The following is a 54,986-nucleotide window of genomic DNA, read 5'->3' as shown; positions in this document are numbered from 1 at the left end:
CCTTGTGCTCCAGCGGATAGCCGGTCTTCGGGTCGTAGGACCAGGTGGTGACGGCTCCGTTGGCCTCTTCGAGACGTGTGACGTTGTTGTCCGCGTCCCACGCGAACTTCGTCGTCTCCGCCTTGGCGTTGGTGATGCTGTTGACGCGTCCGTAGCCGTCGATCGACTGGGTCGTGGTGTGGTTCTCGGCGTCCGTCACCTTGGTCTCGATGAACGAGCCCGCCGTGCCGTCCGGATCGGTGTAGACGAATCCGGTGGTGCCGCCGAGGCGGTCGGTGATGGTCTGCGTGTTCCAGTGGAACTTCGGGTCGTCGCCCTCGTTCGGGTAGTAGTAGTCGAGCGAGGTGGCGTTGCCGCGGGGATCGGTGACCTTGACGAGCTTGACGTTCTTGTTGCCCTGGGTCGCGTCGTACTCGAAGACGAACACCTTCGGCTGGGCCGAGCCCGCGCCGTCGGTGAGCTTGGTGAGCAGCCCCTTGTCGGAGTAGTCGAAGGTCAGCTTGCGCCCGGAGACGTCGGACATCGACCTGACGTGGTCGATGATCTTCGGGCTGCTGGTGTCGGCCTTCGTCCAGTAGTCGACGGTGAGCGTCTGCCGGCCGGCCGGGTCGGTGATGTACCGGAGGAACTTCACCGGCTTGTTGTTGGACTTGCGCTCTTCGTAGGTGTAGGTCTGCGTGTTGCCGTTCTTGTCCGTGACGGACGTCAGGTAGCCGTCGCAGTCGAAGAAGAACTGGGTGCGGTCCGGGCGCGTGAGGGACCAGGCCTGCGGGTCGCCGTCCTTGTTCGGGGTGCAGTCGGCACCGGCTCCCTGCCGGAGCAGGTAGTGCACACCGGCCGGGGCCTTCCACGTCCCGTCGTCCTGCTTGCGGAAGATGTGCGCGGTGCCGTCGCCGTCGGGCAGCGTCACCTCACGCGGGTCCGGGTTGGGGTGGAAGTCGAGGGCCGCGCCGAGCCGCAGCGGCATCGCCGCCTGTGCGGACCAGCCGTGGCCGAGGACCGTGTCGGAGGTGTCCTGGCTGTTGTACGCGAAGCGCGCGAAGGTGGCGAGGCCGCGGCCGGGGTTGGTGAAGGCGTTGTACTGCCAGACCGTGTTGCCCGCGTACAGGTTGTTCATCAGCGACGAGCCGGCGCCGGTGTTCTTGCCCGTGTAGGCGTAGAACTTCTCCAGGCCCAGCTGGTCGGAGGTCGGGTCCTCCACGCGTACGTTCTGCGTGAGGGCGGGGATGGACTCGGTGGCCGACAGCCAGGTGCCCGCCGCCTGGTTCAGCAGGTCCCATTTGAGCACGTACTCCAGGCGCTTGTTGCCGGAGTCCGAGTTGATCGGGGCCTTCAGGGCGGCCTTGACGGTGATCGTCTCGCCGGGAAGGACGTCCTCGGGCAGAGCCGTCCGGAGCTGGTTGCCGCCCGTGGTTGCGTCGGTGCCGTCGGGCAGGGACCAGGTGTAGGAGAGCACCTGGTCGGCGGCCTTCCAGGTGCCGGTGGTGGTGTTGGTGAGCGTGACGTCGACGGTGTACTCGTCGCCGGGGATCATCCGCGCCGGGGTGTCCGGGGCGAAGTACGTCGAGTCGGTCGACTTGTCGATGTAGGTGACCACGAGCTGCGGGCGCAGCTGCGGTTCCTCCGCCTCCGAGGAGAGGAAGATCGTCCGCTCCTGCGGGCCGGCCGTGGACTCGTCCTTGAGCTTGACGGCGACGCCCTTGTTGGCGGCCGGGGTGGTGACCCAGGACTGGGCGAGCGAGGTCACGTACCAGGACTGGCGGGCCGGGTCGTTGGTGACGGTGGAGATGGTGTCGGCGACGGCCGTGTCGATGTCACCGCCCGGTGCGGTCCACGGTGTGGTGGCCGTCGCGTTGTTCCAGGAGGCCGTGCTCTCGTCGAAGTCCCGGTTCAGGCCGTGGAGTTCGTACACGGCACCGGCGCTGCCGGTCGTGGTCGTGGTGCCCCACAGGTCGAGCTGGGCCTCCAGTACGCGCGAGGTGGTGGGCACCTGGCTGAGCGCCGGGAACTTCAGCAGTGCACGCGTCTTGCCGTAGGTGCCGGAGTTGTTGCCGACGGACAGCCACGGGTGGGCGATGCCGCCGTCCGCGACGGTGTCGTGCCCGGTGGTGGCCTGAGCGGAGGACAGGGTGGTGTCCGCCGCGCTGCCCTGGAGGACCACGGTGGTGCGGCCCGCCTTGGGGAGGCGGACGATCTGGGTGGGCGCCGGGATGATCTCGCCGTCCCGGGTCTTCACCGCGACCATGTAGTAGAAGACGTTGCCGAAGGAGTCGGCCGAGTCGGCGGGGGTCGGGGTCGCCGTGGTGTCGGCGAACGTGGTCGTGCCGGCGGGGACCGGTGCGACGAGCGTCTGGGACGACGGCTTGAACGTCTGGAAGACGCTGCGGTGGACCTGGTACTCGACGATGTCGTCGCCGGCGGCGACCGGGTCCTGGTCCTGGTAGGCGGACCACTTCAGCTCGGCGCCGGTGGCCCGGATGACCTCGGGCGCGTCGAGGGTGACGCCCGGGCGGCCCCAGGTCAGCACGAGCTTGGGATAGTTGGCGACCTCGCCCTTGTAGGCGTACTCCGCCGCCTCGTAACGCGGTCCGCCCCTGGGCCCGTTCGCGCTCTCGTCACCGGCCTTGACGACGAAGCCGTGGTTGGCGTTCGTGCCGTTGATCCAGGACTGGACGGTCTTGGTCACGCTGAAGGAGTGCCAGGTGTTCGAGGTGCCCGGCTTCTTGGTGACCACGCCGCCCTTGGTGAAGCGCAGCGCGTCGGCGAGGACGGCGGTGGACGTGGAGGCGGGGCCGTCGCCGAGGACGACCTTGCCGGCGGTGCCCGCCTTGAACGGGTGGGTGCCGAGCGTCGTCCACCTGCCGCCGCTGCCGGCGCGCTGGTCGACCGCGTAGGTCTTGGCGCCGCCGTTGTAGGTGACGGTGTACGGGGCGTTCGTGGCGCGGTCGGACGCCGGCACGTAGTGCGCCTCGACCTGGTAGTCGCCGTCCTCGGGGAGGTTCGGCTGCCAGGTGTAGGTGTCGCCGGCGACCGCGTCCTTGTTGTAGAGGTAGTCCTTGTTGACCGCGTACTGGGTGTACGCGGTGTTCCCGGAGGCTGGCCATGCGCCCTTGGCCGCCGTGGTGCCCGCGTCGCCGTCGTCGACCAGGACGGAGGTGCCGGACAGCTCTCCGGTGATGCCGGAGGCGTTGTTCCAGGTGGCGGTGGTCTCGTCCCAGGCGGCGGTGGCGCGGTGCGCCTCCAGCTGGACCTCGGTGTCACCCGTGGTGTGGGTCTGGTCGTAGTAGAGCTTGAGGTCCGCGGAGTCCAGCTGCGTACCGGCCGGGACCGCGCCGAGCGGGAACTTCAGCAGGGCCCGCGAGGAGCCGGTGCTGGTGTTGCCGACGGACAGCCGCCAGTTCCCGTCGTAGTTCGACGCCGGCCCGTCCGAGGAGATCATGACGTCCTGGGACTGGGTGGAGGTCGGCGCGATGGAGATCGTGGGGTCGACCACCACCGGATAGCGCCGTTCCGGGGCCTTCAGCCACGCCGCGTCGGGTCGCAGGGTGAGGGTGTAGGAACCGTCGCCGCCGGTGAGCCTCTGCTCGACGCGGTCGCTGCTCGCTGTTCCGTAGGCGGCCTGCGGGTCCTTCTTCGCGTCCGTCATGAAGGGCGCGGGGATGACCAGTTCGGGCCGTGCGGGGCCGGAGCTCTCGCTGTGGAGGGCGATGGAGCCGTTCCCCCGCCGCTCGGCGGTCAGGCCGTGGGTGGTGAGGGTGAACTCGTAGGCGGGCGCCTCCAAGGGGGCGCCGCCGAGGACGATGCCCTCCTTCACGGTGCCGTTGCCGACGGTGTAGGCGAGGTCGGTGCCGCGGCCCAGGGCGTCCTTGTAGGTGACGGTGGACCCGTCGACCTCGGGGGTGAGCCGGCCGGCGGCCGCGCCCTTGACGCCGATGGCGACCCAGTGCCCCTTGTCGAGCTCGAACCGGACGAGTTCGCCGGGACGTTCACCGAAGTAGGTCCGGGCGACGTTGGTGGTGTTGGCGTGCGTGAAGCCCTTGCGGTCCGCGGCCCTGACGGCCGTGTCGACGGCCTTCCAGTCCTCGCCGGCCCGGTAGTGCGTGGGGACGGCGGAGACCTCGGACTGGACCCGGCCGTCGGAGAGCTGCCAGTAGCGGGCGTTGGCGGTGCGCCGGTCCTCGAGTTCCTTGATCCGCTTCGCGGGCGCCGCGTTCCTGCCCTTGGGCAGGTGATCATTGCGCGGCACACCCGTGTCCGGAAGTGCCGGCGGCTCGGCGGCCTCGGTGTCGTCCTCGTCCAGGCCGAGGAAGTTCCTGAACCCCTCGACGAGCCCCGGCCCGTCGCCCGGGGGTGGTGCGGCGAAAGCCGGCTGCGGCACGCCGGTGGCGGCCAGCGCGACGACACTGCTGACGATCAGCCAGCGCCGTGCACGTCTTCCATGCATCGTCTCTCCCTCAACCTGTGGTCTCGGTCGTCAAGGGAGAGTTGTGGGGGAAATGAAATGAGCGTGTCAAGCGATCGGATATTCAAGACATCAGCGCCAGTTGGGATGTGACGGTGCATCATGGACTCGGCTCCTGAGGCGCCGCCGGGCGTCTCACGTCGCGGTGGGCTCGCGGCATGTGTAGCGGCGGGCCGGGCTGGGGATGGTCGCGATCATGACAGAATCCGCCTCCGTCGGGACCGTCGCCCCGCACACCCGGCGCCCGCTCAGGCAACTGCTCGCGGCCTCGGTCGGCAACGCGGTGGAGTGGTACGACTGGTACGCGTACACCTTCCTCGCCGCCTACATCGCCGACCAGGTGTTCCCCAAGAGCTCGGGCAACTCGCTCGTGCCGCTGCTGTCCACCTTCGCGGTCTTCGCCGTGGGCTTCTTCATGCGCCCCGTCGGCGGCCTGATCATGGGCGCCGTCGCGGACCGGCACGGCAGGCGCGCCGCATTCACGGTCACGATCCTGCTGATGGGCGGCAGCAGCCTGCTGGTGGGCCTCACACCGACGTACGCGGCCGCGGGAATCCTGGCGCCGGTGGTCCTGGTCGTGGCCCGGCTGCTCCAGGGCCTGTCCGTGGGCGGCGAGTTCGCCGCGTCGACGACGTTCCTCGTCGAGTCGGCCGGGCCGGGGCGGCGGGGCCTGTTCTCGTCATTCCAGTACGTCTCCACCTCCATCGGCCAGCTCACCGCATCCGGTGTCGCGGCGCTGCTGGTGAGCCGGCTCGGCGAAGGGCAGATGGAGGGCTGGGGCTGGCGGGTGCCCTTCGTGCTGGGCGCGCTGCTCAGCCTCGTCGGCTTCTGGATCAGGCGCAGCGCCCACGAGACCCGCAGCGCCGCACAGCAGCACGCCGCGCGGCCGGGGCTGTTCGACGCCCTGCGCCACCATCCGCGCGAGTCCCTGCTGATCTGCGGCATCACGGCCGGCGGCACCCTGGCGTACTACACCTGGACCTCGTACCTGCCGACGTACGCGGAGCTCAACACGGGGATGGACAAGGCCGACGCGCTGCTCGCGGGCACCCTTTCACTCGCGTTCTTCACACTGTTGCAGCCGGTCGGCGGGCTGCTCTCCGACCGCTTCGGACGCAAGCCGGCGCTGCTGTTCTTCGGGCTGGGGTTCGCGCTGCTGAGCGTGCCGCTGCTGAAGGCGGTGAACGGTTCGTTCGTCTCCCTGCTGCTGGTGCAGTGCGCGGGCATGGTGCTGCTGACCGGCTTCACCGCCGTCTCGGCGGCGGTGAACGCGGAGGTGTTCCCGGCGCGGGTGCGGGCCGCGGGCATCGGGTTCCCCTACTCGCTGACGGTCGCCGTCTTCGGCGGCACGGCCCCCTATGTGGGCACGCTCTTCAAGGAGCTGGACCGTCCGGATCTGTTCCCCTGGTACGTCGCCGTGCTGTGCCTCGTGTCGTCGGCCGTGTACCTGAGGCTGCCGGAGAGCGCCCACAAGGAGCTGGAACGCTGACCGACGCTGGGGTCAGCGGGAGGTGAGGAGGATCCACACCTGGCCGCGGGCGAAGTTCAGCCGCTCCCCCGCGGCGGTCGTGAACACCGTGTCGCCCGCCGCCGAATCGCGCTGCCAGCGGGCGTCGAAGGCACGGCCGTCGCGCAGGACGAGCGCCCGGCCCGAGCCGACCGTCTCGGTGTACGGGGACACGCTGCCCCCGCGGTCACGGAACTTCGAGGGACGGACCTCCGTGTACTGGACGACCACCGTCGCCGGTGCGAGCCGCTTCCCGTCCGTCGTCCGGGCCGCGGTCCCGTCCATGGCCACCAGCCACCTCTTCTGTGCCGCGGACCAGGTGAACGCGTACCGGGCCGACGGGTAGCGCACCGTCTGCTCCGCGGTCGGCCTCCCGTCCGCCGGGGCGGCGCCGAAGCGCAGCCCTATGTCGGAGGCGTCGCTCACGCCACGGGCCGCGGCGAGCACCTTGCCGGGAAGCAGATAGAGATTGTGCGGGGCCGGGCGGTCGCTGCCACGGACGTACGCGTCCGGCGCCCTGCCATGAGGAAGGGCGACGATGGGGGCCGCGTCGATCAGCGGTCCGAGCGCGGACTGCGCGCCGGAGTAGGCGAGCGCCGGCCGGCCGAACTGGCGGAGCAGTTCGAGGTCCGACTCGCGGGCGCTGCGTACGGGGCCGACCTGCGGCGGCAGCCGGGACGAGAACACGGCGAGGATACGGCTGAGGCCCGACTCGACCTGCTCGACGTAGACGAGGTCGGCCGCGTCGAGCCCGGTGTGCGGGCGTGCGGGTCGGACGTTGTCGATCTTGACGGCGAGCACCGGGCCCGGTTCGGCGGGCAGGCCGGTGAAGTAGGAGGTGCGCTGCTGCGCGGAGGTCGGCGGGCGGGTCGGCTCGGGGCGGTCGCCTCCGTCCGAGCAGCCGAAGAGCCCGAGCGCGAGGGAGGCGGCGGCGAGGGCGGCGACGGCCCCGCCGCTCCGTCTGTGGTGCTGTCCTCGTCGTGTCTTCATCGGCCCGGCTCCCGTTCCCTCAAGTGGACCACGAAAGACGGGGTGGCGACAGCCCGGGACGGGGGGCGGCGTCCGGCGGGAGACGGCCGTGGACAGGCGCGCACATCCGGCGCCGTCCCGGCGGTACCGGCCGGGCCGCAGCAGCGTTGTCACCGGAACCGGGCAGCGCCGACGAGTAGGCGGAGCTTGGTGCCGCTCGCCGAGGGTGCCGCATGCCCTCAGGCGGGGGCGAAGGGCAGTTTCGAGCCGTCCAGCGAGAGGCAGCCCCTGCCGGCCGATGCCGAGGAGAGGGCCCTGGGCCCGGAGCTGCGGCTCTACTCGTTCGCGGTCGGCGTGAACCGCTGAGGCCCGGCCGTCCGGGACGGCTAGCCGCGTGCCGCGAAGCCCTGCAGCTCGAAGTCGAGCGTGCGGCTCACCTCGCGCAGCGTCTCCTCGGCGGTCTGCCGGACATCCGCGGGAACGTCGCCCCGCTCCTCGACCAGGCTGTCGTAGATCGGTGCGTCAGCCCTGTCTGCGGAGCTCACGATAGGTCCCTTCGTTCGGTTGCCCTGGGCTCGCGCCCTCACGGATCCGCGCAACGGCACGGGCTTCACGCGGTACTGCCGGAAGCAGGGGCCGAGTGTACGGGGTGGGCCCGCGCCACTTCGCCGTCGGCCCCCGCGCCGGCACACCGCGTGACCTCCGGGCACGCCGCCTCACCGGGCTTCGGGCACCCGACCGCGGGTCGATACGCGAGCTGTGCGCCATTCGGGTGTATTTGCACACCGGGGGGAGCCCGGACGGCGCAAGACGGGTGACCCTCACGAGGGCGCGTCGTTGGAGCGGGCGTGAAGAAGCTCACTTACTCTGCCGCCGCCTGTGCGCTCGCCCTCGTCATGCTGTCCACCGCCCCCGCCCACGCCGGTCCCGTGGGCCCGGCCGAGGAGTGCGGCGGGAGCGGCCAGGTCTCCGCCTTCCGTGTCTCCGGTCACGCGGAGACGGACACGGGTCCGGTGACCCTCGACGTGGGACAGACGACCCGGTTCGAACTCGACTTCCGCCCGGCGCGCTCCCACGCGGCCACCGAACTCCATGTGCGGACCGAGGGCACGTTCGGCCGGTTCGCGTACACACGGGGTGCGGTCGGCGCCGTGGCGGCCGGCGAGCTCTACACCGTCGCGTACGAGATGGCCCCGCCCCCGCTGCTCGCAGGTCAGAACGTCGACGTGAGCATCCAGGTGACCGGCGACAACAACACCTTGGAAGCGTGCGTGCAGCTGGACGTCCGCATCGTGGGCTGACCGCCGACCGGCGTCCGGCGTGCCCGGCCCGCTTCCATGCACCTTCGGTGACGTACGCCGTCCCGACGGACCGTGACCGAAACGCGCCGTGCACAGGGCGTCACTTGACGCTTCATCTGTACCGCCGCGCGTGCACTCCCTAGCATGTCCGTCCCACAGCCTGATTTCCACAGACGCGGGTGAGGACTGGATGCGACGCGAGTCGTGGCGCCCGGACGCCATCGACACCAAGGTGCCCAGCGTGGCACGTATGTACGACTACTTCCTGGGGGGCGACGACAACTACCAGTCGGATCGCGACGCCTGTGAAGAGCTGTTGAAGCAGGTCCCCAGCACCAAGGTCCTGGCCGTCAACAACCGCAACTTCCTGCGGCGGGTGGTGCGTCTGCTGGCGAGCGAGTACGGCATCCGCCAGTTCATCGACCACGGTTCCGGTCTGCCCACCCAGGACAACGTCCACCAGGTGGCCCAGGCCGTCGACCCAGAGTCGCGCGTCGTCTACGTCGACAACGACCCGATCGTCCTCGCCCACGGCCGGGCTCTGCTCGACGAGAACGACCGCACGGCCGTCATCCAGGCCGACATGCGCGACACCGACGGCATCTTCGGCCACGCGGAGACGACCCGGCTGATCGATTTCAGTCGGCCTGTGGCCGCGTTGTTCGTCTCGGTGCTGCACTGCATCCCGGACGAGGACGATCCCGGCGCACTGGTGCGGCGCGTGGCCGAACGGCTCGTTCCCGGCAGCTACCTGGTGGTCTGTCAGCTGGTGAGCGACCGTCCGGAGATCCGTACCTTCGTCACCGACTACATGGCCGAGGCGACCGGCGGCAACTGGGGCCGCGTCCGTGAGGAGCACGAGGTCCGGCGGTTCTTCGACGGCATGGAGATTCTGGAGCCCGGCCTGGTGGAGGTCTCCACCTGGCGGCCCGACACCGACCTGGCGCCGGTTCAGCAGACGGACGAATGGATCGAGTGGGGCGGCGTGGGCCGGCTCGCCTGAGCCGGCTCCGGCCGCCGGGCCGGGATCACATCGCTGCCAGACGCTCCTGGAGCGTCCGCAGCGTTTCCTTGGGGGTGAGCGCGCACGCGCAGAGCCGGTCGAGCATGTCGCGGTACTGCTCGACGGTCGCCGGCTTCTGCGTGAAGGTGCTGCCCGTGAGGTGCTCGATGTACACCGCGTCCTTGAGGTCACGGAGCGCGAAGCGCAGACAACTCACGCCCGTGCCCACACCCACCGCGGCCGTCACGTCGAGCGGTGCGATCTGCAGGGTGACGTGGGAGCGCCCCATCATCGTGACGAGGTGCCGCAGCTGCTCGCGCATCACCTGCGGGCCTCCGACGGAGCGCATCAGTACGGACTCGTCGATGACCGCCCACAGACGCGGCGCGTCCGGCTGGTCGAGCTGCCGCTGCCGCTCCTGCCGCAGATCGACGCGGCGCTGGACGTCATGGGCGAGCGGCTGCCCCGGCCCCGACCGGACGACGGCGCGCGCGTACGCGGGCGTCTGGAGCAGACCGGGGACGTAGAAGGGCTCGTAGGTACGGATCGTGGCGGCGGCGCCCTCCAGGGCGACGAGCGGCGTGAAGAAGTCCGAGAGAACGTCGCTGAAGGATCGCCACCAGTCCGAGCGGCGGGACTGCTGCACGAGGCGCATGAACTCGGCTACCTGGTTCTCTTCCTGCACCCCGTAGAGGCTCAGCAGGGCCAGCGCGTCGGAGGGCTTGCAGCCGTGGCGGCCCAGCTCGGTACGACTGGTCTTCGACCGTGAGAAGCCGAGCTTGCCGTCCACATCGGCGGGGTCGAGACCCGCGCTCGTCCGCAGTTCGCGCAACTTGCCGCCCAGAATGAGCTTCAGGGCGGTCGGGTTGCTCTCGACCGCTCCCAGCGGCCGAACGAACAACGACGGGCTCGGATCGGCGGCAGTCATCACACACTCCTGCGGAGACCATGGGAAGGCGCCAGTATCCCAGCACATGTCGGTGCGCACCAATGGACCGGACATTCCGGAAGGTGCGATTTTCAGCCGATCATCCCGTCGAAGTCACCGTCACGGGCGCCTGCCACGAAAGCGGCGATCTCGTCGCGGGTGTAGACGAGCGCGGGCCCCTGCGGGTCACGGGAGTTGCGGACGGCGATCCGGCCTCCCGGCAGGGCGGCCAACTCCACGCAGTTTCCCGTGGCGTTGCTGTGGCTGCTCTTGATCCACGTCACCGCGGCCAGCGCTCCGGCCCCCATGCCGTTGACGAACTCCACTCCCACCAACCCCTCGCCGCTCGCGATCCGGTCACCCCGAACACGCGTGCAATCCCAGCTGCAATTGCATCATCGGGGCCGTGCTCGACAATACTCGTCCTGCGTCATCTGTCGAACAGCGCGTCCTGCAGGAAGACATGACCCGTGGCGACTCACCTGTCGGGCCCTCGGGCACCGGCGTCATGGGGGTCGGGGCGATGCGGCATGACGGGTCCGGTGCCTGGACCCGAGTCCCGAGCAGCCGCGCCCGTCGGCGGCGGGTGTCGGGTCGCCGGCGGGAGGGGGCTCGTTCTGGTCGGCGCTGTCACGACCGCCTGCGGTCTGCTCGACGGCAGTCCGCGACCGCCGAGCCGGTGCCTTGTGCGCTCAGTCTCGGGTGGCGAACTCCTGGACCCACCAGGGGCCGTTGCCCTTGAGGCTGATGCCGACGCCGGTGTACTCGAGCCGGCAGTCCATGACGTTCTCCCGGTGGACCGCGCTGCCCATCCACCCCGCGACGGTCGCGGCGGGCCCGGCGGGGCCGCGGTGGATGTTCTCGGCCCAGCGGCTCCACGCGTACCCCCGGACCTTCAGCCGGTCACCGCCGTCGCGGCCCTCAGGGCTCTCGTGCGCGTAGTAGCCGCGGGCGGCCATGTCGTCGGCGTGTGCCTGGGCCGCGGCCTGCAACCGGTCGTCGATGCGCAGCGGCGCACATCCGGCACGCCTCCGGTGCACGTTCACCAGGGAGACGATCCGCCGCGCGTGTTCCGTGGCCTTCCCGGGCGCGTCGTCGCTGTGAGCGGCCGCCCCCAGCGGCGCGCCGCCGGAGGCGGGCAGCGACTCCTGGGCGACGGCGCGGCCGCCGAGCAGCCCGCTCACGGCGACGGCGAGGGCCACCGCCGCTGTCGCGGTGGTACGCACCGCGGCGGGCCCGCGCGGCCGGTCCTCATCGCCTGCGGGCAGGGCGGAGTCTTCGTGGTGCATGGGCGTCTCGCTTTCGGGCAGAGGAGGAGGGCCGGTGCAGGGTCCGCTTCCCTTCCCTGCCCGCCGTCAGCACGCCCAGTCCTTGTCCAGGTCGAGGTCACCCTTGCGGGCCTGGGTGAAGGAGAACCAGTTGCCGGAGTCGTCCCGGAAGATCGCCTCGGTGCCGTACGGGCGCTCCTGCGGCTCCTGCAGGAACTGCACACCGCGTGCCTTGAGCTTCTCGTAGTCGCCGTGGATGTCGTCGGTCGCCAGCACGCCCGCGCCGAGGATGCCCTTGGAGACCAGCTTCTTCATGGCCTCGGCGGACTCGGGGTCCATGGCGGGCGGGCCGGGGACCATGAGCGTGAGCACCACGTCGGGCTGGTCCGCGGCCCCGACGGTGAGCCAGCGCATGCCGCCCTCGCCCATGGTCATGTCCGTCCGCACCTCGAGGCCCAGCTTCTCGGTGTAGAACTCCTTGGCCCGGTCCTGGTCCAGCACCCAGACGGTGGCGATGGCGAGACCCTTGATCATGACGTGCTCCTGGGGAAGGGGTGTCCGTTGCCCTGCCACGGTAGGCAGTGGCCCGCTCAGCCCGCTTCTTCAGAATTGCGGTCTCCCGCGCCCCTTCGCCCGGGCGGCTCCTTCGCCGGGGAGAAGCCGCCGGCCCACAGCATCGCGTAGCACCCCGGTATGAGCGCGGCGCCGCGGCCGACGTGCCGCGCGCGGTACTCGCTGGGGGACACACCGGTCTGCCGCTTGAAACGGGCCGAGAACGTCCCGAGGCTGGTGAATCCCACGAGGGTGCAGATCTCGGTGACGGAGAGGTTCGCTGTGCGGAGCATCTCCTCGGCCCGCTCTATGCGGCGGCCCGACAGGTATTGGCCGGGCGTCTGCCCGTAGACCGCCTTGAACGCGCGCACGAAGTGATAGCGCGAATACCCCGCGTGGGCGGCGACCGCGTCGAGGTCGAGCGGCTCCATCCAGTCGCGGTCCATCGCGTCCTTGGCAAGCCTCAGCTGCTTCAGGTGGGCCAGGTTCGTCACGTCCTCATGCTGGCATGCGGCACTGACATAGGCGCTGACCTGCACGGATCGAAGGGAGACAGCCCGTCGGCCGGACGGAGGGAACATCCGGTCGGATATCGTCGTTGTGTCCGAAATGAGGCCATTGGCGTGATCGGCGTGCCCACGCCGGAGCGCCGGTCGTTCCGCCCGGCTGACGAACCGGATTCCCATGACTGTTCTCCGAGCTGTTCCCCTTGCTCTCGCCGGCGTGCTCGTGACCGTGCTCGCCGGATGCACCGTGGACGCCAGAGCCTCCGCGGAACCCCGGACGGCAGGCGGGGCGCAGGCCACGGTCGAGCGCCCCGCCACGACACCGACGGAGCCCGCGACGGGGACGGCGTCCGCGACGCCGTCCCCCGAGCCGCCCCGTCCGCGGACGGAGACGGCGCTGCTGTCCATTCCGTCGATCGGACTGAAGGAGCTGAAGGTCGTCCCGTACGAGGGAACGACCGACGACTGGCCCGGCACCCGGATCCAGAACCGCGGCGTCGGCGCCAGCCCGTACGGGGAGAACGGCGGCGTCGGCCCCGGCGAGGTCGGCAACTACCTGGTCACCGCCCACCGCCTCTCCGCGGGAGGCCCGCTGCGTGATCTGCCGTCGCTCGACGAGGGCGAATCGGTATTCGTCCGGGCGGGCGGCCGCGTGTACGAGTACGAGATCACGGAGACCCGGACGACCTCCTTCCGCTCCGAGCGCTCCCTCGCCGAGCAGCGGGCGGCCGTCCCCGGCCGTCCCGGCGAGCGGCCGGTCGAGGCGATGATCACGCTCTCGACCTGTGCGACGCCTGAGGACAATGCCGCCGGGAACTTCTGGCGTGACGACCGCGGCAACCCCGAGCACCGCATCGACAAGGTGGGTGTGCTGCGCAAGGCCGAGCCCGCCCGCTGATGTCGTGGTCGCGAACCGCGCGCGACGGCGTACCTACATGCCGCCGGCCACACGCAGCACGGCGCCCGTGGTGAAGGACGCGTCCTCGGAGAGCAGCCAGGCGACCGATCCGGCGATCTCCTCGGGCCGTCCCGCCCGGCCGAGCGGAATCGTGCCCGCCAGCTTGGCGGGGCGCTGCGGATCCTCATGGAACTCGGTCCAGATGACGCCGGGCGCCACGCAGTTGACGCGTACGCCGTCGGCGGCGACCTCCTTGGCCAGGCCCACCGTCATGGCGTCGACCGCGGCCTTGGTCGCGGCGTAGTGCACGTACTGGCCGGGGCTGCCGAGGGTGGCGGCCGCCGAGGAGATGTTCACGATGGCCCCACCGCCAAACCCGGTCATGTCCCGCACCGCGCGGCGCGCACAGAGCAGATAGCCGAGCACGTTGACGTCCAGGGCGCGGCGCATGCCCTCCGCATCGGCGTCGGAAAGACGGCCGTTGGGGCCGCTGATACCGGCGTTGTTGACGAGGCCGGTGACCGCGCCCAGTTCGGCGGCACGGTCGAACAGCCGGTCCACGGACGTCTCGTCGGCGGTGTCCACGGGGACGGCGAGCGCGCGCCTTCCGGCGTCGTTGACCGCCTTGACGACGGTCAGCGCGGCGTCTTCGCCGGACCGGTAGCCGACAACCACGTCGTGGCCTTCGGCGGCGAGGCGTTCGCAGATCGCGGCGCCGATGCCGCGGCTGCCGCCGGTGACGACGGTGAGGTGCTGGGTCAACGGAGCCTCCGGGATGCGATCGGGCTGCTCCACGACTGTAGTTGGGGATCCGCGGCCCTCTGCCGGGCCCCACGGCCGGGCGGTGACGCGACCCCGGGCGGGCCGACGTGCCGTCCGTCCGCGTGAACCATGCGCTCCGCACGGGCGGAACCGGGCCTCACAGCGGGAACGGTCATGGATGCTCCTTGATCAGGAGCCCCGCCACGGGGCATCTCGATCTCACCCAGGAGTTCTGCATGAGCCTTCGCCGCTCCCTGTCCGCCGTCGTCGGCGCCGTGACCCTCGTGCTCGGCATGTCCGGTGTCCCGGCCGCCGCTTCGCCCTCGGTCGCCGCCATGAATCCGTGCGGGTTCTACGAGACGTCGAGCGACGCCTTCTACAACCACTGCACGGGCGACGGCTCGCGCGTGATCATCGAGGTCGAGGTGTGGGGGCCGAACTACGAGTGGTGCGTGGGGCCCGGCGGCACCTGGCTGGGCGCTTCGAGCACGATCGACGGAGCGTTCTACACGGGCCGCACCTGCTGATCCGGCTGCCCTGTTTTGTACGCGCCGCGGCGCAGGTGAAGGGGCGCACCCCGGACAGGGTGCGCCCCTTCCTGTGACGTGACGGCCCGGATCAGCTCCGGTAGCGGTCCTCGTCCTCGTCCAGCATCTCCTGGCGCGGTTCACGGCCCTGCCGGCCGCGCTCCCGCTCCTGCCGGCCGCGCTCCTCGGACTGCTGCCGGCCGCGCTCCTGGGACTGCCGGCCGCGCGACTTGGCGTCGTCCATGCGCCTCTTCGCCTCGTCCTTGAGCTGTTCGGCCTTGTCCTGGAACTGGTCCTTGATACCCATCAGTCTCTCCTTCGAGGTGGGGAATCTGGGCGCGTTCAGCCTCGCACGACCCGACATCGCTCGCATGTCCACCCAAAAATGAGCAGGTCCGACATGCTGTTCCGGACCCAGCGGTCAGAATCACGCACCCCCGGACCCCCTCCGCCGGAGTCCGGTTGTCACTGCCCTGCGGGCTGGAGGGCCGACTGGCCTTGTGGGCTCCGGAACAGATGGGCAGGAAAGGCTCATGACTGCTCTCGGCGTGGTGTTCCGGCCGCAGTTGCCTCCTGAACGGCTCCGTGGCATGGCCCGTGCGGCCGACGCGGCAGGCCTGGAGGAGCTGTGGCTCTGGGAGGACTGCTTCCTCGAGAGCGGCATCGCCACCGCGGCGGCAGCCCTCGCCTGGACGGAGCGGTTGTGCGTGGGCGTGGGCCTGCTTCCGGTCCCGTTGCGCAACGCGGCGCTGACCTCGATGGAGGCCGCCACGCTTCTGCGCCTCTTCCCCGGGCGCATCAAGCTGGCGCTCGGGCACGGCGTGCAGGACTGGATGGGCCAGGTCGGTGCGCGGGTCGAGTCACCCCTCACGCTGCTGCGCGAGCATCTGCTGGCGACGCGCGCCCTGTTGGGCGGCGAACGGCTGACGGTGGAGGGCCGTTACGTGAAGCTCGACGGCGTCGCCCTGGACTGGCCGCCGCCTGCCGCGCCGCCGGTGCTCGCAGGAGCCCGCGGGCCCAAGTCGCTGCGGTTGTCGGGCGAAGCCGCCGACGGGACGGTCCTGGACGCGAGCGTGCCGGCCGACGGCGTGCGCCGGGCCCGGGAACTCATCGACGAGGGGAGGGCCGAGGGCCAACGCACCGGGCCCCACCCCGTGGTCGTCTACCTCCACACCGCGACCGGCCCCGGGGCCGCCGACCGGCTGCGGGGCGAACTGGCCGGTCCCCGGGGCGAGTCGGTGTCCGAGCTGGGTGTCGCCGGGGACGCTGGGGCGGTGGCCAAGGCCGTTCAGCGGCTCGTGGACGCCGGGGCCGACACAGTGGTGCTGCAGCCGACCGCCGACGAGCCGGACCCGGAGGGCTTCGTACGGTTCGCCGCGGAGGAGGTCCGTCCGCTCGTGCCGTGACGCCGGCCGGGGCCGCCTTCGGGGTCCTGGGGTCAGTGGCTGTGCCGGGCGCCGGGGGGCTGCCTGCTGATCCGCACCAGCCGGTCGAAGTCGACGGCGACCCCGCGCAGCAGCAGGTCCACCAGCGGGCGTGCGGACGTCTCGCCGATCGGCCCGTCACCAAGCAGCGCCCGTTGGTAGACCGTCGACGCGAGCAGGTCGACGAGCAGCTCGGGATCGACGTCGTCGTGCAGATCGCCGCGGTCGACCGCGCGCCGCACGGCGACCGCCGCGGCTCGCCTGCTGGGCTGCACGACGGTCTCGATCAGGCGGCGGTGAAGCGCCGGGTCGCGCGCGCAGTCGGCCAGGAGCGGGGCGAGGACGCCGGGCGGGAGCCGGTCGTGCAGCGCCTCGGCGAGCAGCCTCACGCTCTCGGTGAGATCGCAGCGGGTGCAGCCGTTGTCCGGGACCGGGGGCGTGACGAGGACCGAACCGAGGGCGTCGATGACGAGGTCCTGCCGCACCGGCCACCGGCGCCGGATCGACGGCTTCGTCGTGCCCGCCCTGGCGGCGACCCGCTCCAAGGCGAATCCCGCGTACCCCTGCTCACGCAATACGTCGAGGGTCGCGGAGAGTACGGCGGTGTCGATCGCCGGGTCCCGGGGCCGCCCCCGGCGGGGCTCAGTCCGCGGCATCCTGCGGGTACCAGCGCAGTTCGACCGTGTTGCCGTCCGGGTCCTGCACGTATATCGACTGCGCGCTGCCACGGGCGCCGTAGCGGTCGACCGGGCCTTCGAGAACGGTGAACCGGCCGGAGTCGACGACCTCCTGCCAGTCGAGCGGATCGACGACGAGGCAGATGTGGTCGACGTTGGACTCGCCCCGGGGCCGGCTGACCAGGTCGATGATGGCGGTCGGGCTGATCCGCGCCGAGGGGAAGGGCGCCTTGCCGTCGCGCCACTCCTCGACCCTGACCGGCTCCAGCCCGAGCGGTCCGCAGTAGAACTCCAGCGCGCGCTCGACGTCCTGGACGTTGAGCACGAGGTGGTCGAAATCCTTGACTCGCATCCTGACTCCCCTGTTTTCATTCCGTCCCGCAACGGATCGTAACAGGCTCGGCATCGCACGGAAAGGGCCGCGGTCCCGCCGCTCTGCTGATCAATTCACCCCTTTCATGACTGTTTAGTGGTTTAGCATCCGGCTACCCGCCGCCGGAGGGACGTCGTGGAAAGGGAGGAAGAGAGTGATCACTCGAGAGCAGATCCCCCAAGTGCTGGATCACCCCGTGTACGACGCCGAGGGCCACAAGGTCGGCAACGCGAAAGACGTCTTCGTCGACGACGCCACGGGACAGCCGGACTGGGTCAGCGTGCAGACCGGCCTGTTCGGGACCAGCGAGTCGTTCGTGCCCATCCGGGACGCCACGATGGTCGAGGACCATCTCGAGGTGCCCTACCCCAAGAACAAGATCAAGGAAGCCCCCGACGTCGACGTGGACGCCCGTGGGCACCTTTCCCGCCAGGAGGAGGAGCGCCTGTACCGGCACTACAGCATCGGCTGAGACGCCGCCTGGCAGCGAACCGTCCCGACAAGGGCAGGCCGGGGACCGGTACGACACGCACCTCCGACAGGACGGCCCGGGCGCGGAGGGGCGGCCGGACGCCGTACGAGGAGCGGGCCCACCATCCTTACTGCAGTTGCTCCAGCCTGCGCTGGAGCAACTGCAGTGCGCCGCGCTGACGGCCCGGTACGCGACGGCGCAACCGCACGAGTTCCGGCGCGAGCCGACGCGCCCGCGCGGCGTCGCGGACCTGTTCCCACTGATGGTGCGCGCGGTCGACGGCCCCCTCGACGTCGGGGTCGTCTGCGGTCTGCTGCCGTCGCAGCCGGGCGTCGGCCACCGCCATCCACAACTCGCAGCTGCGGGCGGGATCACGGGCGAGGCGGGCGAGGTCGGCCCGTACCTCGAGCCAGTGCAGTGCCTGCACCGAACCGGGTCCGTACACCCGCAGGGCCTCGCCCTCACATGCGGCCGCGGCAGCGGCGGCCTCGGTGTGCCGCCCGGCGCGTGCCGCGGCGAGGATCACCGGATGCGGATCCCCGTCGGCGTCGTGGGGCACGCCGGTTGCGGCCGAGGGAGGGGTGGCCGAGGGCGTGGGCGGCTGTGCGGGTGCGAGTGCAGGTGACGGGGTCGTGCGCGTCTCGGCCGCGGGCGTCGCGGGTGGCTGGGCGGCGGGCAGCGGCACCGGGGCGGGCACGGCCGCGGGGGCGGGTGGCTCGCCGGTGGGCGTCGAGTTCGCGCCGGGCGCAGGAGCGGGCCCTGTCGCGCGCAACACGGCCCCGGGCGCTTGAGCGGCCGGCTGGGGGTCACGGAGCCCGGCCGCGGGCGCGGGCGCGGGTGACGGCTCGCGCAACACGGCCTCGGGCGCGGGCGCTTGAGCCGCCGACGGAGGCGCGGCAGCCGGGGCCTCGACGGCCACGGGGCGCTGCGACGTTTCCGTCGCGCCATGAGTCGCCGTCGGCATCAGCAGCGGGAACAGCAGGGCGCCGGCCGGGTGGTCCGACTGTGACGCGGCCTGCTCGTGCAGCTGCGCGAAGGGCGGCCGCGCGCCGCTGCGCCAGATCGTGGCCACCGCCTTCAGGTACGCCGGCGGCACGACGGTGCGGCGGCCCGGAGCCGGTGCGATCCTGCCGTACAGCAACGTGCCCGGTCCGAGCCCGGCGCGACCCTCTCGCACCTGCTGCCATGCCTCGCCGTCCGCGACCAGGTCGACGACCACCGTGGTCGTTCCCGGCCGGCGGGTCCTGAGTTCCCCGGCCAGCCAGTGCCACGGCAGCGCCGTGTACCGCACGGTCGCCGGGGTCGTGCGGGCGAGCGCGAAATGCAGCAGCTGCTGCTTGCGGTCGACGTGCAGCTGCCCCGCGAGGTAGAGGAACAGCGGCCCCGGAGCCGCGGCCGCCGCCCGGATGCGGGTCAGCACGGTCTGCGGATCGAGCGGGTCGGCGAGCTCGATCACGGTCGCCGCCGCGCCCGTCGTACCGGTCAGCACAGAGGCGGGTACGGCGGCGAGCGCGGGCAGCACCGACGCCGCGTCCACAAGTCGGCCTTTGCCGGCCGGGGCCGCTGCCAGCAGCAACGCGGTACCCGGCGCCGAGTTCTCCCCAGTGATCACCACCTCAGCACCGTAGCCGCTGTCCGGACGTTCTGGCCAAGCGGCGCACATCGGGCCGGCCGACCCGGCCGGAACATGGCTGTCCAGTCGAGCACCCGGTACTTGAGGTGCGTCGCGCGCGGCGTGTCGACGACCCTGATCACCTCCAGCTTCCTCTGCTCCGGACCGATGTGGTCGAACAGACGCAGGCCGCCGCCCAACAGCACCGGAATCACGTGCAGTTGGAGCTCGTCGACGAGACCTGCCCGCAGGAACTGCTGAACGGTGCGTGCGCCGCCCGCGATGTCGACGTTGCGGCCGCCGGCCGCCGCCTTCGCCTGCTCCGGCGCGCTGTGGATCCCGTCGGTCACGAACGTGCAGCTGGTGCCTCCCTGCTTGACCAGGGCCGGGGCGGGGCGATGGGTGAGCACGAACACCGGTGCCCGGAAGGGCGGATTGTCGCCCCACGGCTTCTCCCCGGTGTCGTACATGAGGCGGCCCATGACGACGGCGCCGGTGGCGTCGAACCATTCCCGCATGGCATCGTCCCGCAGGAGTCCTCCCGACTCCCGCGCCCCACGCGCGACGACGCCGGTTTGAGATTCCCCCTGACGGCAACCCGTTTCGTGCAGTCGTACCGCCGTACGCCGACGTGAGACCAGGAGCCGCACCATGGACCACTCCCGTGTGCCCGTTCTCGAAGCCCTGGCGGATTTCCACCGGCGCGGGGACACCGTCTACGGACCGCCCGGACACCGCCAGGGCCGAGGCGTCGACCCCCGGGTGCTGGAGGTGATGGGCGAGGGCGTGTTCCGTTCGGACGTCCTGTCCCTCAACGGGCTCGACGACCGCCGCGAGTCCCAGGGCGTTCTGGACCAGGCGCAGGAGTTGATGGCGGACGCGGTGGGCGCCGAGCGGGCGTTCTTCTCCACGTGCGGCAGTTCCCTGTCGGTCAAGTCGTCGATGCTGGCCGTCGCCGGGCCCGGCGAGAAGCTCCTGGTGTCCCGCAACGCCCACAAGTCCGTGATCGCGGCGGTCATCGTCAGCGGCGTCGAACCCGTGTGGGTGCACCCCGCCTTCGACGCCGAGCGGCACCTCGCGCACCCGCCGGAGCCGGACGACGTGCGGCAGGCCCTGGCGGAGCACCCCGAGGCCAAGGGCATGCTGCTGATCACGCCGACCGACTGGGGGTCCTGCGCGGACATCGCGGGCGTGGCCAAGGTCTGCCACGCCCAGGACGTGCCGCTCATCGTCGACGAGGCGTGGGGCGCGCACCTGCCGTTCCACGACGGCCTGCCGGCCTGGGGCATGGACGCCGACGCCGACCTCGTCGTCACGAGCGTGCACAAGATGGGCAGCGCCGTGGAGCAGAGTTCGGTGTTCCACCTCCAGGGCGATCGCGTGTCGGCCGACGCGCTCAAGCAGCGCGAGGACCTTCTCGGCACGACGAGCGCCTCGTCCCTGGTCTACGCGACCCTGGACGGCTGGCGGCGGCAGATGGTGGAACAGGGCCACGAACTCATCGACGGCGCTCTGCGCCGCGCCCGGCGTCTGCGGGAGGCGGTGGCCGCCGTGCCCGGTCTGCGGCTGATGGGCCCCGAGGTCGTGGAGTCGGGCCTCGCGGCCGACCTCGATCTGCTCAAGATCGTGGTGGACGTGCGGGAGCTGGGCATCAGCGGCATGCGCGCCGCCGAGTGGCTGCGCACCAACTGCCGTGTGGACATGGGGTCCTCCGACACCTGCCGGGTCAGCGGCGTGATCACGCATGCCGACGACGACCGGACCGAGGAGCTGTTCCTCGACTCGCTGAAGCGGCTGGCCGAGGCCGCCGGGGCCGGTGCCGTCGACGGCGGGCCCCCGGTGGCTCTGCCGCCGCCGGGTGCTCTGGAGCTGGAGCAGGTCGTGCTGCCGCGCACGGCGTTCTTCGGCCCCGCCGAACAGGTTCCCGCCTCGCAGGCGGTGGGGCGGATCGCGGCGGAGATGATCAGTCCCTACCCGCCCGGTGTCCCGGCCGTGGCTCCGGGTGAGCTCATCACGGCCGAGGTGCTGGACTATCTGCGCAGCGGTGCAGCCGCCGGGCTGCTGGTCCCCGACGCCGCGGACCCGTCGATGGAGAGCCTGCGGGTCGTGGCGGCGTGACGCGGCCCTCTGCCGTGTCCGCAAGCCCCTCGGCTGCGGCGCGTTGCTGTCCGGGATCCGGAAGGGCTTCCCGTGGCCGCGGTCGACGCACGTCGGCACGCTGCTCGGTCCGGCGGCCGGGCCGCCGGCCCGCGCGGGACGAACCGGCGCGGGCCGGACGGCTCAGGACCCGGGCGCGAGACTGTACACGCCGTACGCGAAGCCTTCCGCAGTGATCGTGCCGTCCGTGATGCGGATGCCCTGCGCCTCCAACGGGCGGGCGCCCGCGGTACGGGACTCGTCGACCGTGATCTTCGCCGGGGCCGCGCCGGGGTTGACGATCACGAGGTACCGGCCGCCGCGTACGTGGACGAACGGGTAGCCGGTGTGCAGGATCTCCACCGAACCGGAGGGACCGAGCTCCGGTGAGCCGCGGCGCAGCGCGATCAGGCGGCGGACCAGGTTCAGCAGCGAGGCGTCGTCGGCGCGCTGGGAGGCGACTGAGGGGCGGGCGGGGTCCGGGTCGAGGGGCAGGTAGAGCGCGTCGGCCGGTGCGGTGGAGAAGCCGGCGTTCTCGGTGTCGTCCCACTGCATGGGGGTGCGGGAGCCGGCGCGGTTGTAGCGCGGGCCGAGGACGCTGCCCTCCTTGTCGGGCAGGTCGGGGACGAAGCGCATGCCGATCTCGTCGCCGTAGTAGACGGCGGGGAGGGTGGGCCAGGTGAGCTGGAAGGCGAAGGCCGCCGGGAGCTGCTCGGGAGTGCGCGGGCCGCAGTTGAGGCGGGAGAAGTCGTGGTTGGCCGTGGGCAGGGCGGTGAAGCCGTTGTCGCCGATGGCCTCCACGGCCGACTGCCATGCCTCGACGAAGTGGGCGGGTGTCCCCTTGCCCTCGGGGTCGAAGAAACAGTCGACGGGGTCCCAGTCGTCGTTGTCGGTGCCGGTGCGGTTGTTCCACAGGGAGCGCAGGGGGCGGCCGTTGGTCGGTCCGCCGAACTGGAGGAAGAAGTCCGCGTGGAAGCCCGCCGGTACGGAGACGGCGGGATCGCCCCACTCGGACAGCAGCACGGCCTCGGGATGGGTGCGGTCGAGCCACTGCCGCAGCTCCGTCCAGATCGCGGCGGTCTCCCGCTTGTCCGGGTCGTCCTTGACGAGCGAGGCGGCCATGTCGACGCGGAAACCGGCGAGGCCGAGCCGCAGCCAGTGGTCCATGACGTCGCGCAGCGCCTGCCGGTTGGCGCGCGGCCCTTCGGCGTCGGGGCTCTGCCGCCATGGTTCGGCCGGGTCACGGCGCGCGTAGCCGAAGTTGAGGGCCGGCTGGGAATCGAAGAAGTTGGGCAGGTACACGCCCGGGCGGCGGCCCGGGGAGGCGACGAATCCTTCGGGGCGGTCGCCGTCGGTCCAGATGTAGCGGTGGTCGGCGGGGTCGTCGGCCGACGCGAGGAACCAGGGGTGGCGGTCCGAGGTGTGCCCGGCGACGAGGTCGAGCAGGACCCGGATGCCCCGGCGGGCCGCCTCGGCCACGAGCCGGGCGAGGTCGTCGTCGGTTCCGTAGCGGGGGGCGAGGGCGAGGTAGTCGTCGATGTCGTAGCCCGCGTCGCGGAAGGGCGAGGAGAAGCACGGGTTGAGCCAGACCGTGTTCACGCCCAGCCAGGCGAGGTGGTCGAGACGGTCGGTGATGCCGTTGAAGTCGCCGATGCCGTCGCCGTTCGAGTCGGCGAAGCTCTGCGGGTAGATCTGGTAGAAGACGGCGTCGGCCAGCCAGGCGGGGGCGGGTCGGAACGTGGTCATGGAGAGGGTGCAGCCTTTCGTTGCAGCGGTGTGCCGTGGCCGGGTCAGCCCTTGACGGCGCCGGAGGTCAGGCCGGACACGACGGCCTTGCGGAAGACGAGGACCAACAGGGCGATGGGCAGGACGGATACGGTCGCGGCGGCGAAGATCGTGCCGTAGAGGACGTCGTACTGGTCGCCGAACAGGGCCATGCCGACGGGGATCGTGCGGTAGGCGTCGGCACTGTTCAGCGTGACGGCTATCAGGAACTCCGTCCAGCACGCCGTGAAGGTGAACACGCCGGCCGTGAACACGCCCGGCGTGGCCTGCGGCAGGATCACCGAGACGACGGTACGGACCGGGCGAACGTGGCGAGGGCCAGGACCATCACGGTGGCGATCACGGACACGATCACCGAATTGGCCATGTAGGTGCCGAAGTGGTAGCGGCCGAACGCCTCTTCGTAGTTCTCCCACGTCAGGTCCCGCGGCCACGGCGTCGGCGGGTCGGCGGCGATCTCCGTGCGGGACTTCACCGACCCGGCGAACATCCAGTCCAGCGGGGCCGCCACGAAGGCGGCGATCACCAGGGCCGCGGCATGCGTCCAGGTCGGCCGCGGGCGGCGTCGGATCGTGTTCATGCGGTCTCCTCCGCTTCGCCGACCTGGGTGCGGAAGGCCCGCAGGAAGACGAGGCAGCCGGCGAATACGAGCGCCGCTGTGGAGGCGGCGACGGCGGCTCCGGGGCCGAAACTGAGGTTCTGGAACATGACCTGCCATCCCAGCAGCGCCAGCGACTGCGTGGCGTCGCCCGGTCCGCCGCCGCTCAGGACGAACGGCAGGTCGAAGATGCCGAAGGCCTGGAGGATGCGGAAGAGGACGGCGATCGCGAGGATGGGCCGCAGCAGCGGGAGCCGGACGCGCCAGAAGATCGTCCACGCGTTCGCGCCGTCCATCCGGGCCGCCTCGGTGATGTCGCCCGGCAGCATGACCAGCCCCGCGAGCACGATGATCGCGACGAACGGGGTGGTCTTCCAGATGTCGGCGACGCTCATCGCCGGCACGGCGGACACCGGTGTGCCCAGAATGTCGACCTGGCCGCCGGTGACGGCTTCCACGGCGTACGACAGGACGCCGTACACCCCGTTGTAGACGTACGCCCACAGCTGCGCCGACACGACGGTGATCATCGCCCACGGCAGCAGGAGCAGCGCCATCGTCCAGCCCCGGCCGTCGGTCAGCCGCTCCAGGACGAGCGCGACGACGGTGCCGAGGACGACTTCGGCGAAGACGGTGCCGAGGGTGCAGAGCACGGTGAACAGCAGGGCGTGGCGCCAGCGTTCGGAGGCGAACAGTTCGGCGTAGTTGTCGCCGGTCGGAAAAATGCTGCCGCTCCCTGAGGAGCGGCAGCATGTCCGCCGCCGGTCGGCGGCGCTGTACCGATCAGGCGGTGTGCAGCCTCAGTCCGTAGCGGGCCAGGATCTCGTTGACCGGCTGGTACCAGGTCTGTCCGCCGCCACTGCAGTTGCCCCAGCCGCCGGATGTGACGCCCTGCGCCTGGTCGCCGCTGATGAACGATCCCCCGGAATCGCCCGGTTCGGCGCACACGCTGGTCTTCGTCATCTGATGGACCGCACCCTGGCTGTAGTTGACGGTCTCGTTCTTGGCGAGAACGCTGCCGCAGTGCCAGTGCGTCGTGGAGCCCGAGCGGCAGATCGAGGCGCCGACGGGCGCCTCGGCCGAGCCGCGCACCAACCGGTCGGGCACCGTGCCCCAGCCCAGGACCACGGGCACGGTCCACCAGCCGCTGCCGACGTTCACCCACGCGTAGTCGTTGTCCGGGAACGACGACCCCTGGAACGTGCCGATGTGCGAGCCGTCCCACCCGCGTACGGCCGCGCCCGGCCGCCCGCAGTGGCCGGCCGTCACGAAGCCGCCGTGCACCGAGAACCCGATCGAGCAGCGGACGTTGCCCGTGTAGTAGGGATCGCCGCCGACCGTGCCCGCCGCGAAGGTCCGCGGCGCCTCGGCCACCTCCCTCACCAGGACCGGACCGGCTCGGCGGGCACGGTCGAGGAATGCTTCGACATCGTTGTCCGAGCGCTCGGCGCGGACGACGTTCACCACGATCCGGTTGGCCGCGGGATCGACGTGCCAACTGCCGACTCCGCGGGGAGCGTCCAGCGTGTCGATCGCCTGCTTGGCCGCGTCGAGCCGGCTCGCGCTGTGCTCGACGAGCCGGACGGCCGCGCCCGTGGCCCGTACGGCGGCTGCCCTGCGGGCGTCGGCCACGGCGACGGTCAGGCGTCCGCTGTCCGCGTCGAACCAGGAACCGCCGTACGCGCCCTGAGCGGCACGGCGCGCCTTCGGTTCGATCGCGACGGCGGCCCGCTCGGCCGCGAGTCGCTCCCGCGCCTGGCTCTCGGTGAGCCCCAGGTCCTTCTGCATCCCATGGAGCAGACCCGCCGACGCCGGTGCGTCGGCGGAGGGGACGGGCTCCTGCGCCGTGGCGGACGCGGGGCCCGCACCGGCCGACGCCCATGCTCCGAGGGCGAGGAGTGCGGCGAGGCCGGTGCGTACGACCGTCGTCGCGCACGTACCTCGGCTGCGGCTGGATCCGGCACACATGGCTTTCATGCGTCTCACGGCGTTCGACCTTTCACTGGTTCCGGCAGGGTGGGGAGGAACAGGTCGTGGTGAGAGCGCTCTCAGAGGCGCTCGGGGCGGAGCCTAACCCGAGGCAGTCAGGCAGGTCCATGCCAAGCGCTGACTGAAGCGGTAATTGTCCTGATCCCTGCGGGAACCAGCCGTGAGGGAAATGTGTCTGTGCTGAGGACAGTCCGTGAGCCGGAGCCGACGTCAACGGCCCCGGCGGGACGTCAGCCAGACAGGGGGACGAGATGAGCTGGTCGGTGCCGGGATACACCGAGTCCCGGGAGCTCGGATCGGGGGCCGGCGGACGTGTCGTCCTCGCCGTCCATGACGCCACCGGCGTGCCGGTCGCCGTGAAGTACCTGGGAGAACGGCTGCGCGGCGACGCGGCTTTCGTCCGCGAGTTCCGGGCAGAGGCGCGAGTGCTCGGCGCGCTGGACTCGCCGTATGTCGTGCGGCTCTACGAATACGTCGAGGCGCCGCACGGTGCCGCGATCGTGATGGAGCTGATCGACGGAATCGCCCTGCGGTCGCTGCTCGCCCGCGAGGGAGCGACCGGTCCGGAGGCGGCCCTGGTGGTGCTCAAGGGCTCCCTTCTCGGACTCGCCGCCGCCCACGGCGCCGGTGTCGTGCACCGTGACTACAAGCCGGAGAACGTGCTGGTCTCGGCCGACGGCACGTCCAGGCTGGTGGACTTCGGCATCTCGGCGGGCCGTGGCAGTACCCCCGGCGTGGCGGGTACTCCGGCGTACATGGCGCCGGAGCAGTGGCACGGTGAGCCGGCCTCGCCCGCGGCCGACGTCTACGCGGCGACCGCGACCTTCTACGAGTGCCTGACCGGCCGTAAGCCCTACACCGGCGAGAACTTCGCCGAGCTGGCCCTTCAGCACATCGGCGCGCCGGTCCCCGAGGACGACACGCCCGAGGCAGTCAGGCCGCTGATCCGGCGGGGGCTCGCGAAGGCGCCCGAGGACCGTCCGCAGAACGCGACGGCGTTCGTGGCCGAGCTGGACGAGATCGCCGGGGCTGCGTACGGGCCCGGCTGGGAGGAGCGCGGACGGCGCCGGCTGGCGGCGCTCGCCGCGCTGCTGCCTCTGCTGTTCCCGTCGGCCGGGGGCAGCGGGGCCGGGACCACCGCGGTGGCGACGACCTCCCTCGGCGCCGGGCCGGGCGGGTGGCTGACTCCCGGCCTGCGCCGGGTGCTTGCAGGGATCGTCGCCGTCGTGGTCGCCGCCCTCGTCGTCGTCGCCGCACGGTCGGGCACCGACGCGGGAGGTCGGGCCGCCGCCGAGGCCGTGGCCACCACGAGCGCGCTTCCCAGCGCGATCGATACGCCGGCCCCGGGGCCCGAGGGGTCCGTCGGTCCGGCACCGTCGCCGCCGGCCGCGACGTCCTCGCCGTCCCCCTCGGGGAGCCCCGCGCCCGAGCCCACCGGCTCCCCCACGACGAGTGCCCCGCCGATGACGGCCGGGCCCACCACGTGGCCGACCACCGAACCGTCCACGGAGCCGTCCCCCGAGCCGACGACGCCGACGCCCGCCCCGGTGGCGGTGCGGTCCGTCTCCGTCACGAGCTTCCGCCAGACCGGCACGGCGACCGGAGCCGCCTCCGTCGACGTCGCCACGGACGGCACGGGTCCGGTCACGATCGTCGTGTCCTGGTACACCGGCGACACCAAGGGGCAGCCCGGCGCGCCGGACGGCTCGCAGACGTTCGAGCGCAGCGGCGCCACGCGGTACACCCTCCCGCTCACCCACACCTTCCAGGGCCAGGGCTGCTACTGGGGTGTCCAGGCGTCCACGGACCCGGGTGCCGCGAACGGCACGTCCACCCGGCAGCTCCTGACCGGAAGGGGGTGCCCGGTCGCATGAACGGTCAGCTCGGCCCCTGCTCCGGCGAGGGGCAGGACGGCGCCGGAGCCGACGAGTACAGCGCAACCGTCCTCGGCAGCCACTGGTTCACGCGCCCGGAGAGTCAGGACGCCCCCGGCACACCCACCGCCGTGCTCGGCCGCCGGACGGCGGACGCCGCGCCGGACCGGATCGAGGGCGACGTCCTGCGGTTCGGGCCCGGGGTGACCGCGGCCGTACGGCGCGCCGGCGACGCCGCGACGGCCGTCGACGTGTGGCACGGCACCCTCGCCGGTCGGCCACCGGCCGGTGGCCGTGCGCGCCGCCACGGCCGCCGGCTCCGCGGCTGGGTGCCGTTCGCCGTCGTGCTGCTGGCCGTGCTCGCGTTCCTGGCCTGGCAGTACGGTCCCGGTGTCGGCGTACGCGGTGTCGCCGTCCGGACGCCGGCCGAGGGGCCCGGCTGCGACGGCACCGCCGATGTCGTGGGCGTGGTGAGGACCGACGGCAGGCCCGGCACCCTCACCTACCGCTGGGTGCGCAGCGACGGCACGGCGTCGCAGCCCCTCCACGAGAAGGTGGCGCGAGGTCAGAAGCAGGCGACGCTGCACCTGCTGTGGACCTTCCACGGCCGCGGCGAGTACCGGGCGCGCGCCGAGCTGCGCATCGTCTCGCCGTCACGGCACACGGCGTCGGCGCGGTTCGTGTACGCCTGCCGCTGAGCCGGCGGCGGACCCGGCTCGACGCCTGGCCGGGCCTGGGGTGGCGGCCCGCCGATCTTGCCCGGCGGAAGATGGAACGGTGTACCCGGGATTCACCTCTTGGATGCCGGACCATCAGTTTTCCGAAGGGCAGGGATGATATGGCCGTCGACGCATCCGGCGTCACCGTCGCGCGGGAACCGGGCGGGCTCGGCGCTCCGGAGCGGCGGAACGGCCCTCGGGGTGCGTGGGCGTCCTGGTGGGCCGCCTGGCCGTTCGCCCTGGCCGCGCTGCCGCTCGGTCTGCTCGGGCTGGCATCGTGGTTCGGACGCCATGTGCGGCCCAGCGCCGACGAGTGGTGCTTCCTCCCCGTGGTCCGCGATCACGGCGTCTCGGGCCTGATCGGCAAGTTCTGGTACACCGACAACGGGCGTCTCGGCAACGGCCTGATGGTGGGGCTGTACGCCAAGTTCCCCGTCGCAGGGCACCAGTGGTTCGGCCTGGTCAGCGGCGTCCTGATGCTGGGGCTGCTGTGGGCCCTGATCGCGCAGGTGCTGCGCAGGACGGGCCAGTCCGTGCCGCGCGGGGTGCCGCTGCTCGTGGCCGCCATGGTCATGGCGGTGTTCCTGTTCGCCACGCCGAACACGTACAAGACGTTCTACTGGCCCGCCGCGTCCGTCTCGCACACCGTGGCGCCGGTCCTGGCGTGCGCCGCCGCGCTGCCGCTGCTGCGGGCCCGGAGCCGCGCCGGGCGTGTCTCCGCCGTGGTGACGGTGGCGGTCGCCGGCGTGTTCATGGGAACGCTGTCGGAGGAGGCGTCCGTCGTCGCCCTGGTCGTGCTGTCCGGCGCCGTTCTGCTCGCCCCGCGCCTCTTCACGCCCGGCGCACGGCGGTTCGCCCGCCTCTGGTCGCTCGCGGGCATCGCCGGTGTCGGCGTCGGCACGCTGCTGCTGGTGACGTCGCCGGGGTCCCGCAACCGGCGTGAGCGGTACGGCGCCGAGAGCACGTCCATGCTGGCCCCCGAATCGCTGCTGGGCTCCCTGCGCGGCTTCGCGCACATCCTGGCCACGGTGTTCTCGACCTGGCAGTACGTGGGCGCGGTGGCCGCGGGCGTACTGCTGGGACTCGTGGCACGCAGCCACCGGTCCGACCGGCCGTCGTTCCTCCTCCCCCGGCGGCCGCTGCCGCTCCTCGCGCTGGGCGCGCTCGCGTTCCTGGTCTCGGGATACCTGTGCACCGTCATCACCTATCCGGTGTTCGGAGCGCAGGTCGTGACCACGGAGCGGACCTGGAACGACTATCTGCTGCTGTACATCGTGCTGCTGGTGACCGCGGGCGCAGTCCTCGGCCGCAGGCTGCGGCGCTACCGTCCGGGCGCCGCGAGGGCGACGGCCGCGGCGCTGTGCGCCGCGGCCGTGCTCGGGCTCGTGGCCCCCCTCGTCTCCCTCGGCCACGACATGCAGGTGCGGGCCGAGCGGTGGGACCGCCAGGACCGCTCGCTGCGTGCGGGCGCCGCGCGGGGCGAGACGGAACTCCCGTACACGCCCGTGTCGGTGGCGAGGATGCTGGAACCGTTCAGCAACAACGGGCGCCGGGTGTGGCCCGCGCAGTGCGTCGCCGACTACTACCACCTGGAGAAGGTCACTTACTCGAAACGGCTTCCCTGACGGACGCCTCGGGCTGCGCGGTGACCGTCTCGTCGGTCTCGCGGATCACGTAGTGGGGCCGCCGCTTGGCCTCGTGGTAGATCCGGCCCACGTACTCGCCGATCACCCCGAGCGTGACGAGCTGGATGCCGCCGAGCCCGACGATCGCGGTGATCAGCGTGGCGTAGCCGGGCGTGTCGACGCCGTTGACCAGGGAGTTGCCGACGATCCAGGCCGCGTACGCGAGGGCCGAGAGCAGCAGCCACAGGCCGGTGTGGATCGCGAGGCGCAGCGGGCGGCTGTTGAAGGAGAGCAGGCCGTCGATGCCGTAGTTCAGCAGTCGCCGGCCGCCCCACTTGGACCGGCCGGCGGCGCGCTGCACATTCGTGTAGGTGAAGCTGACGGTGTCGAACCCGATCCAGGAGAAGAGTCCCTTGGAGAAACGGTTGGACTCCGGCAGAGACAGGATCGCGCCGACCGCGCGGCGTGAGAGCAGCCGGAAGTCGCCTGCCCCGTCGACGATTTCGACATCCATGAACCGGCGGACGAGGCGGTAGTACGCCTGGCTGAGCGCGGTGCGGACCACGCCCTCGCCGGTGCGGTCGCGCTGGGCGACGACCTGGTCGTAGCCGTGACGGTGCAGTTCGAGCATCCGCGGGATCAGCTCGGGCGGGTGCTGGAGATCGGCGTCCATGAGGACGACGACATCGCCCTGTGCCATGCGCAGTCCGGCGAGCATCGCGGCTTCCTTGCCGAAGTTCCGGCTGAAGGAGGTGTAGCGCACGCGGGCGTCCGCGGCGGCCAGGTCCTTGAGGTGCACCCGGGTCCGGTCGTCGCTGCCGTCGTCGACGTAGCAGATCTCGAAGGTCGTCCCGGTCGGCTCCAGAGCGACGACGAGGGCCTTGTGGAACTCCTCGATGACCTCGCTCTCGTTGAAGCACGGCACGACGACCGAAGTATGGACCGTTGTCATCTCACTCCATGCGCTGTGGTGCGGGCGGGCTGCGGCATTGCGCCCGTTGCACAGGGAGAAGATGGCCGTCCGCCCGCCGAGGTTGCCTCCATCGTCGTACCGGTGCCGGTTCGTCGCGCGGAGCGGCCCGCCACCGGCAGGTGTCAGCTGCCCCGTTCGGCTGAACGCCTCCTGGCACGGGTTGACGGCCTCTCAGGGCCGGCGCCCGCCCACCGTGGCGCCGCGACAGCTGCAGCGTGGGCAGCCGGCGCGCAGGATCTTCACGGCGGTACGGCGCGGCCGGGGGCGGCATCCCGGGATCGGGGCGTTCCGGCGAGGCGCTGCGGCAGGCCGCGACAAGCCGACCCGCGCGCCGACATTCCGATCTACGGAATACACTTTCCATCAAGCGACATAGTGTGGGGAGAAGGATCGTGACTGCACAGGCGGCGCTGCCGCGCCGGGCGGTGGCCGAACTGGTCGGCACCGCCGCACTCGTGACCGTCGTCGTCGGCTCCGGGATCCGGGCCGCGGGGCTCAGCCCGGATCCGGGGACCGCACTGCTGGCCAACTCGCTGGCGTCCGCGATCGGACTCGGTCTGCTGATCGCCCTCCTGTCCCCCGTCTCCGGGGCCCATCTCAACCCGGTGGTCACCCTGTGCACCTGGTGGTACGAGGGACGGCGGGGCCGCACGCCCGGCCGGGAGGCGCTGGCCTATCTCGCGGCGCAGCTGACGGGCGCGGCAGCGGGCGCCGTGCTGGCGGACGTCATGTTCGGCCGGCGGCCCGGGGTGTGGTCCGCGCACACGCGATCGGAGTGGCACCTGCTCCTCGGCGAGACGGTCGCCACGGCGGGGCTCGTGCTGCTGATCACGGGACTGCGGCGGACCGGCCGTGCCCGGTTCGCGCCCGTCGGGGTCGCCGCCTACATCGCCGCGGCGATCTGGTTCACCTCGTCCGGCTCGTTCGCCAACCCGGCCGCCACCGTGGGCAGATCCCTCTCGGACTCCTTCACGGGCATCGCACCGTCGTCGCTGGGCGGATTCGTCGCCGCGCAGCTCGTCGGCGGCGCGCTGGGGGCCGGTCTGTCCATGCTGCTGTACGGACGGCCCAGGAGGAGGACTGCCGCGTCCGTGCGGCCCGCGGAACGCGCCTGCCGTTGCGGCACGCTCGATCTGGCGTCCTGAACGGCGCGCCGCCTCGGCTCCGGAACGGGGTCAGCTGTAGTCGATCTCGACGTGGTCGATGTCGGGTGATCCGTGGGGTCGACACAGCGGCCGCTGCGGGTGCGGTCCGGTCCGGTGTCGGCCGGGCCCGGGCGGCGCAGGCCGGGACGGCGGCGCCCTCGGGTCACGGCCCGGCGGCGGAGCGGATCCCCGGTCGGGACCGCCGGCCGCCCCGACGCGGTGCCGGTGCCGGCGGCTGGGTCAGCGGCGGACAGGTCGGGTGCGGACCTGTGGTCAAAGGCGGCGGCACGGTCGGGTGCCGGCAGGCCCGGGGCAGCGGCTCGGTCGGGCGCGGACAGGTCAGGTGCGAAAGCGCTTCCGGCGTGGGCGGGGGCGAGTGTTGGGCGGCGAGGCCCTCCAGGAGGCGGGTCACGTCCCCTGACCCGCGTGCTCCGCGGCCGCGACTGCGAGGGCTCGTACGACCGGGTGCGGGCGCGTGCCGTCGCCCGCGAGTTCGGGCTGGAAGAGCGTGGCGAGGAAGAAGGGGTGGCCCGGAAGTTCCGCGATGCGGACGTCGCCGGTCTCGTCCCATCCGCTGAAGCGCAGGCCGTGGTCCCGCAGCACGTCGAGATACGCCGGGCTCGTGCCGTAAGAGCAGTGGTAGCGCTCCACGGTCCGCTCGGCGCCGAGGACGCGTTCGGCCAGCGAGCCGCGCTCCACCTCGACCGCGCCCTCGTGTCCGACCAGCGAGCAGGCGAGCGGGACGATCAACGGGTCCTCGGCGCCGGGGCGGTTCTCCGCGTGGGCGGCGTCCTTCAGGGAGCACACGGACCGGGCGTACTCGAGGACCGCGTGCTGGAATCCCCCGCACGTCCCCAGGAACGGGATGCCCCGCTCCCTCGCGGTGCGCACCGCGGCGATCGCGCCCGCCTCGCTCGCGTACGGGCTGCCCGGCACGAGCCAGACAGCGTCGAAACCGTCGAGGGCGCCGGGCTGTTCGGCGTCCGGGGTCGGGATCCAGTAGGCGTCCAGGACGCGTTGGTCCCTCTCTGCGAGGGCCTGCAGCAGCGCGGGGACACGGGCATGGGCGCGGACGCCGGGCGAGCGGTCGCCGACGAGGGCGAGACGGGCCGATGAGGTGCGGTACGAAGCGGACATGAGAACATCCTGGCCCGCCCGGCATGTTCAGTACCAACGATGATTCATGACCCTTCCATCAGCGATACTGATGGGCCATGGATCCGCATCTGCTGCGCACGTTCGTCACCGTGGCCCGTCTCGGCTCGTTCTCGGCCGCAGCGCGCGAACTGGGTTACACCCAGTCCGCCGTGTCGCAGCACATCTCCGCCCTGGAGCACGATCTGGGCGGCTTGCTGTTGCTGCGCCGACCCGTCGTCCCCACCGAGGCGGGGACGCGTCTGCTGGAGCACGCGGGGCCACTGCTCCTGCGGCTCGACGCCGCACGCGCCGACATCGCCCGACTGCTGTCCGCGCCGGCCGGCCGGCTCACGCTCGGCGTCACGCCGCTGGCCATGTCGTCGCGCCTGAGCCGGGCGCTCGCCGAAGTGCGGTGCGAGCAGCCGCGGCTGGAGGTCGCCGTGCGGGTCACGGGTCATGCCGCGGCTGTGCGGGAGGCCGCCACCGGAGAGCTGGAACTCGCGCTGGTCGACGGCATGGCCGCACCGAGCGATCCCCTGTACCTGCCGGAGGCGGGACCGCTCACGGCCACGGGTGTCGCCGAGGAACCGTCGGCCGTCGCGCTGCCCGCCGGGCATCCGCTGGCCGGCCGGGACGGCGTCCGGCTCGTCGATCTCGGCGACGCTCGGTGGATCGACGCCCCGGAGATCGCGGTGGGGCGCGACCGGTTGAGCACCCTGTGCGGGTACGACGGGTTCCCCGTGTCGCTGCGGTACGAGGGGACCGACGTGCGCGGGCTGGTCGCTCTGGTCGCCGCCGGGCACGGCCTCGCGCTCCTGCCGCGCTCCGTGCTGGAAGGGGCGTGCGGCGTGGTGGGGGTCGCGGTGACGATGCCGCGCACGGTGCACCGGATCGAGGCGCTGCACGGCGGGACGGGGCCGGCGGCTCTTCTGGCAGCCCGGCTCGCGTCCCTGCCGGGCGGGGCGGCGGACGCCGTCAGAGCCTGATGCGGGCGACGAGGGGCAGGTGGTCGCTGCCGGTCGCGGGCAGCGACCTGACGTCGACGACGGTCGCGGACCGGGCCATGACCTGGTCGATCCTTGCGACGGGGAACGCCGCCGGCCAGCTGAACGCCATGCCCGGCCCCGCCACGCGCAGCCGGGAGCCGAGCGGATCGAGGCCGCGGTCGTCGACGGTGGCGTTGAGGTCACCGAGCAGGATCACGCGGTCCACCTCCTCGGCGGCGATCGCCTCGGCCAGCAGGGCCGCGCTCTCGTCCCGCCGGGCGGAGCCCAGCCCGTGCACCCCGAGGCGCACCGAGGGCAGGTGGGCCACGTAGACCGCGACGTCGCCCTCGGGGGTCCGCACGGTGGCGCGCATCCCTCTGTTCCAGTCCGGCCCGATGCCATGGGGCCTGATGTCCACCGGCCGTACGTCGCGGATGGGATGGGCGGACCACAGGCCCACGGTGCCGACCACCGCGCGGTGGGGACAGCGGGCCGCGAGCGACTCGGCGTACACGGGCAGCGCCTCGGGGGTCACCTCCTCCAGGGCGACGATGTCGGGTCGCTCCCGCAGCAGCGCCCTCGCGGTGCCTGCCGGGTCGGCGTTCACATCACTGACGTTGTGCTGCACCGCGACGATGTCGTGGGGCTCGTCGCCGGCGGGCAGCAGCAACGGGCCGAAGTGGCCGAGCCATGCGGCCGTGGGCAGCAGGAGGGCGACGAGGGCCGTGACCGACCTCCGCAGCGCAGCGGCAACGAGCAGTACCGGCACGGCGAGGCCGAGCCAGGGCAGGAAGGTCTCCAGCAGACTGCCGATCCGGCCGGGCGTGTTCGGTACGGCCCGGTGGAAGGTGAGGAGGAACGCCGTGACGACGGCGCACGCGGCGACCACGCGTCCGCGGCGCGGCAGCCGGATGCGCCGCCGGGAGCGCGCTGCCGATCCGGGCTCAGTCATCGAAGGCCTCGAGGGTGACGAGCGCCGTGGTCCCGTTCTCGTGGCGCACGGTCAGCCGGACGACGTCCGCGCCGGTGGGGGCGGCAGTCCCGGTACCGATGGCCGATGCGTCGGGGACGGCGGCCGTGGCGGAAGGCGTCGCGGTGGCAGCCGTCGCGGACGCAGTCGCGGTGGCAGCCGTCGCGGACGGCGTGGGTTCGGCGAACGGGTCCGCCGGGTCGTCGCTCGTGCCGAACTCGATGCAGATGTCCTCGTCGCAGTGCTCCTCCGGCCGGGCATTCGGGTACGCCGACGCCAGCCACTCGTCCACGTCCTCGCGCGGCATCCGGAACGTGCCCCGGACCACGTCGTCCATCCAGTCGTCGACGCTGCAGTCCTCGTCGGTGGTCCTCTCCGGGAGCCTGCCGTGGGCGAACTCCATCGCCGCCGAGCAGCTGATCGTGGAATGCGTGCCGAAGGGATCGTCGCTGACCATGAAGGAGACCATCACCCACGCGAACCACCCGGCCACCAGGCCGCCCACGACGACGGGCAAGGCGACCACCGCCCACAGCAGCCGGCGCGGCCACCTGCTCCGCCGGCCGTCCGGCGGTTGCCCCTCCGCGTTCCGTGTCGTCGTCTCCGCTGCCGCGCCGGCGTCCTCCGTGTCGCCCACGACACCCCCCTGTACCCGTTCGTCCCGCGAGGCCCCTCGCCTCTTCCCGGTGCCCACGATCCTGCCAGGCCGCTGTGACAAGGCCGTTGTCGGTGGTGGCCGAGGGCGTCGAAGCGTCGCCGTCGAGGAGGAGCTGCTGGTGTCGGTGAAGCCGCCGGTGTGACACCGGCAGCCGGGTGCGGTGCACGTACGGGCGTGCGACGCGGCCGATTCCGGTTCGGGCCCTGGGTCGAGAGGATCGCGGCAGGGAGCGGACCGCAGTCGGCCACTACCACCGGTCGGTCCGGCGCGATGCCCGCGCCCTTCATAGAGGCGAGCCCTGGGCCTCTTACGGCACCGGCCAAGGTTTGTCCAAGCAGGCGCAAAGAACTTCACGTGACGAACACCTGACCGGGAAGGCACTCTACGTTCACGTGCGTGACAGTCATTCGACAGACCGACAAGCCGGTGGGCGAGAGCCGCCGGACCCTGCTGCGCGCGGCCGTCGCCGGTGGGGCGCTCGCCACCGGCGGCCTGACCCTCGGAACCGTACCGGCGTCCGCGGCGCCCCGCGCCGTGCCGCCACGCCCGCGACCCACGACGCCGTCCGCCGCCCTGTGCGAACTGGCCGACGGCAACCGCCGCTGGCGGACCTTCCACCAGCAGCACCCGCACGAGAGCGGGGCCGTGCGCGAGACCCTGGTCGGCGGCCAGCACCCGTTCGCCGTGATCCTGGGCTGCATCGACTCCCGGGTCCCCCCTGAGCTGATATTCGACCAGGGTCTCGGCGACCTGATGACGGTGCGCGCCGCGGGCGAGGTGCTGGACGAGGCCGTGCTCGGCAGTGTGGCGTACGGAGTCCTGGAGCTCGGCACACCGCTGGTCGTGGTGCTCGGGCACCAGGCGTGCGGAGCGGTGAGCGCGGCGGTGCGGGCCGAGGAGACGGGCGAGGAGCTGCCCGCCCACATCCAGTACATAGCCGATCGCATACGCCCGGCCATCGATCACAGTCAGCAGGGCCAGGCGCGGATCGACTCCACGATCGACCGCAATGTCGCCATGGTCACCCGCCGGCTGGCCGAGGAGCCCGACCTCGCCGCCCGGATCACCACCGGTGCCCTGGCGGTCGTCGGCGCGCGCTACGAGCTGACCTCGCAGCGGGTGCACACCCTCACCTGACGCGTACAGAGCGTGTACGCCGCGGGCCCGTCAGTGGCGCCGCCGCGCGACCACGAGCCGGGCGCGCGGCGCGCCGCCGGGCAGCCGGCCGAGGTCGGCGAGCGGGATCAACCGGACGTCGAAACCGGCCTGCTCGAGGTCGGCGAGCACCCCCGAGAGCGGGAAGGTGCGGTAGTACATGATGAACCGCGGCCGCCACAGGGCGTTGCGTACCCGCATGACGACGTCGAAGGCGAGCAGCGTCCAGTAGAGCCGGGTCCGGGGGCCCGGCGGTGCGAGCACCGGGAAGGCGAAGAGCCCGCCCGGCCGCAGGGCGGCGTGGGCGCCGGCGAAGAGCAGGGGCCGCTCCTCGGGCAGGAAGTGCCCGAAGGCGCCGAAACTGACGGCCAGGTCGAAGTCCCGCTCGAAGGGCAGCGCACGTGCGTCCGCCCGTACCCAGGAGACGGCCGGCGGACCGCCGGCGGCCGTCGTCGCGCGTGCGGTGTCGAGCATGCCGGCGCTGAAGTCGACACCGGTGACGCGGTCGGTGCACAGCGCGCGCAGCATCCCGGTCCCCGCGCCGGTGCCGCAGCAGATGTCGAGGCCGGCGGCGAACGGGCCGAGCGGCCGCAGGGCCCGCGCGACGGAGTCGAGGATCGGGTCCGGGGTCCGGAAGGGTGTCAGGTCGAACTTCGGCGCGAGCAGGTCGTAGCCCCGCCGGGTCGAGGACAGTGCCTGGACGGCCAGTTCCCTGAGGGTGGGCCCGTGTGCGGTGAACATCGGTGATCAGCCTAACGGCCGGGACCGCAGCGGTCACCGGCCTGTCCGCCTCTCTCACGAACACATCTCGTCTGGTTGACGACAATAACTCCGATCCACTATCGTCATAGTGACGAAAAGAGGGGGATTCTTCCATGGCCGACATCACCGCACGCCTCGGTTGGCGCCACCTGCGCGCCGCGCCCACCGCGCACATCCGTCACCAAAGGCGCGGCCGGCTCATCCATGAGGGGCCGGGACTGAGCTTCTGGTTCCGGGCGCTGACCGCCGCCCTGTCGGAAGTGCCCGTCGACGACCGCGAACTGGCGATGTCCTTCCACGCACGCACCTCGGACTTCCAGGACGTGGGCGTCCAGGCCACGGTGACGTACCGGATCCACGACCCCGCCACGGCTGCCGCCCGCCTCGACTTCTCCGTCGACCCCGACACCGGCGCCTGGCGCGGCACACCGCTCGAGCAGATCGCGAACCTGCTCACCGAGACGGCGCAGCAGCACGCGCTGGACGTGCTGGCCCGCACCTCACTGGCGTCCGCACTCGCGGACGGTGTCGCCGCGGTACGTGATCGCATCGGCGCGGGCTTCGCCGACGAGCCCCGGCTGCCCGCGACCGGCATCGAGGTCGTCGCGGTCCGCGTCGTCGCGATCAGGCCCGAGCCCGAGGTCGAGCGCGCGCTGCGCACTCCCGCCCGCGAACAGATCCAGCAGGAGGCCGACCGCGCGACGTACGAACGCCGGGCCGTGGCCGTGGAGCGCGAGCGCGCCATCGCCGAGAACGAACTGGCCAGCAAGATCGAACTGGCGCGCCGCGAGGAGCAATTGGTCGAGCAGAACGGCACCAACGCACGACGCCGGGCGGAGGAGAGCGCTGCCGCCGACGCGGTGAAGGCGGACGCCGAGGCGTCCCGCACCGTCCGGCTCGCGCGCGCGGAGGCCGAAGCGGCGCAGCAAGTGGGCGCGGCGCGCGCCGAAGCCCAGGCCGCGTGGCTGCGGGTGCACGCCGATGTCGACCCCGTGACGCTGCACGCGCTGGCGGTGACACGCCTCGCCGAGAACCTGCCGCGCATCGAGAGCCTCACCCTCTCCCCCGACGTCGTCACCTCCGCGCTCGCCAGGCTCGCCGGGGCACCGGGGGCCGGCGGTACGGCGGCCGGGGCATGAGCCTCGCGCCGCGTGCCGTGCTCGTCCACCGCGCCACCGAGTACGAGGAACTGCTCGCCCGGCACGGCACGCACGGTCAGGCGGACTTCTTCCTCTCCTCGCGCGGCCGGAGCATCCGGGAGGTGGCCGAGCGGCACCGGCGGACGCGGCAGGCGCTGTCGGACGTCGCGGGGGCGGTGCCGCTCCCGTGGCGCCGCGCCCGGGTCGAGCGGTCGGACCTGGACCGCTTCCTGTTCGCGCCCGAGGACGTGGTGGTCGTCGTGGGCCAGGACGGGCTGGTCGCCAATACGGCGAAGTACCTGGCAGGACAGCCCGTCATCGGCATCGACACCGAACCGGGACGCAACCCGGGCGTCCTGGTGCGCCACCGGGCAGCGGACGCCGCCCGGCTGCTGCGCTCCGCGGTCTTGCCGGGCCGCCGGACGGACGACCTGACGATGGTGGAGGCGGTCACCGACGACACCCAGCGCCTGGTGGCCCTCAACGAGATCTACCTCGGGCGGCCCGGCCATCAGACGGCCCGTTACCGGCTCGGCCCGGACGGCGACACGGAGGGCGCCGAGACCCAGGCGTCGTCGGGTGTGCTCGTGGGCACGGGCACGGGCGCCACGGGGTGGCTGCGCTCGGTGTGGCAGGAGCGGGGCAGCACCCTCGCGCTGCCGTCACCGGCGGACCGCCGGCTGATCTGGTTCGTCCGGGAGGCCTGGCCGTCACCGGCCACCGGCACGGCGCGGGTCGCCGGAGCGCTGAGCGCCGCGGAACGGCTGCGGATCACGGTGGAGTCGGACCGGCTCGTCGTGTTCGGCGACGGCATGGAGTCCGACGCGCTGGAGGTGACCTGGGGCCAGTCCGTCCACGTGGGCGTCAGCGACACCGCGTTGTGCCTGCTGGACTGAGGCCGGCCGGGCCGCAGGGGCGGGACCCGGCCACGAACGGGCCGTCCGGCACCCCGTTCAATGGCCGGTCCTCGACTGTTCGCCCCAGTCACTGGTTTGTACCATTCGACCACTCCCGGTCCGCACTGACCGTGCAGAGCACCGGCCCAGACTGTCATGTGCATGACGTTTCAACAGCCCGGCGGTCTCGCCACCGTTCGACGCGTTCCCGGAACCACCGCTCGATCCACCGCACTTGGTCCGTGACGGCCGACGCGCACCACCGCCGGCCGCACCCCCCACCTCGCGCCGGGCGCCTTCGCGCGTGCCCGGCACCCGGCACCGAAAGCAATGGATGGGAGAACCATGAAAGCCGGTCTACTGGTGAGCGGAGCGGTCGCTGCTCTGTTCGCCTCCGCGCTGCCCGCGCAGGCCAGCCCGTCGGGCATCACCGACCCGCCGCCCGACAAGATCGTCATCGACGTCGCGACCGTCAACGGCTCGGGATGCCCCCTGGGCACCGCCGCCGTCGCCGTCTCGGAGGACAACACCGCCTTCACCGTGACGTACAGCGAGTACCTGGCCCAGGTGGGCGGTGACTCCTCGCCGACCGCGTCGCGCAAGAACTGTCAGCTCAACCTCGTCGTCCACGTCCCCCATGGCTTCACCTACGCCGTCGCCAGCGCCGACTACCGCGGCTACGCCTCGCTGCAGGCCGGCGCGAGCGGTACGGAGAAGGCCTCGTACTACTTCCAGGGGTCGCCGAGCACCGCCTCGCGGTCGCACACGTTCCGGGGCCCGTACGAGGACAACTGGCAGGCCACGGACGAGACCGACTGGGCACAGCTGGTGTGGGCGCCCTGCGGGGTGCAGCGGAACTTCAACATCAATACCGAGCTCCGCGTCAGCGCGGGCGCGTCGGCCCCCGCGGCGACGAGCTACATGACCATGGACTCGACGGACGGTGACATCAGCACGATCTACCACCTGGCGTGGAAGGAGTGCCCCGGACGCTGACCGGGAGAACGGACCACCGCGAAGGCCCCGGCCGGGCATCCCCCTCCCGGCCGGGGCCGTCCGGTCCGTCGGACCGGGCGTCAGCGTTCCTTGTCCGGACCGTCCGCCGTTCCCTCGGCGCCGGGCTGTTCGGCCGCCGCCGGATCGAGCAGCCGCATCAGGAAGTTGCGCGTCCGCTCGTGCTGGGGATTCCCCACGACCTGCTCCGCCGGGCCCTGCTCGACAATGACGCCGCCGTCCATGAAGACCACCCGGTCGGCGACCTCCCGGGCGAAGCTCATCTCGTGCGTGACGACCATCATGGTCATCCCCTCGGCGGCCAGCTGGCGCATGACCGCGAGGACGTCGCCCACCAGCTCCGGGTCGAGCGCCGAGGTCGGCTCGTCGAAGAGCATGACCTCGGGGTCCATGACCAGCGCGCGGGCGATCGCCACCCGCTGCTGCTGACCGCCGGACAGCTGCGCGGGATACGCGTCGGCCTTGTCCGCGAGACCGACCCGCTCCAGGTTGCGCCGGGCCACCTCGGCGGCCCTCGCCTTGTCCCGGCGCAGCACGCGCCGCTGGGGCAGCGTCAGGTTCTCCGTCACGTTCACGTGCGGGAAGAGGTTGAACTGCTGGAAGACCATGCCGATCCGGCGGCGTACCGCGTCGATGTCGACATCGAGGTCGGTGACCTCGGTGCCGCCGACGAAGACCTGGCCCTTCGTCGGCTCCTCCAGCAGGTTCACGCAGCGCAGCAGCGTCGACTTCCCGGACCCCGAGGGGCCGATGACGCAGACCACCTCGCCCGCCGCGATGTCGAGGTCGATGCCGCGCAGAACCTCGTTGTCGCCGAAGGACTTGTGGAGCCCCCGGATCTCGATCTCGGGACGGCCCGTGGCGCTCATGCTCCCGCTCCCCGCCTGTGTCGGCTTCTTGGGCATCCGTTCCTCACTTCGCCCTGTCGGCGCGGGCTTCGAGGCGGCGCACCACGAAGCTCAGCGGCACGGTCACCAGCAGATAACACAGGCCGGCGACCAGGATCGGTGTGGAGTTGGCCGTCTGGCTCGCCAGGTCCCGGCCGAACTTGGTCAGTTCGCGTTCCTGCAGCGTGACGCCGAGGAACAGCACGAGCGACGAGTCCTTGAACAGCAGCACCAGCTCGTTGGTCAGCGGCGGGATCACGATGCGGAACGCCTGCGGGATGATCACCGAGACCATGGCCCTGGCGTGCGAGAAGCCCAGCGAACGGGCCGCCTCCATCTGTCCCTTGGGCACCGCCTGGATGCCCGCCCGGATGGTCTCCGCCATGTACGCGGCAGCGACCAGGCCGAGGCCGAGGGCGACCTTTCCGTACGTACCGCCCGGGATCTCCGTGCCGGGGAAGGCGAGCGGGACCGCGACACCGACGAAGATGAAGATCAGCAGCGCCGGCAGTCCGCGGAAGATCTCGATGTAGACACCCGCCACCCACCGGTAGGGGGCGACGGACGACAGCCTCATCAGCGCGATGACCAGTCCGAGGACCAGACCGAAGACGAAGCCGGACACGGTGTAGACCACCGTGTTGCGCAGCGCGATGGTGATGATGTCCGGGAACAGTTCCTCGGCGAGGGCCTTCTGCGCGAACTGGTTCTGCAGGCGGTCCCAGTCGGCGAGCACACCGATGACGACCAGGACCGCCACGAACAGCGCGTACTGAACGCCCTGCGAGACCCTGCGCCGCTGGCGCCGGGTGAGACGTGAGGTCACGAGCCGTCCTTGGGCAGCGGACCGATCCACTGCTCGTACAGCTCGTCGTACGTGCCGTCGGCACGGGCGTCGTTGATCGCCTTGTCGATCGCCGCACGCAGCTTGTCGTTGCCCTTCTTCACCGAGAAGCCGTACTGCTCACCGGTCTCGATGTTCTCCCCGAGGACGAACTGGGCGGCGTTCGCCTTGTCCTTCAGCCAGCCCTGGACGACCGGGTAGTCGATGACGACGGCGTCGACCTGACCGGTGCGCAGGCCGTTGAGGACGGCGTCGGAGCTCTCGAAGGCGACGGGGTCGAAGCCCTCGCTCTTGGCGTAGCTCTCGCCGGTGGTCTCGGCCTGCGCGCCCAGCTTCTTCTTCTGCGACTTGATGTCGGCGAGCGTCTTCACGCCGCTCTTCTTCGTGGCGAGCAGCGCCTGGGTCGCGTCGAAGTAGGGGACGGAGAAGTCCACGTTCTTCTTGCGCTCGTCGGTGATCGTCATACCGGCAGCGGCGAGGTCGCATTCGCCGGAGTTGAGGAAGGCGCCGGTCTTGAAGTTCTCGAACGGGGTGTCGAGAATCTTCTGCTCCACCTTGAGGTTCTTGGCCACGAGGTCGACCAGGGCGACGTCGAAGCCGACGATCTTCCCGTCCTGCTCGAACTGGAACGGCGGGTAGGGCAGGTGCGTGCAGGTGGTCAGCTTGCCCTTCTCGACCACGGGGACGCCCCCCGCCGCCTCACCGGGCCCGTCGTCGGAGGAGGTACAGCCGACGGCGAGGAACATGCCGGCCGCCACGGCACCTGCGGTGACGCGGAAGCGGAAGCTGCTTCGGTGGGTGCGGTGTCCGCGGACCGTCCCGAACACGGTGACCTCCAGGGGTATGGGGCTGGCGACCGCCAGAGCGCGGCCGCCCGCCGTGATCGTAAGCCAACCGGGCCCTGTCGTGTCGCAGCAGTCCACGACGCGTTCGCCGCCCGGGCCGGCGGGCGGTCGCACGTGCCGGTCCCCGTGGCCCGTCCGTGTCGCCTACGCTGAGCCGCGGCAGGCCACATGGCAAGCGGAACGAGCGGCGAGGGGGCGGGGATGCGCGAGCGCACGCACCGGGCCCTCGCGGCGGCCCTGCCGTCCGTGCTCGTCGGCGTCCTGTCGCTGCTCCTGTCACTCGCCGGTACGGCTCCGGGCCTGCAGACCGCGTCGCCCGGCCCCGCCGCCCGCGCGATGCCCGCGGCAGCGCAGCAGTTCCCCGCGGTCGCGCGGGCGGGAGCGGGCGGCGCCGAGACCGTACGGGCGGTCCCGTCGGCACCCCCCGGGCCCGAGAAGGCGGTGCAGCACGACGCGGCCGCCGAGCACTCGGTGCGGCTGTCCGGCGCTCCTCCGCTGCTGACCGGTCCCGTGACCGCCGTGCAGCCCCTCCCGCTGCGCGGGGGTCTGACGGCCGGACCACGTCAGGAGCGCGCTCCGCCGCGCGACGCGTACGACCCGCGGCACACCCGCGGACCTCCCTCCACCCGGCACAGCTGACGTTCCCGCGCCCGCCGTTCCGGGGCGCCGCGGCCTGCCCGCGTCACCCCGGACACGAGGCGCCCTTCCCTGTGTCCCCGTCCGCCGGCGCGGGCGTACGCCACCGAGCGGCGCGCCCCGGCCCCGCGGACCGTATGTGGAGCCTTCATGTCATCTCGCCGTACCACGTTGTGGCGTGCGCTGATCGCGCTCGCCGTCGTCGCCGTCTCCCTCGGCGTCGCACTCACCACCCCCGCCCGCCTCGGACTCGATCTGCGCGGTGGCACCCGGATCGTCCTGGAGACCGAGGACTCCCCCACCGTCCGTGCCGACGCGGCGGCGACCGACCGCGCGCTGGAAGTGCTGCGCCGCCGCGTCGACGGTCTCGGCGTCGCCGAACCGTCCCTCGCCCGCTCCGGGGAGCGGCGTATCGTCGTCGAACTGCCCGGGGTGCGGGACCCCCGCAAGGCAGCCGAGGTCATCGGCCGCACCGCCCAGTTGACCTTCCACGCCGTCACCGGGGCGGCGTCGGGACCGGCGAACCGCCCCGCGGCGGACGGGTCGCGCGTCCTCGCCGACCCCGACACGCCCGGCGGCCATCTGCGGCTCGGCCCCACGGCGCTGACCGGTGACGGCGTCGAGGACGCCGAGGCCGTACTCGACACCCAGACGGGGCGCGGCTGGAGCGTCGATCTGTCGTTCCGCGGCGACGCGGGCGAGACCTGGGCACGCCTGACGGGCGAGGCCGCGTGCGCGGCGCCGGCGGATCCGGCCCGGCGCGTGGCGATCGTGCTGGACGACCGGATCGTGTCCGCGCCGGGCATGCAGAACAGCGTGCCGTGCGGGACGGGCATCACCGGCGGCTCGGCGCAGATCAGCGGCGGCTTCGGCGCCGCCGAGGCGCGCGATCTGGCGGCGCTCGTCAAAGGCGGGGCCCTGCCCGTACCCGTGACGACGGTCGAGCAGAGCACCGTGGGACCGACGCTCGGCGCCGAGGCGATCCGGGCGAGCGCGCTCGCCGCCGTGATCGGCCTGGTCTGCACCGGCCTGTTCATCATCGTCGTGTACCGCCTGCTGGGTCTCCTCGCCACCGTCGCGCTCGCGCTGTACGGGCTCGTCTCGTACGCCGCCGTCGTGGCACTCGGCGCGACCCTCACGCTGCCGGGCCTGGCCGGGTTCGTCCTCGCGATCGGCATCGCCGTGGACGCCAACGTGCTCGTGTTCGAAAGGGCCAGGGAGGAGTACACGCGTCCCGGAGGCCTGCGGGCCAAGGGGTCCCGCGATCTGCGCCCGCCCCTGCGGACCGGGTTCGCCAAGGCGTGGAGCGCGGTTGCCGACTCGAACGTGACGACGCTGCTCGCCGCCGGTCTTCTCTTCGCGTTCGCCACCGGCCCGGTCAAGGGCTTCGGCGTCACCCTCGCGATCGGTGTGCTGGCCTCCATGGTCTCCGCCATGCTGATCACCCGGCTGCTCGCCGAATGGGCGGTGCGCACGTCCTTCGTGCGCCGGCGGCCGGCTCTCACCGGGATGGCGACCACCGGGCGGCTGCGGGCGCGACTCGCGCGGCGTACGCCCCGGCTGATGCGGCACCGGCGGCGCTGGCTCGGCCTGTGCGCGGGTGCGCTGCTGCTCGCCGTCGGCGGGGTCGGTGTGCGCGGGCTGGAGTTCGGGGTCGAGTTCACCGGCGGACGCAGCGTGCAGTACGCGGCCGAGCAGCCGGTGGACGCGGACGCGGCACGCGCGGCCGTGGTCGAGGCCGGTTTCCCGCAGGCGGTGGTGCAGAAGACCGGTGAGCACAGTGTGTCCGTCCGCACCAAGGAGACGGGCGACCGGCAGCAGGAGCGGATCCGCACGGCGCTGGAGGGGCCGGCCGGGCACGTCACGGTGGAACGGGACGATCTGGTCGGCCCCAGCCTCGGCAGCGAGCTGCGCACGCACGCGCTGATCGCCCTGGGCGTCGCGGTCGCGGCCCAACTGATCTACCTGAGCGTGCGGTTCCGGTGGACCTTCGCGACGGCGGCGGTCGTCGCGATGGTTCAGGACGTGCTCCTGGTGGTGGGGCTCTTCGCCTGGCTGGGCAGGCCGGTCGACAGCGTCTTCCTGGCGGCGCTGCTCACCGTGGTCGGCTACTCGGTCAACGACACGGTGGTGGTGCTCGACCGGTTGCGCGAACTGCGCCGTACCGGCACGTCACTTCCCTGGGCGGACCTCGCGGACCGGGCGGTGGCGCAGACCCTGCCGCGTACCGTGAACACGGGTATGGGGGCGCTGTTCGTGCTCGTCGCGCTCGCCGTCCTCGGCGGCGACTCGCTGACCGACTTCTCCGTGGCGCTGCTCGCCGGCGTCGTGGTGGGGATGGCGTCCACGGTGTTCACGGCCATGCCGGTGACCGTGATCCTCCAGTCCCGCCGCCCGGAGCGGTCCCGCTCGGCCGGGCGTCCGCGCGGCGGGCGCCCGGCTCGTTCCGGCGATCGCAGCGGGGCGGTCGTCTGACGATCGGTGATTCGCGGGGAGCGGCCCGGCTCATGGGCCAAACGGACGGATGTCGCGGTGGGACAACCCCGTTGAGCCGGGCGGCCTTCGCGGTCGCGCCCCCGGGGGTCGGCCGGTGCGGACCCGGGCCGCCGGACGGGTCCTACTGGCGCGCCGCCTCGCGCAGGGCACGCAGCAGGCCGTTCAGCGCCGGGCCCGCCGGGTGGGAACGGCGGACCACGGCGTGGACCGCGCGCACCGGCTCGGGACCGCGGACCTTGCGCACCACGACTCCGGGGTGGCGGCCGCCGATGCCCATGACCGGCATCAGACTGATGCCGAGTCCGGCGGCGACGAAGCCCTGAGCCGTGGCGTAGTCCTCGCTGTCCACCACGAAGCCGGGGGTGAACCCGGACCTGGTGCCGGTCGTCTCGGTCGCGCTCGGCGCGCTCGTGCTGGACGAGGAGCTCGGCGCACGGATGGTGGCGGCCTGGCGGTGGTGCTGGTGGGGGTCGCCCTGACCCGCAGGCAGGCCCCTGCGGGTCCGGCCCGGCCGGACGACGTGGCGCAGGGACGTGGCTCCCGGCCCGGTGCGCTGAAGAGCGGTCGTGGGTGAACTCCCGGGCCGTCAGCCGGTGGACATACCCTCGGCCGTGAGCGCGAGGGCGTCGAGGACCGGGCGGATCAGCGGATGGCTCTCCGCGCCGCGGCGCACCGCGGCGAACACACGGCGCGTGGCGGCCGGTCCCGACACGGGCCGGACCACGGTGTCGCTCAGCTCCATCCCGCGCAGTGCCGAGCGCGGCACGAGGGCGACTCCGGCTCCCGCGCCGGCGAGGGCGACGACGGCACGGAAGTCGTCCGACAGGTGTACGAGCCGGGGCTGGAAGCCCGCCAGTTCGCAGGCGAGCAGCACCATGTCGTGGCACGGGTTGCCGGGATAGGGGCCGATCCAGTCGCTGTCACCGAACTCCGCCAGCTCGACCTTGTCGCCGCCCGCCAGCGGATGGTCGGCGCGCAGCACGGCGTCGAACGGCTCGGCGTACAGCGGAACCCTGGCCAGCCGCCGGTCGTCCGCGCCGGGAGCGCCCCGGTACTCGACGGCGACCGCGAGATCCGCCTCGCCGTCGAGGACCAGCGGCAGGCTCTCGTCGCCCTCGGCGTCCCGTACGCGCACGCGGATGCCGGGGTGCTCGGCCGCGAGGCGCCCTATGGCCGGTGCCACCACCTCCGCGATGCCGGTGGCGAACGCGGCGACGGTCACCTCGCCCGCTGCCCCGCCCGCGTACGCGGCGAGCTCCGCCTCGGCACGCTCCAGCTGGGCGAGGACGGCGTGGGTGTGGGCGAGGAGGATCTCTCCCGCGGCCGTGAGAGTCACTCCCTTGCCGCTGCGGATCAGCAGGGTGTGGCCCGTCTCCTGCTCCAGCGCGTTGAGCTGCTGGGAGACGGCGGAGGGGGTGAGGTACAGCGCGGAGGCCGCGGCGGTCACCGTACGGTGGTCCGCCACGGCCCGCAGGATGCGCAGCCGTCGGGGGTCGATCACCCAGCCATTTTGCCAGGTCTGCCGGCCCCCTCCGGTGGTCAGCCCTTCAGCGCCCGGCGGGCGTCGGCGAACGCGGCGACGGCGCGCTCGACGTCCTCGGTGGAGTGCGCGGCGGACAGCTGGACACGGATGCGTGCCTGGCCCATCGGCACCACGGGGTACGAGAAGCCGATCACGTACACGCCGCGCTCCAGCAGCAGCTCGGCCATGCGGCCCGCCTCCGCGGCGTCGCCGATCATGACCGGCGCGATGGCGTGGTCGCCGGGCAGGATCTCGAAACCGGCCTCGGTCATCTTCGTGCGGAACAGCTTGGTGTTGGCCGCCAGCCTCTCCCGCAGGTCGCCGGCCGACTCCAGCAGGTCGAGGACCTTGAGGGAGGCGGCGGCGATCACCGGGGCGAGGGAGTTGGAGAACAGGTAGGGCCGGGAGCGCTGGCGCAGCAGCTCGACGATCTCGGCGCGGGCGGCGACGTAGCCGCCGGACGCGCCGCCGAGCGCCTTGCCGAGCGTGCCGGTGACGATGTCGACGCGGTCCATCACGCCGTGCAGTTCGGGGGTGCCGCGGCCGCCGGGGCCCACGAAGCCGACGGCGTGCGAGTCGTCGACCATGACCATGGCGTCGTAGCGGTCGGCGAGGTCGCAGATCTCGGCGAGCGGCGCGACGTAGCCGTCCATGGAGAAGACGCCGTCCGTGACGATGAGACGGCGGCGGGCGCCGCCCTCGACGGCCTTCTTGAGCTGAAGCTCGAGGTCGGCCAGGTCGCGGTTGGCGTAACGGTGGCGGCGGGCCTTGGACAGCCGGATGCCGTCGATGATCGAGGCGTGGTTGAGGGCGTCGGAGATGACGGCGTCCTCGGGGCCGAGCAGGGTCTCGAAGACTCCGCCGTTGGCGTCGAAGCAGGAGGAGTAGAGGATCGTGTCCTCCTGGCCGAGGAACGCCGACAGACACTGCTCGAGCTCCTTGTGGATCTCCTGGGTGCCGCAGATGAAGCGGACCGAGGCCATGCCGTATCCCCAGCGGTCGAGCGCGTCCTTCGCGGCGGCGACGACGTCGGGGTGGTCGGCGAGACCGAGGTAGTTGTTGGCGCAGAAGTTGAGCACGTCGCCGGGGGCGCCGCCGGCCGTGACGGCGACGGACGCGCTCTGGGGGGTGCCGATGACCCGCTCGGGCTTGAAGAGACCGGCGTCGCGGATCTCGTCGAGGGTGGCGCGGAGGTCGTCGCGGACGGACGCGTACATGAGGGTTCTCCTTGAGGCGGTGACTCGGTGCGAGAGCGGGACTCAGACGGTCCAGTCGAGGATGATCTTGCCGCTGCGGGCGGTCGCGGCCTCGTCGAAGGCCGCGTCGAAGTCCTGGTAGCCGTAACTGCCGGTGATCACGGGGGTCAGGTCGAGGCCGCCCTCCAGAAGCACGGTCATGGCGTACCAGGTCTCGAACATCTCGCGGCCGTAGATGCCCTTGATCGTGATCATCGAGGTGACGATCTTCGACCAGTCGACGGCGAACTCCTGCGCCGGCAGCCCGAGCATCGCGATCCGGCCGCCGTGCGTCATGTTGTCGACCATGTCCCGCATCGCCTCGGGCCTGCCGGACATCTCCAGACCGATGTCGAAGCCCTCCTTGAGACCCAGCTGCCGCTGGGCGGCGGCGATGTCGGTTCGGGAGACGTTCACCGCGAGGGTGGCGCCGGCCTTCCGGGCGAGCTCCAGGCGGGACTCGCTGACATCGGTGATCACCACGTTGCGCGCGCCCGCGTGCTTGGCAACGGCGGCGGCCATGATGCCGATCGGGCCCGCGCCCGTGATCAGCACGTCCTCGCCGACGAGCGGGAAGGACAGAGCCGTGTGCACGGCGTTGCCGAACGGGTCGAAGATGGCGGCGACGTGCAGGTCCACCGCCGTGCGGTGCACCCACACGTTGGAGGCGGGCAGCGCGACGTACTCGGCGAAGGCTCCGTCGCGGCCCACGCCGAGACCGATGGTGCTCCGGCACAGATGGCGTCGGCCCGCCAGGCAGTTGCGGCACTTGCCGCACACCAGGTGCCCCTCACCGCTGACCACGTCACCGACGGCGATGTCCGTCACGTCGGCGCCGACCGCCGCGACCTCGCCCACGAACTCGTGGCCCAGGATGCGCGGCGTGGTGACGGCCTGCTGCGCCCATCCGTCCCAGGACCTGATGTGCAGGTCCGTGCCGCAGATGCCGGTGCGCAGCACCTTGATGAGCACGTCGCCGGGGCCGGTCTCGGGCTCCGGCACGTCCATGAGCCACAGTCCGGGCTCGGCGTGCTGCTTGACAAGTGCCTTCATCAGGGCGGCTCCAGGCAGGGTGACGGGACTGGCCGGATACCGAAAATACGGCCCCGCTCAGTGGACGCGCTCCAATCTGCCCAGCTCGGAGCGTCGCGTCCATCGATGTTTTCTTAAGCGGGCCCACAGGCCAGCTTCATGCGCCCGCGATCCGCACACCGAGCCGGTGCGGGGTGGTGAGCACCGCCGGTCGCTGCTCCCGCTACGGCAGCGGCTCACGTCTGCGGCTGCCGCTTTCGGCGGCGGAGGCGGTCGAGGAGGGTGCGGGGGGTGCGTCGCGGCAGGGGCAGTGTCGAGGGTCGCCGGGTCGGGCGGCCGGGGGCCGCGTGCCGCGGCCGGCGCCCGGCCGGGCGCGGCACGCCCGCAGGCACGACGGCGTCGTGGGGCACGTCCGGCGACTGGGCCATCGGCCGTGCGGCCGGCGCGGGCCTGGGCGCGGGGCTCGCCTGGCGTGCCTCGCGCAGTGCCTCGGCCAGGCTCACCCGGTGCCACAGAATCTCGTCGGGGTGGTCCGCGCGCAGCAGGCGGTCCACCAGATCACGGTCTGCCGGGGATTGGGGTCTGCCGCCGGGCAGCAGGTCGGGCCGGAGCACGCGCAGGTGGGACCGCTCGTAGGGGTCGGGGACCACCTCGGCGACCGACACCGGGTCGAGCACCGCCGCGACGGCAGCGGCACGCACCCAGGGGTCCGCTGTGGACCGCAGCAGGAGTCCCAGCTTCCGGCCTCGCCAGTTCCGCGGGCGGCGGTCCTCGCCCGCCTCGAGCGCCGCCCGCACCGCGGGCGGCGTCCGCCCGGTCAGCAGTTCGGCGTGGTCGTGGGCGAAGTCGCGCAGTTCGCAGGCGAGATACAGCCAGACGACGGCCCGGTAGCGGTTGAGGTAGAAGCGCACCGGGACGAAGTGGCCCGTGCGGGCGAGACCGGTGAACCGGTGGCCGGTGATCGCGAGGAGCTCGGCGGCCTCTCGGGTGCCGACCGTCCTGACGCGCTCCCGCAGCACGTCCGGGAAGCCCTCGGCCGCCCGAAGCCGGTCGATCTCGGATCGGGCGATCCTGGGCGGCCCCCCGCTCGCATCCGGTGTCGAGCGCACTTGGCCCAGCTGGACGGCGAGGTCCAACTCGCCGCGTTTCAAGCCCAGCTCTCCTGCCGCCCGGCTCAGCGCGAGGCTCTGCGCCGCCGCCTGTGCCGTGCCGTGTGCCACCGCGTCCCGAACTCCGCACCGTGGCGCGTACGTCGTGTCCGCTGCCGCGTACGACGGCGAGTCCTGTGTGGTCATCTTGGTCTCCCCCGTAGAGCGTGAATACTCCCGGTGATGACCGTAGCCCTCGGCCGCGATCTCCCGCCGAGCCTGTGGATAACCCTGTCTTCGCAGGTCAGACGGGGTTGCCCGGCTGGCGCGCATCGACACCGAGGTGCTCGCCGACCCGGTTGACCATCAGCGTCATCTCATAGGCGACCTGGCCCACGTCGGCCTCGGCGTCGCTGAGCACACACAGGCAACTGCCTTCGCCCGCCGCGGTCACGAACAGCAGTGCCTCGTCGAACTCGACCATGGTCTGACGCGGCTGGCCGGCCCGGAAATGACGCCCGGAACCGCGGGCGAGGGAGTGCAGGCCGGAGGAGACCGCCGCCAGGTGCTCCGCGTCCTCACGCGCCAGGCCCGTGCTCGCGCCGGTTACCAGGCCGTCGTTGGAGAGCACAAGTGCGTGCCTTATGTGGTCGATCCGCTCGGTCAAGTCGTCCAGCAGCCAGTCGAGTCCCTTGTCCAACGCCATGGCCGGCCCCTCCCCGCTCGTACGCCCCGTGGTCTCGTTCGCACGTAAGCCTTTCGCACGCGTGCGCCCACGGCAAGGCTGCGCCCGCGGCGAGGTGCCGTCGCCGGCGACCGCTGCGCGACGGTGCACGGGCGGTCATCCGACGGAGTCCAGCATCCGGGCGGTGTACACCCGGCCCGCGTACTCGACGAGCCGGACCAGGACCTCCTTGCCGGAGTCGCGGTCTCGCGCGTCGCACAGGACGACCGGCGTGCCCTGGTCGAGATCGAGCGCGCGGGAGACCTCGTGGGCTCCGAAGGAGCGCGCCCCGGGGAAGCAGTTGACGGCGACGACAAACGGGATGCGGCGGTGCTCGAAGTAGTCGACGGCCGGGAAGCAGTCGCTGAGCCGCCGGGTGTCGGCGAGGACGACCGCGCCGAGCGCGCCCTGGGACAATTCGTCCCACAGGAACCAGAAACGGTCCTGACCCGGGGTGCCGAACAGGTAGAGGGTCAGCCCCGACCGGATCGTGATGCGGCCGAAGTCCATGGCGACGGTCGTGGTCGTCTTGCGGGCGACACCCTCGGTGTCGTCGACGCTGCTCCCGGCCTCGCTGAGCTGTTCCTCCGTGCGCAGTGGCCGGATCTCGCTGACCGCTCCGACCATTGTGGTCTTGCCGACGCCGAAGCCGCCTGCGACCAGGATCTTCAGCGTGAGGTCGACGGATTCCCCGGCGTTGGTGTCAGTGGTGGTGGAGGACATCGGTCGTTTCTCCCGGGACGGACGGGCAGGGTGGGATCGAGTGGGGTGGCATGAGGACGGGCGGGCGGCGCGTTCCCGGCCCGGGACGGAAGCGGGCGGTGGGTTGCGCGGGACGATCGGCGCGCGCACCGCGTGGGCGGGCGCAGCGGATATTTCGCTGGCGGCCGCGGCGGCGGCCGACGATGATCCCGGCATGCGCGCCTTCCTGGAGACCGGCCGTCTGACGCTGCGACCCTTCCGCGACTCCGACGCGGACGACGTGCTCGCCCTCGACAACGACCCCGAGGTCATGCGCTACATCAACGGCGGTGCGCCCACCACCCGCGCGGAGGTGCTGCGCGAGACGATGCCGGCTCTCCTGCGGCACTACGCCTGCCTGGACGGCCCGGCGGGCGTGGAGGGCCGTGGGTACTGGGCGGCCCAGGACCGGGGCTCGGGCGCCTTCCTCGGCTGGTTCGAGTTCCGCCCGCTGCGCGCCGACAGCTGCGACGAGGTCGAGCTCGGCTACCGCCTCGACCGCCGGGCATGGGGCGGCGGGCTGGCGACCGAGGGCTCCCGGGCGCTGATCCGCCTGGGCTTCACCGAGTTGGGAGTGCTGCGGGTGACCGCCAACACGATGACCGTCAACGAGCGCTCGCGGCGCGTGATGGAGAAGGCGGGGCTCCGCTACGTGAGGACCTTCTTCGAGGAGTGGCCGGACGCGATCGAGGGCTCGGAGCTGGGAGACGTCGAGTACGCCGTCACCAGGGCGCAGTGGCGGGACGGCCGGGGCGGCTCCGAGTGAGCGGCCGTGTCCGTACGCGTACCGGCCGCCGCCCTCACAGGGCACGCAGGCCCTCGATGACCTCACGCAGGATCCTTTCGTCGGGCAGCTGTGCGGGCGGCACGGGGCGGCTGACCCTCACGTGCCCGGCTTCCAGGAGATCGCCGAGGAGCACGCGTACGACACCGACGGGCAGGTCGGCGTCGACCGCGAGCTCCGCGACGGACTGCTTCTCGCTCCGGCACAGCGCCAGCAGCGTGCGGTGCTCGGGGCCGAGGAGCGATTCCTCCGCCGAGCCGGTCGCGTCGTCGTCCACGACGACCAGGGCGATCAGGTCGAAGCGGACGTGGTTCGGTCCCGGTCTGGTCCGCCCGCCGGTCATCGCGTACGGGCGGACGAGCGGTCCCGCTTCCGCGTCGTACCACTGGCTGCCGGTGGGCTCGGCGATGCCGCTCATGGCGTGCTGAGGCGCGCCGGTGTGCGCAGGTGTTCACCGACACGGTTGACGAGGCGGGCCATCTCGTAGGCGATGAGTCCGATGTCCGCGCTGACGGCGGTGAGCAGGGCGAGACAGGATCCGTCACCGGCGGCCGCCACGAAGAGGAAGCCGTCGTCCATCTCGACCATCGTCTGCCGGACGCCGCCGACGTGGAAGTGGCGTCCCGCGCCCTTGGCGAGGCTGTGGAACCCCGAGGCGACGGCGGCCAGATGTTCCGCGTCCTCGCGGCACAGTCCCTCGGACGCGCCGACGGGCAGCCCGTCGTTGGACAGCACCACCGCGTGCCGGACCTCGGCCACGCGCCAGACGAGATCGTCCAGCAGCCAGTCGAGGTCGCCGGATCGGTGATGGGCCACGGCTGACTCGTGCTCGCTCATGCTCGGTCTCCTTCGCTGCCGGGGTGGGGCTGACGGCCCGGGTGGGGATGACGGCCGGGGCGGGGGTCTCCGGCCGGGAAGATCCCGGGGTCTCGGTCCCGCACGAATGCGCGGTCCTGGCCCCGATCCCGCGAGGGCTCGGGTTCCCGGGGCCGGGGCGGCTCGGTGGCGTCCGGGTGCGAGGATCCGGGCGCCGCACCGCCGCCCCTCGCCCAGCCGTTGCGGTACGCGTTCATCCGTTCGCGCACGACGTCGGGACTGCGGTCGGGAGAGCCGTCGGCGGGCGGGCCGGCGGCATGCGGCGGATCCGCCTGCGGCGCCTGCCGCAGCTGGGGTGCCAGGTGGGACTGGCGTACGCGGCGCGGGAGTTCACCCTCGGCGGACGGCGTCGGGACGTCACGCGGGCGCAGCGGGCGGACGGCGGCGGGCGGCGCGGGCCGCTGGTCCCGGACGCCGGCCGACTGCCACCCGGGGGCCGCGGCCCGTGCGCCGGGCCCGGCCGGGGCGTCCGCC

Annotated in this window: 57 protein-coding genes and 1 pseudogene (1 of these 58 running past the window's edge); 21 read left to right on the top strand and 37 right to left on the bottom strand. The window is 72.2% G+C overall.

Going from position 1 to position 54,986, the window contains the following annotated elements:
• Positions 1-4,444 carry the 5' end (the start) of a DNRLRE domain-containing protein gene (locus HW130_RS22670; protein ID WP_177151496.1) on the bottom strand. Its footprint begins 4,631 nt before the window's first position, so only the first 4,444 of its 9,075 coding nucleotides appear in the window; the start codon lies at positions 4,442-4,444; its stop codon lies beyond the left edge, outside the window.
• A gap of 214 nt (positions 4,445-4,658) precedes the next feature.
• On the opposite strand from HW130_RS22670, the gene HW130_RS22665 reads away from it, so the two are divergent.
• Entirely contained in the window at positions 4,659-5,951 is a 1,293-nt protein-coding gene (locus HW130_RS22665; protein ID WP_177151495.1) for an MFS transporter, read from the top strand.
• Between the two features lie 12 nt (positions 5,952-5,963).
• On the opposite strand, the gene HW130_RS22660 is transcribed toward HW130_RS22665, so the two are convergent.
• The gene (locus HW130_RS22660; protein WP_177151494.1) at positions 5,964-6,959 is read right to left on the bottom strand and encodes a DUF3048 domain-containing protein; all 996 of its coding nucleotides are present in this window, start codon (positions 6,957-6,959) and stop codon (positions 5,964-5,966) included.
• A 189-nt stretch (positions 6,960-7,148) separates the two neighbouring features.
• On the opposite strand from HW130_RS22660, the gene HW130_RS22655 reads away from it, so the two are divergent.
• Positions 7,149-7,304 carry a hypothetical protein gene (locus HW130_RS22655; RefSeq protein ID WP_177151493.1) on the top strand — a complete coding sequence of 52 codons (156 nt, stop codon included), beginning with the start codon at positions 7,149-7,151 and terminating at the stop codon, positions 7,302-7,304.
• A gap of 20 nt (positions 7,305-7,324) precedes the next feature.
• Here the strand turns inward: HW130_RS22655 and HW130_RS22650 are convergent, their stop codons facing one another.
• Positions 7,325-7,483 (bottom strand): hypothetical protein, encoded by a 159-nt coding sequence (locus tag HW130_RS22650; RefSeq protein WP_177151492.1) that lies wholly within the window; start codon positions 7,481-7,483, stop codon positions 7,325-7,327.
• Between the two features lie 303 nt (positions 7,484-7,786).
• Here HW130_RS22650 and HW130_RS22645 point away from each other — a divergent pair, with 303 nt between their 5' ends.
• Together HW130_RS22645 and HW130_RS22640 are read left to right on the top strand one after the other, a co-directional pair.
• Positions 7,787-8,239, top strand: a complete 453-nt coding sequence (locus HW130_RS22645; RefSeq protein ID WP_177151491.1) for a hypothetical protein — start codon at positions 7,787-7,789, stop codon at positions 8,237-8,239.
• A gap of 190 nt (positions 8,240-8,429) precedes the next feature.
• A complete protein-coding gene (locus tag HW130_RS22640; RefSeq protein WP_177151490.1) occupies positions 8,430-9,242 on the top strand; it encodes an SAM-dependent methyltransferase in 813 nt (270 codons plus the stop codon).
• Between the two features lie 25 nt (positions 9,243-9,267).
• Here HW130_RS22640 and HW130_RS22635 read toward each other — a convergent pair whose 3' ends face one another.
• From HW130_RS22635 to HW130_RS22615, 5 genes are all read right to left on the bottom strand, one after another.
• Entirely contained in the window at positions 9,268-10,170 is a 903-nt protein-coding gene (locus HW130_RS22635) for a helix-turn-helix transcriptional regulator (protein ID WP_177151489.1), read from the bottom strand.
• Between the two features lie 92 nt (positions 10,171-10,262).
• Entirely contained in the window at positions 10,263-10,478 is a 216-nt protein-coding gene (locus tag HW130_RS22630; RefSeq protein WP_177151593.1) for a DUF397 domain-containing protein, read from the bottom strand.
• 384 nt (positions 10,479-10,862) lie between these two features.
• The gene (locus HW130_RS22625; RefSeq protein WP_256356257.1) at positions 10,863-11,459 is read right to left on the bottom strand and encodes a CAP domain-containing protein; all 597 of its coding nucleotides are present in this window, start codon (positions 11,457-11,459) and stop codon (positions 10,863-10,865) included.
• Between the two features lie 66 nt (positions 11,460-11,525).
• Positions 11,526-11,972: a VOC family protein gene (locus HW130_RS22620; protein ID WP_177151488.1), complete on the bottom strand. Its 447-nt coding sequence runs from the start codon at positions 11,970-11,972 to the stop codon at positions 11,526-11,528.
• A gap of 56 nt (positions 11,973-12,028) precedes the next feature.
• On the bottom strand, positions 12,029-12,436 hold the full coding sequence (locus HW130_RS22615) for a helix-turn-helix transcriptional regulator (RefSeq protein ID WP_177151591.1): 408 nt from the start codon (positions 12,434-12,436) through the stop codon (positions 12,029-12,031).
• Positions 12,437-12,674: 238 nt separating this feature from the next.
• Here HW130_RS22615 and HW130_RS22610 point away from each other — a divergent pair, with 238 nt between their 5' ends.
• Positions 12,675-13,394 carry a class E sortase gene (locus HW130_RS22610; RefSeq protein ID WP_177151487.1) on the top strand — a complete coding sequence of 240 codons (720 nt, stop codon included), beginning with the start codon at positions 12,675-12,677 and terminating at the stop codon, positions 13,392-13,394.
• Positions 13,395-13,427: 33 nt separating this feature from the next.
• Here HW130_RS22610 and HW130_RS22605 read toward each other — a convergent pair whose 3' ends face one another.
• The gene (locus tag HW130_RS22605) at positions 13,428-14,156 is read right to left on the bottom strand and encodes an SDR family NAD(P)-dependent oxidoreductase (RefSeq protein ID WP_177151590.1); all 729 of its coding nucleotides are present in this window, start codon (positions 14,154-14,156) and stop codon (positions 13,428-13,430) included.
• Between the two features lie 236 nt (positions 14,157-14,392).
• Here HW130_RS22605 and HW130_RS22600 point away from each other — a divergent pair, with 236 nt between their 5' ends.
• On the top strand, positions 14,393-14,683 hold the full coding sequence (locus tag HW130_RS22600) for a DUF6355 family natural product biosynthesis protein (protein WP_177151486.1): 291 nt from the start codon (positions 14,393-14,395) through the stop codon (positions 14,681-14,683).
• Positions 14,684-14,774: 91 nt separating this feature from the next.
• Here the strand turns inward: HW130_RS22600 and HW130_RS22595 are convergent, their stop codons facing one another.
• Positions 14,775-14,990, bottom strand: coding sequence for a hypothetical protein (locus HW130_RS22595; RefSeq protein ID WP_177151485.1), 216 nt, complete (start codon positions 14,988-14,990; stop codon positions 14,775-14,777).
• Positions 14,991-15,216: 226 nt separating this feature from the next.
• Here HW130_RS22595 and HW130_RS22590 point away from each other — a divergent pair, with 226 nt between their 5' ends.
• Positions 15,217-16,089: an LLM class flavin-dependent oxidoreductase gene (locus tag HW130_RS22590; protein WP_177151484.1), complete on the top strand. Its 873-nt coding sequence runs from the start codon at positions 15,217-15,219 to the stop codon at positions 16,087-16,089.
• A 32-nt stretch (positions 16,090-16,121) separates the two neighbouring features.
• Here HW130_RS22590 and HW130_RS22585 read toward each other — a convergent pair whose 3' ends face one another.
• Both HW130_RS22585 and HW130_RS22580 read right to left on the bottom strand, forming a co-directional pair.
• Positions 16,122-16,763, bottom strand: coding sequence for a TetR/AcrR family transcriptional regulator (locus HW130_RS22585; RefSeq protein WP_177151483.1), 642 nt, complete (start codon positions 16,761-16,763; stop codon positions 16,122-16,124).
• Positions 16,750-17,136 (bottom strand): VOC family protein, encoded by a 387-nt coding sequence (locus tag HW130_RS22580; protein WP_177151482.1) that lies wholly within the window; start codon positions 17,134-17,136, stop codon positions 16,750-16,752. The genes HW130_RS22585 and HW130_RS22580 overlap by 14 nt, the downstream gene beginning before the upstream one ends.
• 175 nt (positions 17,137-17,311) lie before the next feature.
• Here HW130_RS22580 and HW130_RS22575 point away from each other — a divergent pair, with 175 nt between their 5' ends.
• A complete protein-coding gene (locus HW130_RS22575) occupies positions 17,312-17,629 on the top strand; it encodes a PRC-barrel domain-containing protein (protein ID WP_177151481.1) in 318 nt (105 codons plus the stop codon).
• 127 nt (positions 17,630-17,756) lie between these two features.
• On the opposite strand, the gene HW130_RS22570 is transcribed toward HW130_RS22575, so the two are convergent.
• Positions 17,757-19,244, bottom strand: a complete 1,488-nt coding sequence (locus HW130_RS22570) for a hypothetical protein (protein WP_177151480.1) — start codon at positions 19,242-19,244, stop codon at positions 17,757-17,759.
• Positions 19,238-19,759, bottom strand: a complete 522-nt coding sequence (locus HW130_RS22565) for a dihydrofolate reductase family protein (RefSeq protein ID WP_256356256.1) — start codon at positions 19,757-19,759, stop codon at positions 19,238-19,240. Before HW130_RS22565 ends, HW130_RS22570 begins: the two co-directional genes overlap by 7 nt.
• 133 nt (positions 19,760-19,892) lie before the next feature.
• Here HW130_RS22565 and HW130_RS22560 point away from each other — a divergent pair, with 133 nt between their 5' ends.
• Positions 19,893-21,359, top strand: a complete 1,467-nt coding sequence (locus HW130_RS22560; RefSeq protein ID WP_177151478.1) for an aminotransferase class I/II-fold pyridoxal phosphate-dependent enzyme — start codon at positions 19,893-19,895, stop codon at positions 21,357-21,359.
• Positions 21,360-21,521: 162 nt separating this feature from the next.
• Here HW130_RS22560 and HW130_RS22555 read toward each other — a convergent pair whose 3' ends face one another.
• The 5 genes from HW130_RS22555 to HW130_RS22540 form a co-directional block, all read right to left on the bottom strand.
• Complete coding sequence (locus HW130_RS22555; RefSeq protein WP_177151477.1) at positions 21,522-23,123, bottom strand: alpha-amylase family glycosyl hydrolase; 1,602 nt, start codon at positions 23,121-23,123, stop codon at positions 21,522-21,524.
• 44 nt (positions 23,124-23,167) lie between these two features.
• Positions 23,168-23,443, bottom strand: coding sequence for a hypothetical protein (locus HW130_RS35405; protein WP_218183862.1), 276 nt, complete (start codon positions 23,441-23,443; stop codon positions 23,168-23,170).
• On the bottom strand, positions 23,440-23,742 hold the full coding sequence (locus tag HW130_RS35400) for a hypothetical protein (protein ID WP_218183861.1): 303 nt from the start codon (positions 23,740-23,742) through the stop codon (positions 23,440-23,442). The genes HW130_RS35405 and HW130_RS35400 overlap by 4 nt, the downstream gene beginning before the upstream one ends.
• Positions 23,739-24,413: a sugar ABC transporter permease gene (locus HW130_RS22545; RefSeq protein WP_309140526.1), complete on the bottom strand. Its 675-nt coding sequence runs from the start codon at positions 24,411-24,413 to the stop codon at positions 23,739-23,741. Before HW130_RS22545 ends, HW130_RS35400 begins: the two co-directional genes overlap by 4 nt.
• 130 nt (positions 24,414-24,543) lie before the next feature.
• Positions 24,544-25,737: a S1 family peptidase gene (locus tag HW130_RS22540; protein WP_256356267.1), complete on the bottom strand. Its 1,194-nt coding sequence runs from the start codon at positions 25,735-25,737 to the stop codon at positions 24,544-24,546.
• Between the two features lie 263 nt (positions 25,738-26,000).
• On the opposite strand from HW130_RS22540, the gene HW130_RS22535 reads away from it, so the two are divergent.
• The 3 genes from HW130_RS22535 (at position 26,001) to HW130_RS22525 (ending at position 29,967) form a co-directional block, all read left to right on the top strand.
• The gene (locus HW130_RS22535) at positions 26,001-27,623 is read left to right on the top strand and encodes a serine/threonine-protein kinase (RefSeq protein WP_177151476.1); all 1,623 of its coding nucleotides are present in this window, start codon (positions 26,001-26,003) and stop codon (positions 27,621-27,623) included.
• On the top strand, positions 27,620-28,321 hold the full coding sequence (locus HW130_RS22530) for a hypothetical protein (RefSeq protein WP_256356255.1): 702 nt from the start codon (positions 27,620-27,622) through the stop codon (positions 28,319-28,321). Before HW130_RS22535 ends, HW130_RS22530 begins: the two co-directional genes overlap by 4 nt.
• 140 nt (positions 28,322-28,461) lie before the next feature.
• On the top strand, positions 28,462-29,967 hold the full coding sequence (locus HW130_RS22525) for a DUF6056 family protein (RefSeq protein ID WP_177151475.1): 1,506 nt from the start codon (positions 28,462-28,464) through the stop codon (positions 29,965-29,967).
• Here HW130_RS22525 and HW130_RS22520 read toward each other — a convergent pair.
• Positions 29,942-30,919, bottom strand: a complete 978-nt coding sequence (locus HW130_RS22520) for a glycosyltransferase family 2 protein (RefSeq protein WP_177151474.1) — start codon at positions 30,917-30,919, stop codon at positions 29,942-29,944. The genes HW130_RS22525 and HW130_RS22520 overlap by 26 nt on opposite strands.
• A gap of 413 nt (positions 30,920-31,332) precedes the next feature.
• Between HW130_RS22520 and HW130_RS22515 the strand changes: the two genes are divergently transcribed.
• Positions 31,333-32,085 carry an MIP/aquaporin family protein gene (locus tag HW130_RS22515; protein ID WP_177151473.1) on the top strand — a complete coding sequence of 251 codons (753 nt, stop codon included), beginning with the start codon at positions 31,333-31,335 and terminating at the stop codon, positions 32,083-32,085.
• Between the two features lie 408 nt (positions 32,086-32,493).
• On the opposite strand, the gene HW130_RS22510 is transcribed toward HW130_RS22515, so the two are convergent.
• Positions 32,494-33,222 (bottom strand): hypothetical protein, encoded by a 729-nt coding sequence (locus tag HW130_RS22510; RefSeq protein ID WP_177151472.1) that lies wholly within the window; start codon positions 33,220-33,222, stop codon positions 32,494-32,496.
• 77 nt (positions 33,223-33,299) lie between these two features.
• Here HW130_RS22510 and HW130_RS22505 point away from each other — a divergent pair, with 77 nt between their 5' ends.
• Positions 33,300-34,208 (top strand): LysR family transcriptional regulator, encoded by a 909-nt coding sequence (locus tag HW130_RS22505; RefSeq protein ID WP_177151471.1) that lies wholly within the window; start codon positions 33,300-33,302, stop codon positions 34,206-34,208.
• Here HW130_RS22505 and HW130_RS22500 read toward each other — a convergent pair.
• Positions 34,198-35,160, bottom strand: coding sequence for an endonuclease/exonuclease/phosphatase family protein (locus tag HW130_RS22500; RefSeq protein ID WP_177151470.1), 963 nt, complete (start codon positions 35,158-35,160; stop codon positions 34,198-34,200). The genes HW130_RS22505 and HW130_RS22500 overlap by 11 nt on opposite strands.
• Positions 35,153-35,815: a hypothetical protein gene (locus HW130_RS22495; RefSeq protein ID WP_177151469.1), complete on the bottom strand. Its 663-nt coding sequence runs from the start codon at positions 35,813-35,815 to the stop codon at positions 35,153-35,155. The genes HW130_RS22500 and HW130_RS22495 overlap by 8 nt, the downstream gene beginning before the upstream one ends.
• Positions 35,816-36,232: 417 nt before the next feature.
• Between HW130_RS22495 and HW130_RS22490 the strand changes: the two genes are divergently transcribed.
• Positions 36,233-36,973 (top strand): carbonic anhydrase, encoded by a 741-nt coding sequence (locus HW130_RS22490; protein ID WP_309140525.1) that lies wholly within the window; start codon positions 36,233-36,235, stop codon positions 36,971-36,973.
• Positions 36,974-37,003: 30 nt separating this feature from the next.
• On the opposite strand, the gene HW130_RS22485 is transcribed toward HW130_RS22490, so the two are convergent.
• Positions 37,004-37,732, bottom strand: coding sequence for a class I SAM-dependent methyltransferase (locus HW130_RS22485; protein WP_177151468.1), 729 nt, complete (start codon positions 37,730-37,732; stop codon positions 37,004-37,006).
• Between the two features lie 134 nt (positions 37,733-37,866).
• Here HW130_RS22485 and HW130_RS22480 point away from each other — a divergent pair, with 134 nt between their 5' ends.
• The 3 genes from HW130_RS22480 to HW130_RS22470 all read left to right on the top strand — a co-directional run bounded on the left by HW130_RS22480 (position 37,867) and on the right by HW130_RS22470 (position 40,784).
• Positions 37,867-38,892: an SPFH domain-containing protein gene (locus tag HW130_RS22480; RefSeq protein ID WP_177151467.1), complete on the top strand. Its 1,026-nt coding sequence runs from the start codon at positions 37,867-37,869 to the stop codon at positions 38,890-38,892.
• Positions 38,889-39,788: an NAD(+)/NADH kinase gene (locus HW130_RS22475; RefSeq protein WP_177151466.1), complete on the top strand. Its 900-nt coding sequence runs from the start codon at positions 38,889-38,891 to the stop codon at positions 39,786-39,788. Before HW130_RS22480 ends, HW130_RS22475 begins: the two co-directional genes overlap by 4 nt.
• A 345-nt stretch (positions 39,789-40,133) precedes the next feature.
• On the top strand, positions 40,134-40,784 hold the full coding sequence (locus tag HW130_RS22470; RefSeq protein ID WP_177151465.1) for a DUF4360 domain-containing protein: 651 nt from the start codon (positions 40,134-40,136) through the stop codon (positions 40,782-40,784).
• Positions 40,785-40,864: 80 nt separating this feature from the next.
• Here HW130_RS22470 and HW130_RS22465 read toward each other — a convergent pair whose 3' ends face one another.
• From HW130_RS22465 to HW130_RS22455, 3 genes are read right to left on the bottom strand one after another with little or no spacing between them, the layout of a single operon-like run.
• On the bottom strand, positions 40,865-41,671 hold the full coding sequence (locus HW130_RS22465) for an amino acid ABC transporter ATP-binding protein (RefSeq protein WP_177151464.1): 807 nt from the start codon (positions 41,669-41,671) through the stop codon (positions 40,865-40,867).
• Between the two features lie 43 nt (positions 41,672-41,714).
• Positions 41,715-42,545: an amino acid ABC transporter permease gene (locus HW130_RS22460; protein ID WP_177151463.1), complete on the bottom strand. Its 831-nt coding sequence runs from the start codon at positions 42,543-42,545 to the stop codon at positions 41,715-41,717.
• Complete coding sequence (locus HW130_RS22455) at positions 42,512-43,279, bottom strand: ABC transporter substrate-binding protein (RefSeq protein WP_177151585.1); 768 nt, start codon at positions 43,277-43,279, stop codon at positions 42,512-42,514. Before HW130_RS22455 ends, HW130_RS22460 begins: the two co-directional genes overlap by 34 nt.
• Before the next feature lie 300 nt (positions 43,280-43,579).
• Between HW130_RS22455 and HW130_RS22450 the strand changes: the two genes are divergently transcribed.
• Positions 43,580-44,017: a hypothetical protein gene (locus tag HW130_RS22450; protein ID WP_177151462.1), complete on the top strand. Its 438-nt coding sequence runs from the start codon at positions 43,580-43,582 to the stop codon at positions 44,015-44,017.
• Positions 44,018-44,164: 147 nt separating this feature from the next.
• Entirely contained in the window at positions 44,165-46,489 is a 2,325-nt protein-coding gene (gene secD, locus HW130_RS22445; RefSeq protein ID WP_177151461.1) for a protein translocase subunit SecD, read from the top strand.
• Positions 46,490-46,631: 142 nt separating this feature from the next.
• Here secD and HW130_RS36095 read toward each other — a convergent pair whose 3' ends face one another.
• From HW130_RS36095 to HW130_RS22410, 7 genes are all read right to left on the bottom strand, one after another.
• Positions 46,632-46,862, bottom strand: coding sequence for a LysR substrate-binding domain-containing protein (locus tag HW130_RS36095; RefSeq protein ID WP_375256571.1), 231 nt, complete (start codon positions 46,860-46,862; stop codon positions 46,632-46,634).
• Between the two features lie 234 nt (positions 46,863-47,096).
• A complete protein-coding gene (locus tag HW130_RS22435) occupies positions 47,097-48,011 on the bottom strand; it encodes a LysR family transcriptional regulator (RefSeq protein ID WP_177151460.1) in 915 nt (304 codons plus the stop codon).
• 38 nt (positions 48,012-48,049) lie between these two features.
• The gene (locus HW130_RS22430; RefSeq protein WP_177151459.1) at positions 48,050-49,249 is read right to left on the bottom strand and encodes a glycine C-acetyltransferase; all 1,200 of its coding nucleotides are present in this window, start codon (positions 49,247-49,249) and stop codon (positions 48,050-48,052) included.
• A 42-nt stretch (positions 49,250-49,291) separates the two neighbouring features.
• Complete coding sequence (gene tdh / locus HW130_RS22425) at positions 49,292-50,320, bottom strand: L-threonine 3-dehydrogenase (protein ID WP_177151458.1); 1,029 nt, start codon at positions 50,318-50,320, stop codon at positions 49,292-49,294.
• A gap of 215 nt (positions 50,321-50,535) precedes the next feature.
• Entirely contained in the window at positions 50,536-51,594 is a 1,059-nt protein-coding gene (locus HW130_RS22420) for a DUF6397 family protein (protein WP_256356254.1), read from the bottom strand.
• A gap of 97 nt (positions 51,595-51,691) precedes the next feature.
• Complete coding sequence (locus HW130_RS22415) at positions 51,692-52,093, bottom strand: roadblock/LC7 domain-containing protein (RefSeq protein WP_177151457.1); 402 nt, start codon at positions 52,091-52,093, stop codon at positions 51,692-51,694.
• A 135-nt stretch (positions 52,094-52,228) separates the two neighbouring features.
• Complete coding sequence (locus HW130_RS22410) at positions 52,229-52,834, bottom strand: ATP/GTP-binding protein (protein WP_177151456.1); 606 nt, start codon at positions 52,832-52,834, stop codon at positions 52,229-52,231.
• A gap of 193 nt (positions 52,835-53,027) precedes the next feature.
• Between HW130_RS22410 and HW130_RS22405 the strand changes: the two genes are divergently transcribed.
• Positions 53,028-53,618 (top strand): GNAT family N-acetyltransferase, encoded by a 591-nt coding sequence (locus HW130_RS22405; protein WP_177151455.1) that lies wholly within the window; start codon positions 53,028-53,030, stop codon positions 53,616-53,618.
• 34 nt (positions 53,619-53,652) lie between these two features.
• Here HW130_RS22405 and HW130_RS22400 read toward each other — a convergent pair whose 3' ends face one another.
• From HW130_RS22400 to HW130_RS22390, 3 genes and pseudogenes are all read right to left on the bottom strand, one after another.
• A complete protein-coding gene (locus tag HW130_RS22400) occupies positions 53,653-54,054 on the bottom strand; it encodes a DUF742 domain-containing protein (RefSeq protein ID WP_177151454.1) in 402 nt (133 codons plus the stop codon).
• A complete protein-coding gene (locus tag HW130_RS22395; RefSeq protein WP_177151453.1) occupies positions 54,051-54,473 on the bottom strand; it encodes a roadblock/LC7 domain-containing protein in 423 nt (140 codons plus the stop codon). The genes HW130_RS22400 and HW130_RS22395 overlap by 4 nt, the downstream gene beginning before the upstream one ends.
• Positions 54,470-54,986 (bottom strand): annotated as a pseudogene (locus HW130_RS22390) (histidine kinase); the annotation flags it as partial. The gene HW130_RS22395 and the pseudogene HW130_RS22390, both read right to left, overlap by 4 nt.

Origin of the sequence: Streptomyces sp. PKU-EA00015 (assembly GCF_013387495.1) — a bacterium.
Lineage (GTDB): Bacteria > Actinomycetota > Actinomycetes > Streptomycetales > Streptomycetaceae > Streptomyces.
Note: the sequence above shows the minus strand (reverse complement) of the source record. Positions and strands in the feature narration are given on the sequence as shown.

Coding starts and splice junctions, on each gene's coding strand:
- HW130_RS22665 (WP_177151495.1), top strand. CDS start 4,659: ATGACAGAATCCGCCTCCGTCGGGACCGTCGCCCCGCACACCCGGCGC.
- HW130_RS22660 (WP_177151494.1), bottom strand. CDS start 6,959: ATGAAGACACGACGAGGACAGCACCACAGACGGAGCGGCGGGGCCGTC.
- HW130_RS22640 (WP_177151490.1), top strand. CDS start 8,430: ATGCGACGCGAGTCGTGGCGCCCGGACGCCATCGACACCAAGGTGCCC.
- HW130_RS22635 (WP_177151489.1), bottom strand. CDS start 10,170: ATGACTGCCGCCGATCCGAGCCCGTCGTTGTTCGTTCGGCCGCTGGGA.
- HW130_RS22630 (WP_177151593.1), bottom strand. CDS start 10,478: ATGGGGGCCGGAGCGCTGGCCGCGGTGACGTGGATCAAGAGCAGCCAC.
- HW130_RS22625 (WP_256356257.1), bottom strand. CDS start 11,459: ATGCACCACGAAGACTCCGCCCTGCCCGCAGGCGATGAGGACCGGCCG.
- HW130_RS22620 (WP_177151488.1), bottom strand. CDS start 11,972: ATGATCAAGGGTCTCGCCATCGCCACCGTCTGGGTGCTGGACCAGGAC.
- HW130_RS22615 (WP_177151591.1), bottom strand. CDS start 12,436: ATGGACCGCGACTGGATGGAGCCGCTCGACCTCGACGCGGTCGCCGCC.
- HW130_RS22610 (WP_177151487.1), top strand. CDS start 12,675: ATGACTGTTCTCCGAGCTGTTCCCCTTGCTCTCGCCGGCGTGCTCGTG.
- HW130_RS22600 (WP_177151486.1), top strand. CDS start 14,393: ATGAGCCTTCGCCGCTCCCTGTCCGCCGTCGTCGGCGCCGTGACCCTC.
- HW130_RS22595 (WP_177151485.1), bottom strand. CDS start 14,990: ATGGGTATCAAGGACCAGTTCCAGGACAAGGCCGAACAGCTCAAGGAC.
- HW130_RS22590 (WP_177151484.1), top strand. CDS start 15,217: ATGACTGCTCTCGGCGTGGTGTTCCGGCCGCAGTTGCCTCCTGAACGG.
- HW130_RS22585 (WP_177151483.1), bottom strand. CDS start 16,763: ATGCCGCGGACTGAGCCCCGCCGGGGGCGGCCCCGGGACCCGGCGATC.
- HW130_RS22580 (WP_177151482.1), bottom strand. CDS start 17,136: ATGCGAGTCAAGGATTTCGACCACCTCGTGCTCAACGTCCAGGACGTC.
- HW130_RS22565 (WP_256356256.1), bottom strand. CDS start 19,759: ATGCGGGAATGGTTCGACGCCACCGGCGCCGTCGTCATGGGCCGCCTC.
- HW130_RS22560 (WP_177151478.1), top strand. CDS start 19,893: ATGGACCACTCCCGTGTGCCCGTTCTCGAAGCCCTGGCGGATTTCCAC.
- HW130_RS22555 (WP_177151477.1), bottom strand. CDS start 23,123: ATGACCACGTTCCGACCCGCCCCCGCCTGGCTGGCCGACGCCGTCTTC.
- HW130_RS35400 (WP_218183861.1), bottom strand. CDS start 23,742: ATGAACACGATCCGACGCCGCCCGCGGCCGACCTGGACGCATGCCGCG.
- HW130_RS22540 (WP_256356267.1), bottom strand. CDS start 25,737: ATGAAAGCCATGTGTGCCGGATCCAGCCGCAGCCGAGGTACGTGCGCG.
- HW130_RS22535 (WP_177151476.1), top strand. CDS start 26,001: ATGAGCTGGTCGGTGCCGGGATACACCGAGTCCCGGGAGCTCGGATCG.
- HW130_RS22530 (WP_256356255.1), top strand. CDS start 27,620: ATGAACGGTCAGCTCGGCCCCTGCTCCGGCGAGGGGCAGGACGGCGCC.
- HW130_RS22525 (WP_177151475.1), top strand. CDS start 28,462: ATGGCCGTCGACGCATCCGGCGTCACCGTCGCGCGGGAACCGGGCGGG.
- HW130_RS22520 (WP_177151474.1), bottom strand. CDS start 30,919: ATGACAACGGTCCATACTTCGGTCGTCGTGCCGTGCTTCAACGAGAGC.
- HW130_RS22510 (WP_177151472.1), bottom strand. CDS start 33,222: ATGTCCGCTTCGTACCGCACCTCATCGGCCCGTCTCGCCCTCGTCGGC.
- HW130_RS22505 (WP_177151471.1), top strand. CDS start 33,300: ATGGATCCGCATCTGCTGCGCACGTTCGTCACCGTGGCCCGTCTCGGC.
- HW130_RS22500 (WP_177151470.1), bottom strand. CDS start 35,160: ATGACTGAGCCCGGATCGGCAGCGCGCTCCCGGCGGCGCATCCGGCTG.
- HW130_RS22485 (WP_177151468.1), bottom strand. CDS start 37,732: ATGTTCACCGCACACGGGCCCACCCTCAGGGAACTGGCCGTCCAGGCA.
- HW130_RS22480 (WP_177151467.1), top strand. CDS start 37,867: ATGGCCGACATCACCGCACGCCTCGGTTGGCGCCACCTGCGCGCCGCG.
- HW130_RS22475 (WP_177151466.1), top strand. CDS start 38,889: ATGAGCCTCGCGCCGCGTGCCGTGCTCGTCCACCGCGCCACCGAGTAC.
- HW130_RS22470 (WP_177151465.1), top strand. CDS start 40,134: ATGAAAGCCGGTCTACTGGTGAGCGGAGCGGTCGCTGCTCTGTTCGCC.
- HW130_RS22465 (WP_177151464.1), bottom strand. CDS start 41,671: ATGAGCGCCACGGGCCGTCCCGAGATCGAGATCCGGGGGCTCCACAAG.
- HW130_RS22455 (WP_177151585.1), bottom strand. CDS start 43,279: ATGTTCCTCGCCGTCGGCTGTACCTCCTCCGACGACGGGCCCGGTGAG.
- HW130_RS22450 (WP_177151462.1), top strand. CDS start 43,580: ATGCGCGAGCGCACGCACCGGGCCCTCGCGGCGGCCCTGCCGTCCGTG.
- secD (WP_177151461.1), top strand. CDS start 44,165: ATGTCATCTCGCCGTACCACGTTGTGGCGTGCGCTGATCGCGCTCGCC.
- HW130_RS22430 (WP_177151459.1), bottom strand. CDS start 49,249: ATGTACGCGTCCGTCCGCGACGACCTCCGCGCCACCCTCGACGAGATC.
- tdh (WP_177151458.1), bottom strand. CDS start 50,320: ATGAAGGCACTTGTCAAGCAGCACGCCGAGCCCGGACTGTGGCTCATG.
- HW130_RS22420 (WP_256356254.1), bottom strand. CDS start 51,594: ATGACCACACAGGACTCGCCGTCGTACGCGGCAGCGGACACGACGTAC.
- HW130_RS22415 (WP_177151457.1), bottom strand. CDS start 52,093: ATGGCGTTGGACAAGGGACTCGACTGGCTGCTGGACGACTTGACCGAG.
- HW130_RS22410 (WP_177151456.1), bottom strand. CDS start 52,834: ATGTCCTCCACCACCACTGACACCAACGCCGGGGAATCCGTCGACCTC.
- HW130_RS22405 (WP_177151455.1), top strand. CDS start 53,028: ATGCGCGCCTTCCTGGAGACCGGCCGTCTGACGCTGCGACCCTTCCGC.
- HW130_RS22400 (WP_177151454.1), bottom strand. CDS start 54,054: ATGAGCGGCATCGCCGAGCCCACCGGCAGCCAGTGGTACGACGCGGAA.
- HW130_RS22395 (WP_177151453.1), bottom strand. CDS start 54,473: ATGAGCGAGCACGAGTCAGCCGTGGCCCATCACCGATCCGGCGACCTC.